The sequence below is a fragment of the Ruminococcoides intestinale genome (assembly GCF_040095935.1).
Lineage (GTDB): Bacteria > Bacillota > Clostridia > Oscillospirales > Acutalibacteraceae > Ruminococcoides > Ruminococcoides intestinale.
In genome coordinates, this window is the sequence record NZ_JBBMFQ010000009.1 from 1 (window position 1) to 48,335 (window position 48,335).

Here is a 48,335-nt window from a genome sequence, read left to right on the forward strand (position 1 = left end):
TGTATAAGCAGAAAAAGCACCATATCCGATACTTTCCAAACTATCAGGGAATTCTATGCTTTCAAGTGATTTACATAATGTAAATGCATAACTTCCGATTGTTTTAACCGAACTCTTTGAAAAATCGAGTTTGTTAAGTGACTGACAACTATAGAACGCATAGTTGCCGATTGATTCTATATACTGTCCGAAAACTACGGAGGTGATTGACTTTTCACGGAAAGCGCTGTCGGCTATCGAGGTTACTTTCTTATTGTCAATTCTGTCCGGAATGACGACATCTGTGTCACTGCCGATGTAGCTCAGAATCTGAACCTTTGAATACTCATCAATCAGCGTGTAGGTGAAATCGTCGGTTGTGTAGGTTTCCTGTGCGCTTGCGCCTGTTTCCGAAGAAAACATTTCAGCCGCTTTTACATATGCCGTGTGAAAAACCTCGCTCGGCAGGATTGTAAACACGCTGAAAACAGTCATAAACACAAGAACAAAAGAAACCGCTCTTTTGATTACTCTCTTCATGTACTTCTCTCCTAATTTTTTGTTTTTCGTAATGCCCCTTGTTCTGCCTAAATCAAGCCTTAAATTCCGTGTTCAAGCTTTATGCGCACAACAGGACAGCTTGAAACGCACACAAAAGCCTTGCACGAAAAATATGTTGTTGATTTACGGCAGTAAAAGTCATGAGATATTGCATACTTATGCTTTATATACAAAGCAATAAACCATTCCGCAAAAGAATACAATATTTCATCAGACATTACACATACTACATAATCATAACAATTCAGTACGCTAAAGTCAATAAATCTGCACATAAAATCTTAACCAATTTTTCACGATATTTAACAACATAAGGCTGACAATATTACCAATCGACAATCTTATAACAAATGATGTGCATCTTTATATTTTTCACTGTATAACCGCATTCTACAAGATAAATGACGCATAACAAACAAGATTTCAGCAAAATATTTTTGATTCGGACAAAAATAATCCGCCTCCGATCGAAATCAAAGGCGGAAAATGATTATTTATGAATTTTTTTAAATTGAAAACTTGCTTGAATCATATTGATACAGGCTGTGTTATAAATCCTTCGCAAAGCAAACGGTTGCCGAAAAGTGAAATGACCGACAACAAGCGTCGGTCATTTTCGGGGTATATTGGGTTATAGAAGGAATATATCAATATGAATGAACGAAATAAGCCTTGAATACAGGCAGAAGAAAGAACTTTTCACGACTAATTTCAAAACTCCAAAACAAATTACCTAAAAACGAATCTGTTTCAATGCTTATTCCGTGGGCATCAACTTTAGCTTTATTGTACAACAAAAGAGTTTTAAATTCAATTGCATTTGCAACGGAATTAAATCTTTGATGTAAAATATCCTTTGGAATTTTTATCTAATTGTTACAAAAATAACAATCTCAACCTTTGCAGAACAAAATTCGCCATCTTTTAGGTGTAATTATTGAAGCTATAAATATATATTTATATCCTTTTATTATTGCATTTATGTCAATTTATTATGATATTATCCAAGAATTTCGTCAGAAAGTTGTTCAAGCTGAGGAATATTTTCTTCTTTCATAGCAGAACGGATTGTCACAACAGTAGGACAAATTTCAACATTTTTCATTTCTTCAAGATATGCTCTCATTGTCTTTGCGGCTGAAGGAGCCCAAGAGCCGTTTTCAACCATAGCAACCTTTCTGTTCTTGTAGCCCTTGATTTTAAGGTGGTGCAGGAAATCGTTCATTATCGGGAACACACCGCCGTCATAGCTCGGTGCGATAACAACCATTCTGCTGAAACGGAATGCGTCCTCAATATCCTCAGCAAGGTCTGTGCGTGAAAGGTCTGCAATCGAAACCTTTTTGTCGGTTTTTGATTTGATGATTTCACAAAGCTTTTCGGCTGCCTTGGCCGTGTTGCCGTGAACCGAACAATATGCAATGAACACACCGTCGGTTTCAGGCTCATACTTGCTCCATGTATCGTAAAGACCGATGTACCAACCGAGATTTTCGTCAAGAACAGGGCCGTGAAGCGGGCAGATTTTCCGAATATCAAGCTTTGCGGCTTTTTTGAGAAGATTCTGAACCTGAACACCGTACTTACCGCAGATATTGAAGTAATATCTTCTTGCCTCGCAAGCCCAATCGTCCTCCTGAGCGTCAAGTGCGCCGAATGTGCCGAAGCCGTCCGCAGAGAAAAGAACCTTTTCTGCGCTTTCATATGAAACCATAACCTCAGGCCAATGAACCATGGGCGCCATTATGAATGTAAGCTTGTGTGAACCGAGTTCAAGCTCGTCTCCCTCTTTGACTGTAACGGTTTTATCGGCAAAATCAAAATCCGGAAAAAACTGTGGGAGCATTGAAAAAGTCTTTGCATTACCAACAAGCTTCATTGACGGATATTTCTCGGAAACAACCTTAATATTTGACGCATGGTCAGGTTCAAGATGGCTGATTACAAGATAATCGGGAGTTCTGCCGTTAAGCTCTCTGTCAAGATTTTCAAGCCATTCATCAGTTTTTCTCTTGTCAACCGTATCCATAATTGCAACCTTTTCGTCAACAATAAGATATGAGTTGTAAGAAATTCCGTTGGGAACAAGATACTGACTTTCAAAAAGGTCGATTGTCTTGTCATCAACGCCAATGTATTTTATAGAATCGGAAATTTTAACCTGCATTGTATTCTCTCCTTTATAAATCTGTGTCCGTATTTGTCGGAAATTTTTGTTAAGTCAATTATACTATGTTATCAAGTTGAAATCAAGATGATAATTATATTGAATACAAATCACATATTAAATACTTAATTTGTTTTTTTATCAAATTATCAGCTCGAACATAATTTTCAATTTTCCACTTTCAATTTTCAATTAACAAAACAGTCCCTTTCAATGCATTTGCAAATTGAAAGGGACTGATTGTATAAATATTAAAAAGTATTAGATTTCAGACTACAAAAATTACTTTCTGTTGTTTCTGTTAAAGCCGCCTCTGCGATCATTGTGGGGTCTGCGTGGACGAGCTGCTCTTTCTGCGTCAATGTCGTTTTCGGGAACAAGACCGTCAACATCAATAAGAACCTGACGGCGAGAGAGGTTAAGTCTGCCCTTATCGTCAATTTCCATTACCTTAACACGGATGATGTCGCCTACATTAACAACATCTGTTACATTCTCTGTACGCTTAACATCAAGCTGAGAAATGTGAACAAGACCTTCCTTACCCGGAGCGATTTCAACGAAAGCACCGAAGTCCATAATACGGGTAACCTTACCGAGGTACATTGCACCCGGCTCAGGATCAACAGCGATTGTGTTGATGATTTCGATTGCACGCTTACACTTGTCGGAATCAATACCCGAAACAAATACCTGTCCGAGTTCGCCGTCTTCCTCAATGTCAACCTTAACTTCGCATTCAGCCTGAATTTCCTTGATAACCTTACCGCTCTTACCGATAACCTCGCTGATTTTGTCAGCAGGAATTGTTGTTGTGAACATCTTGGGAGCGTACTTTGAAAGCTCTTCTCTCGGCTCTGCAATAGCCTTGAGCATTACTTCATCAAGAATGTAGTTACGAGCCTTGTGAGTCTTGGCAAGAGCCTCTTTAATCATTTCGGGAGTAAGACCGCTGATTTTGAGGTCCATCTGAATAGCTGTGATACCGTCATGTGTACCTGCTACCTTAAAGTCCATATCACCGAAGAAGTCCTCAAGACCCTGAATATCAACCATTGTCATCCAACGGTCGCCCTCTGTGATAAGACCGCATGAGATACCTGCAACAGGAGCCTTAATCGGAACACCTGCGTCCATAAGAGCAAGAGTTGAACCGCAGATTGAACCCTGTGAAGTTGAACCGTTTGAAGAAAGAACTTCCGAAACAAGGCGAAGTGCATACGGGAATTCTTCTACCGAAGGAATTACAGGAACGAGTGCTCTTTCTGCAAGAGCACCGTGACCGATTTCTCTTCTGCCCGGACCACGGCTTGGTTTTGTTTCGCCGACTGAGTAGCTTGGGAAGTTGTAGTGGTGGATATATCTCTTTTCTGTTTCACCGTCAATGCCATCAAGGAGCTGTTTGTCGGAAACAGGACCGAGTGTTGCGATTGTGAGAACCTGAGTCTGTCCTCTTGTGAACATACCCGAACCGTGAACTCTCGGAATTACGCCAACCTCTGATGCGAGAGGACGGATATCGTCCATTCCTCTGCCGTCAACACGCTTCTGCTCATCGAGTAACCAACGGCGAACAATGAACTTCTGTGTCTTATAAAGGCACTCGTCAATGAGGGCTTCGCTTTCGGGATAAATCTCGTCAAATTTTTCATGAACTGCCTCATAGATAGGCTTGAGTCTTTCGTCACGAATTCTCTTATCATCTGTATCAAGAGCAACCTTAACATCTTCTTCTGCAAATGCCTTGATTGCCTCAAACATATCATGGTCGGGTTCAAGACTTGCAAACTCAAACTTAGGCTTGCCGATTTCAGCCTTGATTTCCTCAATAAAGCTGATAATCTTCTGGTTAGCCTCGTGACCTGCCATAATAGCGTTGTACATATCGTCATCAGATACGCAGTTTGCACCTGCCTCGATCATAGCAATTCTTGTGCTTGTTGAAGCAACTGTTGTTGCCATCTGAGAAACCTTTCTCTGCTCCTCTGTCGGGTTGATGATGTACTCACCGTCAATCATACCTACAGAACAACCCGAGATAGGTCCGTTCCACGGAACATCAGAAATTGAAATTGCGATTGAAGCACCGATCATGGCAACAATTTCAGGCTGACAGTCGGGATCAACGCTCATTACCGTACAAACGATTGAAACATCGTTTCTCATGCTCTTGTCAAAAAGAGGACGGATAGGACGGTCGATTACACGGCTTGTGAGGATAGCCTTTTCCGAAGGTCTGCCCTCTCTTTTGAGGTAAGAACCGGGGATTTTGCCTACTGCGTACATCTTTTCTTCATAGTCAACCGAAAGCGGGAAGAAATCAACGCCCTCTCTTGGCTTTTCTGATGCTGTAACAGCAACATGAACTGTTGTGTCACCGTAGTGAACAAGACACGCACCGTTTGCAAGCTGTGTCATCTTGCCTGTTTCAACCTTTAAAGGTCTGCCTGCAAATTCTGTTTCAAATACTCTGTATTTGTCGAATGTCATAAGTCGATTCATTTTAGTAAAATCCTTTCCGAAACATAAGTTTCACATTTTAAATAAAGTCCAAATTTATTCAAACGGGATTTTACGCCGATTTAGCAATAAAACCATTAAACAAAACTGACAAACACACAAAAGCATATGTTATTTAATCGTTTTACCGCTAAAAAACAGCAAATAAAAATCCCGCAGAAAATCGAATTTAGGGCAAGCTTTCGCTTGCCCTTGTGTACTTAAAAAATTACTTACGGATACCGAGTCTTGCAATGATAGAACGATATCTTTCAATGTCTACCTTTGTGAGGTAAGCGAGAAGGCTTCTTCTCTGACCAACCATCTTGAGAAGACCTCTTCTGCTGTGGTGATCCTTCTTGTGAACCTTGAGGTGCTCGGTAAGGTCATTGATTCTCTTTGTAAGAAGAGCAATCTGAACCTCCGGAGAACCTGTGTCGCCTTCGTGAGTTGCGTACTCAGTCATGATAGCCTGCTTTTCTTCTTTAAGCATTAAAAATTCCACCTTTCAAAAATAGTCGCCAACATCTCAGGGCAGGGCTGTGAAAATCCGACAAACGGCATACTCCCTGTTCCGAGACACGGTCATCTGTTTTATATTATCACAATCAAAGTCAAAAGTAAAGTGTTTTTTACAAAATCTTCTTTGCTTTTTCATTGTAGAGCATATCTATATATTCACAAATTTTCTTCTGATCTTCTTTAGACATTGAGCGATATCTTGCAATGATTGCTCTTTCGGAAAGAGTCAGTACATTGAGCGTCATGTCACCGTCGGCAACTCTTCTTTCAAAATAATCTCTGTTGTCAAGAATTGCGTTATAATCGATACCGAACATTTTAACGATTTTTCCTAGAAGCTCGTGGCTTGGTTCGGAAACTCCCGTTTCATATTTTGTATAAGTTGTTCTGTTTATCTTTAATGCGTCCGCAACCTGCTGTTGGGTAAGTCCGCACTGAATTCTGTAATAACGCATTCTGAGTCCTACCGAAGCGTCGATATTACTGCACTTTCTTTTGGGCATCTTCTGCACATCCTATCACATAAAAGTATTTCCGCTTTGCACACTGCGATTCAATTATAATACTTTTAAATAAAATATTCCACAAATGTGATAACACTTCACTAAACAAAAATCGGCACGATTTTTGTGCATTATTTTGTATTCATAAATATTTTTTTGATGAATTATATCTGCATCTATTATTATTGATTCGTAAAACTTTTATGCCTCTCTTCCGGTTTTTGTAAACCTCTTTTTCAAATTTGGTATTGAAATCTTTAAATTTTTGATGTATAATCATGTAGCGGCAGTTAGTGTGTATGTTTTTATGCAATTTCTGCGTTCTGTATTTTTTGCTTTATTACAGCCGAACAACCGAAAAATTAAACGCTGGAGTAGCGCAGTTGGTAGCGCAACTGATTCGTAATCAGTAGGTCGAGGGTTCAAGTCCCTTCTTCAGCTCCATAACAAAAACCGCACCAGAAAGCCGTTTTCAGGCTCTTTGGTGCGGTTTTTATTTGTTTATTTTTACCGTAAAATATTGCGAAATATCGCATAATATTGCTTAAATATTAGTCAAATGTCAGTCAAAAAGCAGCAATCACATCAATCACACATATATACCTAACACATTATGCATATAAAACTAAAAGCACCCTGCATTCTGCAAAGTGCTTTAAAAATTACTCTTTCGTATCCGTTTTAGCCGGATTTTTAATCATTCTGCCGTTGACGAAGATGTAGTCATCATCGGAGTTTGCGTTTTCGACTGCTTCGGTTTCACGCTGAACTTCTTCTTCCGTAAGGACATACTGCACATTATCACCTGTAAAGTAACCGACAGACTCCTGTACGCCTTTTGCGATTACGGATACTATTATATAGGTTGCAATCATCGGGTAGAAAATCACCGAGAGAGCAACTGCAACAACAAGCATTGCGCCTTTTGCATAGATTACTGCGAGGAATACTGCGAATGAAACTATTACGACAAGCACAAGTGCTACAATATTTCTGAGAATTTTACCGAAAATCAACAGGAGTGAATTTTTATAAATGTCACGGAGTCTGAGGTCATAGGTAATTGTTAGCAGGGGTACATAGAACAACATAATCAGCATTGCAATTGAGAATACTATATATATGGTAAAGACAGAGCCGTAGACTATGTCTGTCTGAGCAAGTGTTCCGTAATAGAGAATTGCAAAAAATGAACATGCTACTATGAGGTAAGCGACAAATCCGTTGAAGATTGATTTTTTCAGATTTTCACGAAATGCCTGTACAAAAGTTTTGAAAACATTTACATCCTCTTTTTCAACCGAAATTTTGCGGATTACCATTACAAGTCCGGAATAGAACGGCATTGCGGGAATTATACCCAAGCTCCATAATATTACATTGTTGAATCCGGACAGAAAGCTTATGAGAATGAATATTCCGGAAAATACGGCAAACGGAATTGAGTACATCAATCCCGCAAATAACAGTTTAGGAAATCGGGTGAAAAATCGTGCAAGTGATGATTGATTGAAATTTTTCATAATTGCTAAATTAACCTTCTTAAAAAACAAATTTGACATAATCTTAGCACAAAACGCTTGTCATTTTCAATAGAATGACCATATTTGACAGGTTACAATATTGTAACTTTAATGTTGCTTTAATATTTCTTATTTGACAAATAAGTCAAAAAACTCAGAAAATATGCGGTTGTTTTTTGTTTGATTTTGAAATTACATTTGGTCAATACCTTCGTTTTGACTAATCACAGAGAAATTTTTTAAAAAAATCTATTGTATTTTCATAAATAGTGTGTTATGATTGTGGCAATAGAGAGAACACAGAATGTTGTTCTCTCGCCAATATCCGGGTTTAGCGGATAAATATTTTTAATTAAGGTGAAAGCTATGAAAAAATCAACACTCAAAAGAGCTGCAGCTCTTGCAGTTGCAGGTATGATGACTGCTACTGCTCTTGCAGGCTGCGGCGGTTCTTCATCATCAGGTTCATCAAAAGATGATTCAAAAAATGCAGCAGGCAACGCAAAAAACGGTAAAGTTTACTATCTTAACTTTAAGCCTGAGCAGGACAAGGATTGGCAGGCTCTTGCTAAGAAGTACACGGACGAAACAGGTGTTGAGGTAACTGTTAAGACAGCTGCCGAGGGTACTTATGAGTCAACACTTACAGCAGAGATGGACAAGGACAACGCTCCTACACTCTTCCAGGTTAACGGTCCTGTAGGTCTTGCAAACTGGAAAGACTATTGTGCAGACCTCAGTTCATCAGAAATTTACAATCAGCTTACTTCAAAGGATTATGCGCTTGAAGAAGACGGCAAGGTTTACGGTATTGCTTATGTAATTGAAACATACGGCATTATCTACAACAAGACTCTTCTCCAGAAGTATTGCGATTCTGACTTTGCTTCGGTTAAAAAGATTGAGGACATCAACAGCTTTGAGAAGTTAAAGACTGTTGCCGATGAAATCCAGAAGAATAAGGATAAGCTCGGCGTTAAGGGTGCGTTCACATCAGCAGGTATGGATTCTTCATCTGACTGGAGATTCAAAACTCACCTTGCTAACCTTCCTATCTACTTTGAGTACAAGGATAAGGGCATCAAATCAACAGACGCTATCGAGGGTAAATACCTTGAAAACTATAAGAACATCTGGGATCTCTACATCACAGATTCAACATGTGATCCTGCAGACCTCGCAAGCAAGAAGGGTACAGACGCTGAAACTGAGTTCACATCAGGCGAAGCAGTATTCTTCCAGAACGGCAGCTGGGAATATTCAATAGTTACCAAGGCAGGTATGAAGGACGACGAACTCGGCATGCTCCCGATTTACATCGGCGTAGGCGATGAAGCTAATCAGGGTCTTTGCACAGGTTCAGAGAACTACTGGTGTGTAAACAACAAGGCAAGTGCTGACGATCAGGCAGCTACTCTTGAATTCTTGAACTGGTGTGTAACAAACAAAACAGGTACATCTGCTCTTGCTGATGATATGGGCTTTGTAATTCCTTTCAAGAATGCTAAGGAAGCAACCAATGTATTTGTTAAGGCTGATAACGAGCTCACAGCAGCAGGCAAAACTCCGGTAAGCTGGAACTTCACAACAATGCCAAGTGAAGATTGGAAAAACGGTGTTGGCACAGCTCTTACACAGTATGCAGCAGGTACAGGCGACTGGGACGCTGTTAAGACTGCATTTGTACAGGGTTGGAAAACAGAATATGCAAAGGCTAACGGCTGATTGTAAGATTTCTGTTTTAATTTAACAGGTTCGGTAGGGGGGCGGCATCCGCCCCCCTTTTTTATGAACGGAAAGGCAAAATATTATGTTTAGAAAACCTAAAAGAAAAATTTATTTTCTTATATTTGTTCTTCCTACTCTTGCTGCTTTCCTTATAGGTTTTGTATATCCGTTCTTTAACGGCATTTACCTTTCATTCTGTAAATTCAGAACAACAAGCGACGCAGTATTCATTGGGTTCGGAAACTATGTCAAGGCCTTTCAGAATGAGGGCTTTTTACATTCATTCTGGTTTACGGTACTGTTTGTTATAGTATCAGTTATACTCATTAACCTCATTGCGTTTTTTGTGGCGTATGCACTCACGCTCGGAATCAGGGGTTCAAATGTATTCAGAACTGTTTTCTTTGTTCCTAACCTTGTAGGCGGTATCATTCTCGGCTACATCTGGCAGTACATTTTTAACGGTATTCTTCAGTATTACGGAACAAACCTTGCGCTTAACGCAAACTACGGCTTCTGGGGACTTGTAATTCTTATGTGCTGGCAACAGGCAGGTTATATGATGATTATTTACATTGCCGGTTTCCAGAGCGTACCTCATGATCTTTATGAGGCGGCTAAAATTGACGGCGCAGGCAAAAAACAGTTGCTTACAAATGTAACATTGCCGATGATGATGCCTTCCATCACAATCTGCACATTCCTTACACTTACAAACTCATTTAAGCTGTTCGACCAGAACCTTGCCCTCACAGGCGGTGCTCCGGGTATTGTATCACAGGGAAGCGGTACAATGGTTTATCAGACGGAAATGATGGCTCTCAATATTTACAATACATTCTATGCAAACCAGAATTCTCGTGGCGTAGGTCAGGCTGAGGGCGTTATCTTCTTCGTAATTGTTGTTATCATTGCCCTTATTCAGCTTTACTTCACAAGAAGAAAGGAGGTTCAGCAGTAATGGCAAAAGTTGCAGCAAAGGCTAAGGATAGGCCTGTAAAGAAAAAACAAACCGTAGGAATGAAGATTTTAACAATTCTCTTCTCTATTGTGTCAGTATTCTATGTTGCTCCCGTTTTCATTGTACTGATGAACTCCTTCAAGAGCAATGCGGCAATCAGCCGTGCAATCTTTGAATTTCCGAATGCAGACAGTTTTCAGGGCTTTCAAAGCTATATGACAGGTATGTTCCACGGCAACTATCCATTCTGGAAGTCAATTGTATGGAGCTTCTTCATTACAATCGGCGGTGTTGTGCTTATTCTTTTCTGCACATCAATGTGTGCGTGGTACTTGCAGCGTTCAAATTCTCGTATATGCAAAATCATCTACTATTTCTGCATTTTCTCAATGGTTATTCCTTTCCAGATGGTAATGTTTACCCTCTCAAAGACAGCCGACAGTCTCAAGCTTACAACTCCGTGGGGTATTTTGATTATATACCTCGGATTCGGAGCAGGACTTGCGGTATTTATGTTCTCGGGATTTGTTAAATCAATTCCTGTTGAAATTGAGGAAGCCGCAGATGTTGACGGAGCAGGTCCTTTGAGAACATTCTTCGGTATTGTTCTTCCGATTATGAAACCTACTTTTATTTCGGTTGCAATCCTTGAAACAATGTGGATTTGGAACGACTACCTTCTCCCCTATCTTATTCTTGATATGGATTACAAAACTATTCCGATTCACATTCAGTATCTTAACGGCAGTTACGGTCATACGGACACAAGTGCTATTATGGCGCTTATCGTTCTGAGTATCGTTCCGATTATTATTTTCTACTTTGCCTGTCAGAAATACATCATCGAGGGTGTTGTTTCAGGTGCTGTAAAAGGTTAATCTTTCTTTCATTTTATTTTCAAAAGACGGCTGTGTACATTATGCTACACAGCCGTTTTTTTCTCTTGTGTTTTTTCTCTCGTGTAGACAGTTTGTATAATGCAAAACAAATTATGCCCGAGCGTAACATTGCAATTGTCTGTGTAATCCAACCGTATTAGCGTTCTTTGGACTCCCGAAAGTAATGATGCAATATGTTTTTTGATATTACAAACTAGCTACACGAACAGGGTACGGTGGCTCGCCATGTGGGATTGTTCTTTAATAGAATTATATTGTAACAAAAAATCGGGCAATCGTGATGACTGCCCGATATGCGGAAATTTTATGTGTTAACTTTTACCGTAAAAATCAGATTGACTGAAGAACAGGCTCACCGTTTTCGGCTGTAAGGTGCATTGCAGTAACACCGCCTGCACCTGCCTCAATCATTGCGTTTGCAATTTTCTCCTCAACCTCTCTGCGAATTGTGTTTCTGAGGTCACGAGCACCGCTTGCACCGTTGCATGACTTTTCTGCAAGGAGCTGACAAACCTTTTCGTCAAATGTGAATTTGATGTGCTTTTCCTCGAGAGTCGGTACATACTCAGAGAGCATAAGGTCTGCAATCTTAACAAAATCGTCCTTTTTAAGGCTGTTGAATACGATAACCTCATCAACTCTTGCGATAAATTCGGGACGGAGGAACTCGGAAAGTGCCTTCATAATCTTTTCTTTTGAGGCATCTTCTTCAGTCTTGCCAAAGCCTAATGCACTGTCCTTTGATGCAGAACCGGCATTTGATGTCATAATGATAACAGTATTTTCAAAGTTTACTGTTCTGCCGTGAGCGTCTGTAACTCTGCCCTCGTCAAGAATTTGGAGCAAAATATTGAGAACATCGGGATGAGCCTTTTCGATTTCATCAAAGAGGAGAACCGAATAAGGTCTGCGGCGAACTTTCTCCGTTACCTGTCCTGCCTCATCGTAACCGACATATCCGGGCGGTGAACCGATAATTTTAGAAACCGAATGTTTCTCCATAAATTCACTCATATCAAGTCTGATAAGAGTTTCTGGGGTATCGAAAAGTTCCTTGCTGAGAACCTTTACAAGCTCTGTTTTACCGACACCTGTAGGACCTACAAAGATGAACGATGCAGGTCTGCGGCGAGGTGAAATCTGAACTCTGCTTCTTCTGATTGCAGATGCAAGAGCCTTTACAGCCTCGTCCTGACCGATAATTTTCTTTTTAAGCTCGTTCTCAAGGTCGGCAAGCTTTGAAAGCTCATTTTCCTTGATTCTTGATGCGGGGATGCCTGTCCAGAGTTCGATTACCTTGGCGATATCCTCCTCTGTAACCTTTGAAACGAGAGTTTCGGGATCAATTTCTTTAAGGTCGCTATCAATTCTTGCAAGGCTTGTGTTGACCTCGGCAAGCTGTTCGTAGTTTACCTCATCGGCATTTGTAAGAGCGTCCTTCCTGATAAGAAGCTTCTGTCTTTCGTCCTCAAGCTTATCGTGACGCTCCATGTTTTTATTGCGGAGAGCAGCACAGGCACAGCTTTCATCAAGAAGATCGATTGCTTTGTCGGGAAGAAAACGGTCTGTTATGTATCTTTCGGAAAGGACAACCGTCTTGCGAACGATATCATCGTCAACAATTACACGGTGATGTGCCTCATAATAGCCTTTTACACCTGCGATAACATCAATTGACTGAGCAATTGTAGGCTCACCGACCTTTACGGGCTGAAATCTTCTTTCAAGAGCAGAATCCTTTTCGATATATTTTCTGTATTCATTGAATGTTGTAGCACCGATGACCTGAACCTCGCCCCTTGAAAGAGCCGGTTTGAGGATATTTGCGGCATTCATTGTACCCTCGTTGTCACCTGTGCCGACAAGGCTGTGAACCTCATCAATAAAGAGAATTATGTTGCCGTTCTCCTTGATTTCGGAAACAAGTCCTTTGATTCTGCTTTCAAACTGACCTCTGAACTGAGTACCTGCAACAAGTGATGTGAGGTCAAGAAGCTGAATTTCCTTGTTTTTAAGTCTTTGAGGAACATTTCCTGCGGCAATGCGGAGAGCAAGCCCCTCTGCAATAGCGGTTTTACCTACACCGGGTTCACCGATAAGGCAAGGATTGTTCTTTGTTCTTCTTGAAAGAATCTGAATTACACGCTCAATCTCGCTGTCTCTGCCGACAATGCGGTCAATTTTGCCCTCTCTCGCCTTGCGTGTGAGGTCTTCACAGTAAAGATTGATGTGCTTTCTGTTCTTTTCTTTTTTCTCTTTTTTGCCCTTTTTATTATTATCCTGATTTGTCGCATTGTTGTTCTGTCCGCCAAACATACTGTTGAAAAATGCAGGGAATGCAGGTGCACCGTGAGAGAAGTCATCATCCTCACTGCCGTCACCGTCTTTAGCAAAATCGCCCATCTGCTCGGCAAGGTTATCCGCACCAAGCTGTTCCATAAGCTGTGACATATCGCCGTCACCCATACTATTCATGAGGGTATTCATCTGATCCTGAACATTTTCAAGGTCCTCGTCCGAGATACCCATTTTGCTGATAAGATCCTCAACCGGCTTGATTCCAAGCTCTTTTGCACAGGTAAGGCAATAACCTGCCGTTGGGGCGTCTTTGGAATTATTATTTGAAACGAAAACAACCGCAGGCCGTTTTCCGCATCTTGTACAAAGCATAGCATACTCCTTTTTAGGACACCAAATTGCACATTTGCTGTCATGGTAATATAAGAATTATACAACTGTTTAACAAATAATTCAATATTTATTTGTCGGAATTTATTTATTTTTAATGTCAGCTGTCTTTTTAAGTGATTCGTTGTACTCCTTAATCATTGCAAAATAGATTTTGCCGTAACGATACAAAGCGTATAGCATGGATGCGGCTGTAACCGAAAGCAATATCAGATCAAGCACCATATTTTCGTAGGCAAAAAAGGCCTTGAGAAATACGATAAGACATACGGAAAAGTAGAAAATAATTGTTCCGACCTTTCCGTACCAGTTTGCAGAAGGCGGAGTGAGTCTTTTTTTGATTAAATCGGCACCTCCGAGGAGCATAAGAAGGTCTTTGACCAGAAGTGCTACAAGAATCGGAAGAACCATAGGCACATAAATCACCATACAGATAACGACCGCAAAAAGCGTTACCTTGTCTGCAATGGGATCAAGGATTTTTCCGAGAGGAGTTACCTGATTGAGTTTTCTGGCAGCCATTCCGTCAAAGCAATCGGAAAGTCCCGACAAACCTATACATATTGCCGCATATATATACTGTTCCGCAAGGAAAAAATATACGAACGGGATTATAAGCACAAATCTTACATAAGTTATAATATTAGGTATAGTAACCAAATCGGATGTTTTAAAGCTCCACACATCTTTTTCTTTTTCCATTACTGTTCCCTCCTGTTTCTTCATTCAGACTGCAACGCTGAAAAATTTAAAAACAGCACCCGAAATCATCGGGTTATTAAGCATTTCGGGATTTGAAAACTCAAGCACTCCCGAAAAGATATTAACGGCAAAAAACACAAGGATTGCCGCCTCCGCTAGTCCCAACACACCGCCGAGAAGCTTATTAATCTGTTTCACCACGGGTATTTTAAACACTCTTGCAAGTTTTTTAACAAGAATTTTTATAATTATAAAGATAATTATTGATATAACTACACCGATAACCAAGCGGAACATTCCTGTGATAACCGGCTGAATAAGATTTTCCACCGAAGTTGACACCGCCGCTGCGGCAGAGTTCGGAACCTGAAAATCGTTTGTATAGACACTTGAATCCAATCCGAAAATTGAAAGGAAAAATCCGAGCATTCCCATAACCCAGTTTGGCAAAGCCGAAAAACTGTTTGCAATGGCTGAGTTGATGCCCTGAGTGTCAATCATTTGTTGCAGATTTGTTGTTAAGGTCTGCTGAACAAATGCCGTATAAACCCACGATGCAAGAAAATTTGAAATGTGATATGCAAGAAAGCCCGTGAGAGCCACACCTGCAACATTGAGAATTGTAATTGCTATGCCACGCTTGAAATCAATAAAAAACAAAAGCGCAAACACGGCAATAATAATTATATCTGCAACCAAATTTATTACTCCTGTTTTGAAGTTTGAGCGGTATCGTCACTCGATACACTGTCAAGGTCAATAAACCTAATTTGATTTACGCTGAGAATGTAAGCGGTGTAGTCCGAGGCAAGCACAATCTTTTTTGAACCGGTTCCCGAATTTGTCGAATAAAGCAAATCACCATTTTGATTATAACCGTAAACAACATTTCCGTCAAGGATTGCAACCGTACCCTTGTAGACAGAAAGCGAATCGGCTTTGTGTTCGGTATTTATTGTGTACTGTGCCTCGCCGTTACTGTTATAGCTTATGAGAGCAACACTTCTTCCGTCACCGCTCCTTGAAAGAGCCATTGTATAGGTTGATGTATCTGTGTTAAAGCAGTAATTTGAAAGAGTTTTGTCCTCATAGCTTACTGTTTTGTAATTCTTTTCACCTTTTTTAACAATATAGCTTGCCTGTGAGCCCACAAGAACCGCCGTATCTGAGGTCAGATACTTGCAATCAAGCACGCTGTCACCTGAAATTTTGTAGGTTGAAACAGGCTTTTCCTGTGAAAAATCAAGCACATAAACGCCCGTTACCGCCGAACCCTTATCACTTGACACACCTGTGGCAACGCAACCGGAGCCGTCCTTGTTAATTGCTACCGATGTTATATAATACTCCGAAAAAGAATATTTGTAAATTCTGTTATTATTTTTGCTGTAGGCATACAGCGTTGTAAGATAACCGTTGTCCTCGGTAACAAGACAGTATGTACCGTTTGAGGCAACATCACCTGTGTATATTTTATTTTCGGCATTGCCTGAGTAAAGCGTTTCGTCAAAACTGCTTATCTCATAGCTTGCACTGCCGATTCCGTATGTGAGAAATCTGTTTTCATTGTTTTTCATTACGGGATTTGAATGTGTAAGCTGAAGTCGTGCAACCTCTGTACCCGAATTTGTAAGGGTTACGAACGAGGTGTCCGACGCATACACGGCATGTCCCTGTGACACTGCAAAGTTGCCCGATGAAACCTCGGAACCGATAATGTCAACGGGATAGCCGTGACCGGCATTTCCGAGTACATCATAAGTCCACCAGTTTGAGATGTTCTCCCATGTGAGCTTGTCACGGTTTGCAAAGGCAAAAACTATAAGTCCTGCCGCAATGGCAATACACGCACCGAGTACGATTTTCTTGACAGCCTGCGGCGACATTTCGGTTTTTTCCTGTTCATAATCGTCAAGAGGCATATCCTCATAGCTCATTACATCTCTGTCGGTTTTATGTGTCTTTCGTTTTGAATAATGTCCTTTAAATTTTTTAAACATCAGCGTTCACTCCTTTTTGTGAACTGTTGTCATTTTCATAATTCACACGATTCAGGTACAATCCGCAAGCCTGTGCGGTGGGACCCGAATATTTTCTGTTTTTCTTTTCTATAATGGAGGGAATTTCATCGGGAGCAATTTTACCCTGCTGAATCCTGAGAAGTGTTCCCACCATAATACGAACCATATTGTACAAAAAGCCGTCAGCCTCAACCTTCATTGTAACAAGGTCGCCCTCACGGGTTACCGAAAAGGCTTTTACATTTCTGGTCATATCCCCTTTTTCACGGTTATCAAGCGTGCAAAAGGAAGTGAAATCGTGTCTGCCGACATATGCCTGAGCGGCTTTGTCGAGCAAATTTTCGTCAATTTTGTATCTGTAATGAAGTGCGTATCCGTCAAGAAACGGATTTCGCACCTCGCTGTTCCAGATTTTGTAGATATATTCCTTGCTTGTGCAGGAATAGCGGGCGTGAAAATCGGGTGCAACCTCTTTGCAGTCAAGAACCGCAATGCTTAGCGGCAGCCAGCGGTTAAGCGCAGCCTTGAGCCTTTCGGGCTTTATGGGGTGCTCTGTTTTAAGGCTGATGCAGTACATATTTGCGTGAACTCCGCTGTCTGTGCGACTGCATCCCTTTACATCAAAGTCATTGCCGATAATCTTTGAAAGAGCAGTTTGAAAAGCCTCCTGAACCGTCATTGCGTTCTGCTGAATCTGCCAGCCGTGGAACTCTTTTCCGTCATATGAAATTGTGAGAAGAAGATTTCTTAAACTGCCGCAGGAAGGAATATGTTGCATAAAATCACTCCGCCGATTAGAAGTGCGACCATTACAAAAGATACATAGTCACGCTTTGCCATATGAATAGTTTTCATTCGTGTTCTTCCTGTTCCGCCACGGTAGCAACGGCACTCCATAGCTGTTGCAAGCTCATAGGCTCTTCTGAATGCCGAAACAAAAAGCGGAATGAGAATAGGGATAAACGCCTTTACCCTCTGAATAATATTACCCGACTCCATATCGGCACCTCGTGCCTTTTGAGCCTGAGTAATTTTGTCGGTTTCTTCAAGAAGTGTGGGAACAAATCTTAAAGCAAGCGACATCATCATTGCAATCTCGTGAACGGGAAAGTGCAGTTTTGCAAGCGGCTTCATCAGTCTTTCGATTGCGTCCGTAAGCTCTGTCGGAGAGGTTGTGAATGTAAGACAGGAGCTTGCAAGTATAAGACAGATAATTCTTACCGAAACAAAAATTGCTCTGTTAATGCCGTTTAAGGTAATTTTGAAAATTCCCCATTGTACAAGCGGATCACCCGAACCGTAGAACACATTGAGAATTGAGGTTACTATTATAATAAATATAATTACTTTCATGCTTTTGAAATAGAACTTTGCAGGCACCTTGCTTGCCGCAACAAAAAGCGCGGTAAAAAGCACAACAAGCGCAAGCGAAGCATAATTAAAAGTACAGAAAATAATTACGAGAAATCCGACAAGCATAATCAGCTTTGCACGGGGATCACATTTGTGGATTACGCTGTTCGCAGGAAAATACTGACCGAACGCAACATCTCTTACCATATTTTACCCTCCTTGTCAAGCAGTGAGGAAATACAGTCCATTGCCTCATCAACAGTAAGTATTCCTTCGGGAACATCAAAACCTTTTTCACGCAGTTCAAGCATAATCTTTGTTATCTGCGGTACTCGAAGTCCTATTTTTTCAAGCTCTCGTCCCTTTGAGAAAACTTCTTTCGTCTTATCAAACATAACGAGGTTTGACTTGTTCATAACGATTATCTTATCGGCAACCCTTGCAATATCTTCCATGCTGTGGGATACAAGGATAACTGTGTTTTTGCGTTCCTTGTGATACTGCACAATCTGGCTCAACAGCACATCTCTGCCCATAGGATCAAGACCTGCGGTCGGTTCGTCAAGAACGAGAACCTCGGGATTCATTGCTATAACGCCTGCAATTGCCGCCCTTCTCTTTTCACCGCCCGAAAGGTCGAACGGAGATTTTTCAAGAAGTTCATCTTTAAGTCCGGTAAATCTTGCAGCGTCATTTACCGCTTTTTCAAGCTCTGCACCGCTCTTGCCCATATTCGTAGGGCCGAATGCGATATCCTTGGCAACGGTTTCTTCAAAAAGCTGATATTCGGGATACTGAAATACCATTCCGACTTTGAAACGGATTTTTCTGATATCCTTGGGATTTGCCCAGATATCCTCGCCATCAAGAAGAACCTGTCCCGAAGTCGGTTTCATAAGTCCGTTGAGCATTTGAACAAGTGTTGACTTGCCCGAGCCCGTGTGTCCCATAATACCGATAAACTCGCCTTTTTCAATTGAAAGGCTCAAATTATTGACAGCGGTTTTCTCAAACGGAGTGCCTGTTCCGTAAACATAGCTTAAATTTTTCAGTTCAAGCACCTTGCTCATGACAGCACCTCCTCAAGCATTTTTACACATTGCTCTGCATTGAGAGGAAGTTTGTCAAATTTCACTCCGCACCCCCTGAGTCTGTATGCAAGCTCTGTTGCCTGCGGAACATCAAGACGGTGCTTTTTGAGCAGCTCCGCCTGTGAAAAAACTTCTTCGGGTGTACCCTGAGTGAGAATTTTTCCTGCGTCCATAACGACAACTCTGTCGGCAAGGACTGCCTCTTCCATATAGTGTGTGATGAGGACAACCGTCATATTCTTTTCACGGTTGAGTTTTAAAAGCGTTGTCATTACCTCGTCACGGCCGTTAGGGTCAAGCATTGCCGTAGGTTCGTCAAGAACTATGCATTGCGGCTGCATTGCAAGAATTCCGGCAATTGCAATACGCTGTTTCTGACCGCCCGAAAGCTTGAACGGAGCGTGTTCACGGTAATCGTACATATCAACGGCTTTGAGGGCATCGTCAACCCTCTGTCGGATCTCCTTTGGCGGTATTCCGAGGTTTTCGGGGCCGAAAGCAACATCTTCCTCAACAACGCTTGCAACAAGCTGGTTGTCGGGGTTTTGAAGTACAAGTCCCACTTTTTCTCTTATGTCATATGTCTTGTTTTCATCTGATGTGTCATCTCCGTCAACATACACTTTGCCCTTATCCGGCAATAGCATTGCGTTGAGATGTTTTGCAACAGTTGACTTTCCGCATCCGTTGTGACCGAGAAGGGCAACAAATTCACCCTTTTCGATATTGAGAGAAACACCGTCAACCGCATTTTTGTACGGCTGACCGCTTTCAATGTCGGAATATGAAAAGCTGATGTTGTCAAGTGAAATAAAGCTCATTTATTATTTCTCCCATATTGCGGTTGAGCCGCACGGCAATACAAGTCCCGTGTCGCTCACCTTCAGTCCTATTTCATCGCTTGATACTTTTCCGCCGAAGTCCTTCTGCAAAAGAACTCCGAGCAAATACTCCATTACAGCGGGAGAAAGTCCCGTTGTGTAGGAATTGAGAATGAAAAACAGCGGATTGTCTGAGAGAACCTGTTTGCACAGGGTTACGAGTGAATAAAGCTGTTCTTCAAGTTTCCAGACCTCACCGCCCGGACCTCTGCCGTATGACGGAGGATCCATGATGATTCCGTCATACCTGTTGCCACGGCGGATTTCACGCTGTACAAATTTTACGCAATCGTCAACGAGCCAACGGACAGGTCTGTCGGCAATACCGCTTGATGCGGCATTTTCCTTTGCCCACTGAACCATACCCTTTGATGCGTCAACATGGCAAACGGTTGCACCTGCGTTCATACACGCAAGAGTTGCACATCCTGTGTAACCGAAAAGGTTGAGAATTTTAAGCGGTCTGTTTTCGTTTTTAATTTTTTCTGCGGCAAAATCCCAGTTAACTGCCTGTTCGGGGAACACACCTGTGTGCTTGAATCCCATAGGCTTGATGTTGAAAACGAGGTCGCCGTAATTTACAGTCCAGCGGTCGGGAACTTTTTTGTACTGCTCCCAACTTCCTCCGCCACGATTTGAGCGGTGATAACGGGCATGTGCCGAATACCAAAGAGGATTTTTCTTTTCGCTTGACCAGATAATCTGCGGATCGGGACGGATAAGGATTATATCTCCCCATCTTTCAAGTCTTTCCCCGTCAGAGGTATCTATAAGTTCATAATCTTTCCATTTATCAGATAATCGCATTATGCAAGTCTTTCCCTTACTACCTGTGCGGCTTCTTCCGCAAGGTTCTGAATTTCTTCGAGGTTTTCACCCTCGAGCATTACTCTTACGAGAGGTTCTGTTCCCGACACACGAACAAGGATTCTGCCTCTGTCACCGAGGATTTCGCTCACTCTTTCGATTTCAGCCTTGATTTCCCTGTCTGTATAGAATGAGAGCTTGCCCTCTCTGCTGACCTTTACATTAATGAGCACCTGCGGCAAACGCTCCATAATCTTTGCAAGCTGACTGAGCTTTTCGCCTGTTCTCTTCATAATGCTGAGAATCATTGCACCTGAAAGCTGACCGTCGCCTGTTGTTGCATAGTCAAGCAAAATGATGTGACCGCTCTGCTCACCGCCGATGTTGTAGCCCTCCTGCATCATAGCTTCGAGAACATATCTGTCGCCAACCTTTGTTGAAACAAAGTGCATATCGTTTTCTTCGCAGAACTTGTTAAAGCCCATGTTTGTCATAATTGTTCCGACAACGGCATTCTTTTTGAGTACGCCTCTCTGCTTCATATCATTTGCACAGATTGCAATAAGGTAATCGCCGTCAACAAGGTTTCCGCTTTCGTCAACCGCAAGACATCTGTCGGCGTCACCGTCAAATGCAAGACCGCATGAAAGCTTATGTTCACGAACATACTTCTGCAATTTGCTCATATGAGTTGAACCGCAGTCACGGTTGATGTTCACACCGTCAGGCTCGTCAAAAAGCATATGAACCTTTGCACCAAGCTTTGTGAAAAGCTTTTCGGCTGTTCTTGAAGAAGAACCGTTTGAGCAGTCAAGTGCGATTTCCATACCCTCAAAGTCGCAGTCAACTGCCGAAACAAGGTGGTCAATATACAAATCAGCCGCCTCTGTATCATATGTTACTCTGCCGATATTTTCATCTGTTGCGGATGCATACGGAACAACATGGTCAAGTACGATTTCTTCAATTCTGTTTTCGAGGGCATCGGGGAGCTTGCATCCGTCAGAACTGAAAATTTTGATACCGTTAAATTCAAACGGGTTGTGTGATGCGGAAATCATAATACCTGCATCGGCATTGTATTTGCCTACAAGATAAGCAACCGCAGGAGTAGGAACTACCCCGAGAATGTGAACATTTGCACCTACCGAGCAAAGTCCTGCAATAAGTGCGCCCTCGAGCATATCGCCCGAAAGTCTTGTGTCCTTACCGATTAGAATTGTGGGGTGTTCAACCTCATCGCTGATAAGAACCATTGCCGCCGCTCTGCCTATATTCATTGCAAGTTCGGGTGTAAGCTCTGCGTTTGCAACACCTCTTGCACCGTCTGTACCGAATAATCTTCCCATTATATATATTCCTCCGTTAAATAATTTGTAGATTGTAAATTTTCAAAACTGAAATTTTCGATATAACCCAAGTAAGAACCTTGCACTCTGTTGAATTATACACTCATATTGTGACTGATTTATGACTCCCTGTCACCAAAGAGAGTCGGCTGTGTAGGCTGTGCATTTACAACGCCCTTAGGAAATTCACAGCCGAGATGCTTGCAAGCCTCGGCAGTTATGCATCTGCCTCTCGGTGTTCTGCTGACAAAACCTATCTGCAAAAGATACGGTTCATAGACATCCTCGATTGTTACAGCCTCTTCACCGATTGCCGCCGCAAGTGTTTCAAGTCCGACAGGACCGCCGTTGTAAAAACGAACGATTGCCTCAAGCATTCTTCTGTCGTTGCGGTCAAGACCGAGTTCGTCAATTTCGAGTCTGTCAAGTGCTGTCCTTGCGGTTTCAAGTGTGATGACGCCGTTTGACATAACTTGTGCAAAGTCACGCACACGCTTTAAAAGTCGGTTTGCAATTCGTGGTGTTCCCCTTGAACGGGACGCAATTTCAAGCGCACCGTCATGTTCAATTTTTATTCCGAGGATTCCGGCACTTCTTTCAACAATCTGTGCAAGCTCCTCGGGAGTGTAGAGCTCAAGTCTTAACACCACACCGAAACGGTCACGCAAAGGAGCGGTCAGCTGACCTGCTCTTGTGGTTGCTCCGACAAGTGTAAATTTTGGCAACGGCAGATGATACGAAGCCGCCATCTGACCTTTACCCGTGATGATGTCAATTGCAAAGTCCTCCATTGAAGGGTAAAGTATTTCTTCAACGGAACGGCTCAGTCTGTGAATTTCGTCAATAAAAAGCACATCACCCTCGTTAAGGTTGGTAAGCAATGCCGCAAGGTCGCCCGGCTTTTCAATTGCAGGGCCTGAGGTTATTCTCATTGACACACCGAGTTCATTCGCAATGATTCCCGAAAGAGTTGTTTTACCGAGTCCCGGAGGGCCGTAGAGCAGTACATGGTCAAGGGTTTCGCCTCTGATTTTTGCCGCCTCGATAAAGACCTTGAGGTTTTCCTTTGCCTTTTCCTGTCCTATGTATTCCGAAAGTGTTTTCGGCCGCAGAGGGTTGTCGCTCTCTGCCGTATCTTCGGGAATTTCGGAAGTATCGGTTATTCTGTTTTCAAAATCAAATTCATCCGAGAATTCCATTTTACTCATATGTTACTGTCTTCCCATCTGTTTTAATGTGAGCGAAATAAGCTGTTCAACAGGCAGGGCGCTGTCGAGTGTTGCGAGTACGGGCGAAACATCCGAAGGAGAATAGCCCAAAACTCCGAGTGCCTCGATTGCTTTCGGAACATTTCCCGTTGAAACATTCACGCTGTTCTGTGCCGCCTGTGCAAAGGAACTGTCCTCTTTAGCCGCTTTTGCAAGCTTGTCCTTGAGTTCAAGAACAATTCTCTGTGCAATTTTTTTGCCTATTCCCTGTGCTCTTGTAATTGTTTTGAGGTCATCGGAGGCAATTGCCATTGCAACCTGTTCGGGACTGAGCTCCGACAAAACCGCAAGTCCTGCCTTTGGACCTACACCGCTTACGCTGATGAGGTTTTTAAAGGTTTCAAGCTCTGCCTTTGTTGCAAAGCCGAAAAGGTCAACCGCATCTTCCCTTACATTAAGGTAGGTGTAGAGCGTTACCTCTGTGTTAAGCTTTACGGCTTTGAGTGTGTTCATTGTTGTCTGGCACATATAGCCGACACCGCCGCACTCTACTACCGCCGCATTTGATTCTATAGCAATAAGTTTTCCTCTTACGGAATAAAGCATATTTAAAGTCCCTTTCCGTACATTACTCTTCTGAGCTGTGAGCCTGCCGCCTGTGTGTGACAGATTGCAATTGCAAGTGCATCACAGGTATCATCGGGTTTCGGAATTTCTTTCAGCTTTAAAAGTCTTGCGGTCATTTCCATAACCTGTGGTTTTTTAGCCTTGCCGTATCCCGTTACAGCCGTTTTGACCTGAAGAGGAGTGTACTCAAAGATTGGTATTTTAAGTTTTTGTGCCGCAAGCAGGGTTACTCCCCTTGCCTGAGCAACATTGATAGCCGTTTTCTGATTGGTCTGAAAGTAAAGTTTTTCGATTGCAAGGGCGTCGGGGCGACATCTGTTGAGAATAGCATAGGTTTCGTCATAGATGTACTCAAGCCGTTTGTTAAAATCAGTTCCGGCAACGGTTTCAATTGCACCGTAACCGAGAGTTTTATATGTATTCGATTGAAAATTGATTGCTCCCCAACCTACAATGGCATATCCGGGATCAATTCCAAACACTACCAAAACAATACCTCCGAAAAAATCCAAAAATGGCATAATAACATAGCTTAAAACATTATAACACACACAACTTTATTTATCAATAAAATTATTCGTTAATCTGCGTATTCCGCTCAAAATGTACATAAGAAACATTGAACGGCTGATTTACTCGGTTTTTTGCGTGTTATCGGCACGGCTGAGCGTGATTTTTGAACCGTTGTATGACAAATCAAGCTTTTTTCCGTGGGGAATATATTCAAAGGTGTAGTTTCGGTAAAGTTTCGGCACAAATATGACAAGCGTTGTATCATCGGCAACATATTTTCCGCAAAGCTCCGCCTTGTCTTTTCCGCTTATCATAATAAGGGACGCATTTTCACCGTCAAACGAAAGGTTTATCTTTCCGCCGCCGTCAAGCTCTGCACTCCAGTCTGTGCAGGTAAGCTCGTTTTGATATCCCGATGTGTCGGCACTGCATGAACAAAGCAGAAAACATAAGCAGATTAAAAGCAAAATGACAAATTTCTTCATAAAAACCGCCCTCACAGGTATATGATATTATTACAGATTATTCATGAAATCCGAAAATTAGTACATATACCGTTGACGGCAGAAAACGAAATTTACAGTTTTGTTATAATTCTTGAAAAGCATAATTGTTTTGTGTATATTGTATGGTGTGATTTTATGGAAAATTTTAAAAACGAGAACACGGAGGGATTGTTTTGCAACATGAGATAACCGAAAAGCATAATGTTTTTGAAGAAAACGGAGAGGTTATGTGTGCAGGCTGGGCAAGAACGCCTGTTTTTGAATATAACAGCGAACAGAGCAAAACAAGCGGAAAACACAGCGAAAGGGATTGCTATTTCATAAGCAACACAGAGGTTTCGCTCTATCTTTCGGTTGAAAATTTAGGCATGGAATTTGCGGTAAAAATTGCGGTTGCCGACCTTAAAAGAGGCGGTGTGATTTATGATTGTGTTGTAAAGAAATTTGTTTTCAGCAAGAACGAGCTTCCCGAATCGGGCAGTTCGGGAGAGCTTTTGTACACGGACAAAAGGCTTCAGCTGCAGTTGACAAACACACCGAACGGAAGATTTTTAAAATGTGATTTTATCGACTTTGGCGGCATAAAAAATCTTTACTTTAACATTAATCTCAAAAAGACGGCGGGCGAAAGTCTTAACGAAATTGCACCGTTTGAGAGAGACAGAAAATATTTTTATCTCAAACGCTTTGTTCCCAAATTTGTCGCAGGCGGAATTATCCGTGTTGGCGGTATGGAATATTCTTTAAACGAAACAACCACAAACGCTTACTTTGACTGGACACGCTTTTCAAAGCCGAGAAAGCATAATTATCAGAGATTAAGCTCCGACTGCTTTATTGACGGAAAACGCTTTTCCCTCTGTCTTGCAAGCAGAGTCGGTGACAACCGTTACGGCAACGAAAATTGCTTTTTCACAGACGGTCATCTTGTAAAACTATCGCAGATAAATGTTAAAAGCACAGGCGGAAAGCTTGACAGACCGTGGTACTTTAAGGCGGGATATTCGGCAGTTGACATTACATTCAAGCCGTTCACCGTAAAAGGCGAGGCTATGGCGGCATATATGGACAAAACAACCGTAATTTTCGGCAGACTCTACGGAGAACTAAAGAGAGTTGATATGGATAAGCCGTTAGTCCTCGATAATTCTCAGGCACACATTGTTTTGACGGAATTTTAAAAATAAAATCGGCAAAAATAAACACGGCAATCATTTCAGATAATGAACTGCCGTGTTTTAATTTTATAAAATAAAGTTGGGAAAACAATGTTTTGCATTAAGCAAGCTGTGTTCCCGACCGAAATTTTCAATTTTTCGTTTTCAACTTTCAATTTGTAAAATTACACTTCCCTGTTCGGGTCTGTGTTTTTCTGCTTAACAGGAGCTTTCGTAGCATCTTTGTCGGAAAATCTTGCAAAGATTGAAAGCGTTGTGAGAAAGCAGATGAGAATGTACAAAAGAAGTGCAATTACAGAAGCAAGGCTGATTGTATAGCTTACCATTGTGATAATTGAAAGCACACCGAGCAGACAGCAGATGATTGAAACGATATTCTTCATATTGCGTTCTTTGTCAAGAGCGCAGAAGAAAAATCCTGCAATCGGAATAATGAAGAAAATCGGCATAAAGAGCGAATACTTAAAAACCGCATCATTTGAACCGCTGAGTCCCCATACAGACATAATATCAAATACGGAATAAGAATGGAGTACATTTTTTTCATCAATGTACTGGAAATACGGCAACGCACAGAGTACGATTTCAACGAGATAAAGCACGCAAAGTGTGATTCTTAATTTTTTTCTTGTTTTGTTTTCGGGTATTTTGAGCATTTTGTTCCTCCGAGATTTTTTTAAAATCATTTTTAAATCATCAATATGTTACATTGTAACACAAATTATTCAGTTGCACAATAGAAATTTTAGTGTTATAATTATGACTAATGTACACAAAACACTGCATTCGTACATTGCTTTATTCTGTGCAAAAAGGAGATAATATAATGGGATATATAAATGAATCCGTAATTTATAATATTTATCCGCTCGGTTTTTGCGGAGCACCAAAGGAAAATGATTTCAAACAGGAATACAGACTTGACAAAATTTACGGCTGGATTGACCATATGAAGTCAATGTCGGTAAACGCACTTGTTTTCAACCCTGTTTTTGAAAGTTCAAAACACGGCTATGATACTATTGATTATAAAAAAATCGACTGTCGGCTCGGTGACAACGAATCTTTCAAAAAAATTTGCAAAACACTTCACGATAACGGCATCAGAATTATGCTTGACGGCGTTTTTAATCATGTGGGAAGAGATTTCTTCGCTTTCAAAGATGTTCGTCAGAACCGTGAAAATTCAAGATATGCGTCTTGGTTTGAAAATGTAAACTTCTGGAACAACAGCCCGTATAACGACGGTTTCAGCTATGAATGCTGGGCAGGTCACTACGACCTTGTAAAGCTTAATCTCCACAATGACGAGGTAGTAAACTATCTTCTTGACTGTGCAAGATTTTGGATTGATGAGTTTGATATTGACGGACTTCGCCTTGATGCGGCTGACTGCATTGACATTGAATTTTTCAAGAAATTAAAAAATGTTTGCAAAGAGAAAAAGTCCGATTTCTGGCTCTACGGTGAGATTACCCACGGCGATTACAATCATTGGGCAAATCCCGATGTGCTTGACTCGGTTACAAACTACGAATGCTACAAAGGCATTTATTCAAGCCATAATGACCACAACTATTTTGAAATTGCTCATTCTCTTAACAGACAGTTTGCTAACGGCGGTATTTACAGAAATATCTACACATATAATTTCGTTGATAACCACGATGTAAACCGTGTTGCAAGTATGCTTAAAGACAAAAATCATCTTAACAATGTTTACACGATGATGTATACAATGCCCGGAGTACCGTCAATTTACTACGGAAGTGAATTCGGCATTGAGGGTATGAGAACTGCCTACAGCGATTATGAGCTTCGTCCCTGTCTTGACCTTGATTCCATCCCGAATCCGAACTATGAACTTCTTGAGCATATCAAAAAACTCGGTGTAGTAAGACTTGCACTCGAAGCTCTCAAGTACGGCGATTTTGAAAACATAAATATTCAGAATGAAAAGCTTGTATACAGAAGAAAAACCGACAATCAGACTGTTTTTGTTGCATTCAACCTTACAGACCGTGTTGAAAGAATCGGTTTTGACACAGGCTGCAACGCAAAGCTTACAGATGTTCTCAACGGCAACGAAGTTATTGATGTAAACGGTTACTATGAAATTGAAATGCAGCCGTATCAGTCAAGGATTCTTGTTGTTAATGATGGAAGTTTCAGGGTTGATTTCAATGCAGACAATACAGATTGCAGGGCATCTGAAATTGACGAAGCTCCTGCAAATGAAGAAACTTCAGTTAAAGCTGTTAAAACAGAAAATTGCTGTGAAAGCAATTCGGACAATGCCGAAAATACGACAAAAGAAATCAAGCCGGGTATTTACCTACATTTCAAGGGCGGCGAATATGAGGTTATCAACTTTGCAACCCACAGCGAAACAGGTGAAAAACTTGTAATTTACAGAAATCTCCACAACACAAGTGAAGTGTGGGCAAGACCTGTCGAAATGTTTGCCGAAAAAGTTGATGTTGACGGCAGAAAAACAGACAGATTTACTTTTATAGGTTGACAATAAGCGTAAGCAAATGATTAAAAAGACCGAATATATTTTTTATTCCGGTCTTTTTTTGTGTAAAAATACTGCTTTTTAATCGCGATGACAAGATTTGACTATATTTTTGCAAATAGTGTGTTGAATAAATCACATAATATGATAAAATAGACATATGTTGTGTTATGACTGAATTTTTGTTTTTTTGAGAGTAACTTAGGGGGATTGAATATTATGTTGAGGGATTTAAAGCCAACCGATAATGTAGGTGGTTTCGATGTCAGGCCCGGCAACTTTCTTTTAAACGGTGCAACAACCGTTTCCGGCGGTGTAAACTTTACTATTCATTCGGTTTATGCCGTTGAGTGTACATTGCTTTTATTCAGACCTTATGCAAAAATTCCGTATGCAAGGCTTAGATTTCCGGATTCTTACAAAATCGGCAACACCTATTCAATGCTCGTGTTCGGTCTTGATGAGATTGATTTTGAGTATGCATATTTCTTTGACGGTCCGTATGAACCCGAAAAAGGCATTATTTTTGATAAAAAGAAATACATTCTTGACCCATACGCAAAGGCTGTAATCGGTCAGAGCGGCTGGGGTAAAAAGCAGGAGCATGAGGGTGTTTATAAGGCAAGAGTTGTAAACAGCGACTATGACTGGGGCAACTGCACTCAGCCGAAGCTTCCGTTTGAAGAGCTTATTATTTATGAATTGCATGTAAGAGGCTTTACTCAGGACGGCTCCTCAGGCGTTAAAAACAAAGGCACATTCGCAGGTATCCGTGAAAAAATCCCCTATCTTAAAGAACTGGGCATCAATGCCGTTGAAATGATGCCTATTTTTGAGTTTGACGAAATGGGCTCATATCGTAATTATGAGGGTCGTCAGCTCTACGATTACTGGGGCTATAACACCGTATGTTTTTTTGCTCCGAACACAAGCTATGAGAGCGACCACGAGCATCATCACGAAGGCAGAGAGCTTAAACAGCTTGTTCGTGAGCTTCACGAAAACGGAATTGAAGTTATCCTTGATGTTGTGTTCAACCACACGGCAGAGGGCAATGAAATGGGACCGTATTTCTCGTTCAAGGGCATTGACAACAACATTTACTATATGCTCACTCCGGACGGAAAGTATTACAATTTCAGCGGTTGCGGCAATGTTCTCAACTGCAATCAGCCGATTGTGCAGCAATTTATACTTGACTGTCTGCGTTATTGGGTAACAGAATACCGCATTGACGGTTTCCGTTTTGACCTTGCGTCAATTTTGGGAAGAAACGAGGACGGTACTCCTATGGATAAGCCTCCGCTTCTCAAGAGCCTTGCGTTTGATCCGATTCTCGGCGGAGTAAAGCTTATTGCAGAGGCATGGGACGCAGGCGGACTTTATCAGGTCGGCAGTTTCCCGTCATGGAACAGATGGGCTGAATGGAACGGAAGATACCGTGACGACCTCAGAAGATTTCTTAAAGGCGACAGACACCTTGCATGGGATGCGGCTCAGAGAATTACAGGCTCAAGAGATTTGTATGACCCTACCTACAGAGGCTACAATGCGTCGGTAAACTTTCTTACCTGTCATGACGGATTTACTCTTTATGATATGTATTCATACAACGAAAAGCACAATCTCGAAAACGGCTGGAACAATACTGACGGTGCTAATGACAACAACAGCTGGAACTGCGGTGCCGAGGGTGATACAAATGATTACAACATTAACAAACTTCGTATAAAAATGGTTAAAAATGCCTTTGCAACTCTTATGTGCAGTCAGGGACCTGCTCTTTTCCTTGCAGGTGATGAATTCTGCAACACTCAGTTTGGCAACAACAACGCTTACTGTCAGGACAACATTATCTCATGGCTTGACTGGACAAGAAAAGAAAAGCATAAGGATGTATTTGAATTTTTTAAATATATGATTGCTTTCAGAAAGAGATTCCATATTATTACAGACAGCAGAGGCAAGGCAACATGCAGTTATCCGCCTGTCAGCATCCATTCAAATGTTGCGTGGAGTGCCAAGTATTACGATGATACAAGAATGATTGGCGTTATGTATGCCGGTGTAAGTCTTAAACAACAGGGACTTGACGAGTTTGTTTACTTTGGCGTCAATGCTTATTGGGATTATGTAAATGTTGAGCTTCCCGACCTTCCCGAAGGATACCACTGGAAGCTTTATGTAAACACAGGCAACGAGCCTCAGGATGTAATCCTTGAGGACAGAAATGTTATTCTCTATGACAGACGAATTAATATGGCAGGCAGAAGTGTCATTGTTGCTGTCGGAGAAAGATATTAATTATAAGGACAATTTCTTTGTTTAAGAAAACCGCCCCTACACGAAAATGTGTGGGGGCTTCATGTTTTTATATATAATTTCTAAATTCTTTAATAATCGGAAAACAAAAAACAATTTTAGGAGCAAAAACAGGAATCGTCCATGCGAGCGACTCCTGTTTTTTGTATGAAAATATTGAGAAAGAGTTAGTTTAGCTTTACAGTCTGTTGCCAAAGCCTCCGCCCATATTGCCGTTGGGCGCTTGACCTCTGCCGTTCGGACCGCCTTGTCCGCCACCGTTAGGAGTTCTGCCCTGAGTGGATTCGCCGTAGATAATATCCGACATTTCAATTGTTGTACTGCTGTCACCTGTTGTAAGTGTGTAGGTTGAGCCTTTTTTGACATCGGGTGTGCTTACAACTACCGAATTATATTCCCGCGTCGGAGTGAATGAAACAAGCACATTGCCGTTGCTGTCTTTGAGAACGACTTCACCGCTTGTATTGGTTGCCGTGTTTGAAAGGATTGAACCCTGTGTTGAAGATGAGCCGAAGTTCTGAGTCATTCCGCTCATACCGACCGCAACGATTGTACCGCCCGTAATCTGTGCGTCACCGTTATAATCGAGAGCGCCGTTGTCGTTGTCCGAGGGACCTGTTACAAAGATTTCACCGCCCGATACACAGAGCGAGCCGTTGGAATCAAGACCGTCACCCTTTGCATCAACTGTAATCTTTCCGCCCGAAATTGTGATTTTGGCATCGCTGTCGGCTGAAAAATTATCCTGTGGCATTCCGCCGCCGTAACCGCTTGAATCATTACCGCCTGCGGCATTGAATCCGTCATCGCTTGACACAACAGAAATTGTACCGCCGCTTACCGTAATTTCAAATCCTTCAATACCCTCGTAGCTTTCAGTTACATTGATTATACCGCCCGAAATTTTAAGGCTGCTGTCGGCATGAATACCGTCATCACCCGTTGCAATTGTAAGATTGCCGTTTGAAATGCTGATATCAGCGTTTGAATGAACAGCGTCATCTGCACAGTCAAGGCTGAGTGTACCGCCCGAAATTGTGAGATTTCCGCCTGCCTTAATACCCTTTGCGCTTGCGGTATCACTGTCTGTGCTTGATGAAGCATCTTCCATTCTGCCGAATTCTTCCTGTTTTTTCTCGGCATTTGATGCACCGCCGCCCGACTTGATTGTTGCGTTGCAATCGAGAATTGTCAGGTATGCCGACGCATCCATTCCGTCGCCGTCACTTGTGATTCTGAAAGTGCCACCTGCAATATATATGAATCCGAGTGAGGTATCATCGGCATTTTCGCTGTGAATACCGTCCTTGTCGGAATTGAGCGTAAATGTACCCGATGCGATTCTCACGCTGTCCTTGCCGTCAAGAGCGTGTGAACTTGATGTAATCGAATATGTACCGCTTGTGATTTTTAAATCGTCCTTTGACACAATGCCGTGTCCGCAGTTTGTTGTGATTTCAAGACTGCCGTTGCCGTTGAGAGTGATATCATCTTTCGAGAAAATTACCGCATCAACATTGTTGTCACCGTCTGCCGTGAATTGCTTATTGTTTGTAAGAACATTTTTACTGTTTTCGGCAAGAGTGATAAACAGCTTGTCGGTCTGCTTTACATAAATCGGTGCGCCTGTGTTTGAATTGATTGTCACTCCGTCAAGTATAAAACGGATTTTTTCATTTTTGTCACCGTCAATAATAATCTGACCGTCAGAGAGCGTACCCGAAACGATGTATGTTCCCTCCTCGCTTACGGTTATCGTGTTACCGTCAATCTTAACGCTTTTAAGACTGCTTGTGCTTGCATTGTCTGAAAGTGTAATCGTTTCGCATTCCGATTCGTCATATCCGATTTCCTTGTCCCTTGCCGTAAACATTTCATCATCGGTTGATGAATCGTCTGCATTTGATGAAGTTGAACTTGATGATATTTTTACTGTTGCCTCATCGGCTGTCTGTGTGTCGGAATTTGAACAACCTGCAAAAGTTGCGGTTACAAATGCCGAAAGCAATACAGCCGAGATGATTTTTTTAAAGCTCATTAACAGTCGCCTCCTGTGCCGAGAGCATAATTTCAAGGTTGCCGTTTTTGCATCTTAACGCATCAATAAATTCCTTTTCAAGGCTTGGATCTCTAAGTGTGACATGATAAGTCAGCTTGAACATACTGCCCATATTGGTGGTTTTTGCAGAAAGCATCTTGTAGTTTGTTGTGTATTTTTTAAGAAGATCGTCAAACATATTTGTGTAGTCGAGATCCTCGGGAATTGTGATTCTCAGCGACCTTTCACGGTCGGCAGATTTTGATAAACCGATATTTGTAAGATTGCAGATTAGGAACGCAGCTCCTAAAATGAGGGCGAATACTACTGCAAATCCGAGATATCCCATACCTGCAACAAGACCTGTACCCATTGCCATAAAGATTGAACAGATTTCCTTTGCACTTCCGGGTACCGAACGAAAACGAACAAGGCTGAATGCACCTGCAACGGCTACACCGGCTCCGATATTGCCGTTGACCATCATAATTACAACGCAGACAATTGACGGCAGAAGTGCAAGAGTTGTTACAAAGCTTTTTGTGCATTGGTTCTTGTAGGAATAGACTAACGCAAGAAAAATTCCGATTGCAAGTGAAACTCCCACGCATAATAAAAACATCGGAACAGAAATTACGCTCTGCGTTGTCGAATCAAATACACCTGAAAATAAATTATTAAGCATAGTGCTTTTCCCCCTTGAGTGATCTTTCAAAAATGGTTTTGTAGGCTGTGCCGTACTTTGAAAAAGATGTTTTATAGATGTGATTTTCGCTTAAAAACATTGTCAACCACATTGGAATTGCCGCCGCAGTTTTGACCTCAAGCAGAACTTGATTTTTCTTCAAAATCGGTTCGCCGTAAACTCCTTTGCAAAGTGAAAGGTCGTAATCCCTCCACAAAATGTTGCGGTCAAAGGTCATTCTGAAATCGCTATCTGTTTTTGAAAAGAATGCCTCTCGCTCATATGAGAGATAAACCGTAGGTTTCGGATTGTTGTAGAAGTTGAGAAAATAATCAATTTCACGGGTAATCTGCGTATCCTTAACAGGGTTTCTTTCACAGAGAAATTTCATTGCATCCTGTTCACTCATACCGATTCTGCGTTTATAGACAACCGACTTGTACTTCTTTTTTAATTCCGCAAATACGGTTGAATCATTTTTCGGAGTGCCGTAACTGCGAAGTCTGAGTTTTTCTTTGTAGACAGGCTTTTCAATTGAATGTCTGATGAGAAGATAATCGGGTGTGTCAAAATAGAGATTACATATTGTGCTTTTTCCGAATTCATCCCCCTGCATATATTTTTTCATAAGCTCTTTGAGCTGAATGTACTGCTGTGTTGTCAGCATAAATTTAAGTTCGTAACGCTTGAATATATTTTTAACGCCCATTGTAAGACCTCCCTATCTTTACCTTTTCTTTACTATGGCTATATAATAATTTACAAACTTTAAATGAAATTTAAAAAATGGGGAATTTTAAAATATTTTATTTGATCAAACCAAATAAATAAAAAAACACAAAGTACCGATAAAATACTTTGTGTTCTTAAATATTATTTTAAAGAATTAAAATACAACCGTTATTTCTAACGAATTGCCGTCGGGGCTTTTGGCGTGGATTTTGGCTTTATGGGCGGTGGCTACGGCTTTGGCGATTGAAAGGCCTATGCCGCTGCCGCCTGTTTCGCTGTTTCGGGAAGAATCGGAACGGTAAAATCTTTCAAAAAGAATATCGTGATTGCCTTTTTCAAGTGATGTTGTCGAGTTTTTGACGGTCAGTTTTTTGTGTCCCGACTCCTCAACAAGCGACACGGAGATATTTCCGTTTTCTGTGCTGTACTTTACCGCATTGTCAACGAGAACGGATACAAGCTCTCTGATTGTCATTTCGTTTCCCCTCAGCAAAATTCCGTTCTGCACATTTATATCAAGCGTTTTACCGCTGTTCATTGCTACTGTCGAAAAGCTGTCAGCCGTTTCAAGGACTGCGTCCGAAAGTGAAAATTCGGTCATTTCAAGCTTGCCCTGATTTTCATCCATTCGGGCAAGGAAAACGAGTTTTTGCGTTAAAGATGACAATCTTTTAATCTGATTGCGTATGCTCTGCGTCCACTCGCTTTCAGCCCCTGTCATTTCAAGAACCTCCGTGTTCGCCTCAATAATCGTGAGCGGTGTTTTTATTTCGTGGCTTGCGTCCGTAATGAACCGTTTTTGCTTTTCATAGCTTTCGGCAAACGGCTTGACTGCGATTTTCGAGAAAATCAATACAAGTGCAAACACAACGAGTATGCCTGCAATACTGATCAGTATGCTGATTACAAGAAATGACCAAAATGACGAAAGCTCCCTTGAACAGTCAAGAAATATATACAGCGTACCGTTTGACTTTGGCACGGCTTTGTATCGGTAGTTTCCGTAAAAACCGCTGTCGGAATTTTTGGCATAAAGATCTGCTGCATACTCGGACGCCTCCGATGTGGTTATGGCAGCTATTTTGCCCGTATCAACTGTTGTAACATTTCCGCTTTCGCCTATTGTTACCGTAAAATATCTGGTTTCAAACGGTGCTTCGGGCGACATTTTACCTCCGCCCCTCATACCGCCATCCTTGTGCGGTTGACCGTTTTTCGGAAAAGTTCCGTTGTTGCCCTCTATGAGGGACAGTCGGCTGTCGGCTTTGTTGACAACATCAATATAGCTGAATGTGTTGATAAATCCTACTGTCAGCACAAGCACACCTATAAGTGAGCACATTGCAATTGCTATGAATTTTCTTCTCAGGGATTTAATCATTTTTAGCCTCCAGAGAATAGCCCATATTTCTTGCCGCTTTTATCTGGACATTCGCACCGACTTTGGCAAGCTTTTTTCGGAGATATGATATGTAAACCCACACAACATTCTGCTCTGTATCGGAATCGAATCCCCAGATTTTCTCCATAAACCTGTCCGGCGAAATAATCTGCCTCGGATTTGACATAAACATTTCAAGCATCTGATACTCCTTGTTGGCAAGTCTTATACTCGCCTTATCGGAGGAAAGCTCACAGGTTGAGCGGTTGAGGGTTATATTTTCAAATGTAAGATTAGGCGATTCGGTTTCGGATTTTCTGCGTGTAACAGCTCTGATTCGTGCAATAAGTTCCTTTGCGACAAACGGCTTTGTAACATAATCGTCAGCACCGCTGTCGAGTCCGAAAACCCTGTCATCAATTTCACTTTTTGCCGTAAGCATGATAACCGGCAGGTCAAGTCCATCATGACGGATTCCTTTCAAAACTGAAATTCCGTCAAGCAACGGCATCATTATGTCGAGAATTGCACAATCATAGTCACTGCCGAGAAGATAATCAAGCGCATCTTTACCGTTATAAACAGCGTCAACCGAATATCCGTTATGCTTTAAAATTGCCTGAGAGCCTTTGAAAGCTCTTTTTCATCCTCTGCAAGTAAAAGTCGCATTTGGTAACCTCCCGAAAGTTTTCTTATTCTATTATATATTTCAAACCTTAAACAAGACTTAAATGTTTCTGTCAATAAAAGTATACAAAGCTTTTTAATTCCTGTCAAATTGCATAAATAAAAAGTTTATTCCTTGAAATATCGGTGAAAAGTTTGTATAATTAAAGCAACAGTATTTTTAAGGAGAATATTTATGCAAAGAGAAAATTTTAAGTCGAGAACAGGTTTTCTCCTTGTAAGTGCAGGCTGTGCGATTGGCATAGGCAATGTCTGGCGTTTTCCGTATGTTACGGGCGAAAACGGCGGCGGATTGTTCGTGCTTTTTTATCTTGCATTTCTTGTGCTTATGGGAATTCCCGTTCTGACAATGGAGCTTGCAGTTGGCAGAGCAAGCAGAAAAAGTGCCGTATTAAGCTATAAAACACTTGAAAAGCCAAAGAGCAAATGGCACATTCACGGTTGGCTGTGCATGATAGGCTGTTACCTTTTGATGATGTTCTACACGCCTGTTTCGGCTTGGATGTTAGATTACTTCTATAAATTTGCAACGGGAACATTTAAAAGCGGAATGAACTCAGAACAGGTTTCGGGAGTGTTTAACAACCTTATGGCATCGCCTGTTGAGATGATTATATGGCTTGCGATAATCGTTGTATTCGGATTTTTTGTATGCAGTCGAGGACTTCAAAAAGGCATTGAAAAGGTCAGCAAGGTTATGATGGTTGCGTTGCTTGCACTGATTATTATTCTTGCAATCAACAGTATGATGCTTTCAAATGCGGGAGAAGGCTTGAGCTTTTATCTTGTTCCCGATTTCGGAAAGGTTAAAGATGTAGGACTCGGCAAGGTAATCACCTCTGCAATGAGTCAGGCGTTTTTCACACTCGGACTCGGAATCGCATCAATGGAAATTTTCGGCAGTTATATGAACAAAGACCGCACGCTTTACGGTGAGGCTGTTCAGATTTGTGCATTGGACACTTTTGTTGCAATTGTTGCCGGACTTATCATCTTCCCTGCTTGCTTTTCATTTGGCGTTCAGCCCGACCAAGGACCTGCCCTTATTTTTGTGACGCTTCCGAATGTTTTCGTAAATATGACGGGCGGTCGGATTTGGGGTACGCTTTTCTTTCTGTTTATGACATTCGCAAGCTTTTCAACGGTTATTGCCGTGTTTGAAAACCTTGTTGCTTTTCTTACCGACACATTCGGCATGAGCAGAACAAAGGCGTCAATTATCAATGGAATTATTATGTTCTTTGCGTGTCTGCCGTGTATTTTTGGATTCAACATTTGGAGTGACTTCAACATTCTCGGCAAAGGTGTGCTTGACCTTGAGGACTTCGTTGTCAGCAACCTTCTTCTTCCGATTGGCGCAATGGTTTATCTCCTGTTCTGCACAACAAAATTCGGCTGGGGCTTTGACAATTACTTTGAAGAATGTAACACGGGTAAAGGTCTTAAACTTTCAAGAGTGCTGAAGCCGTACCTTAAATACGCACTCCCCGTGCTGATTGTTATTGTGTTCGTTCAAGGCTTTATCGGGTAGGATTAGCAATCCCCTACGGCTCAAATTGTGCAAATTTGTACAATGTTACATTCCTATAAAATAACATATAAAACTAAAAACTGTACAACCATATTCGGCTGTACAGTTTTTTGTTATCTTGTGTTACCTTTTAGACGTGGATTTGTTTTTGTAACATAACCGTCAAACCAGTTGCTACACTTACGCTCGGGCATAGTATGCTTTTGATATTGCAAACTATCTGCACGAATCGGGAAAGCCGACAACCAACTCGGCTATTTACGGTTACAAGAAAGACCCGAACAACAAAAATCATTGGCTGATTGATGAGGAAGCGGCTACAGTCGTCCGCAGAATTTTCCATTTCACAATAGAAGGCTGCGGACCTTATGACATAGCCCGCACGCTGTTTGATGACAAGGTTGAAACCCCGGCTGTTTACTTTACAAAAAAGGAATTGGAATAAGGAAAAACAAAAAGGAGTTTACCCACCCGTTCAGTTGGAGCGGATATGTTGTCCGCAGTATTCTTGCAAAACAGGAATACTGCGGAGACACCGTAAATTTCCGTACGCACAAGGAATCATATAAGGACAAAAGCTCAGTGAAAAATCCGCAGGAGAACTGGCTGATATTCAATGACACGCACGAAGCAATCATTGACCGAGAAACTTGGGAGCTTGCTCAGAAACTGACAAAAACGCCGAGACGTGTTGACACCACCGGAGTGGCGAATCCGCTGACGGGTCTTGTTTATTGTGCCGATTGCGGTGCAAAGATGTATAACCACCGATTTTTCCGAGCTTACTACGCCGATGATAAATGAGTTTATCGACAAAATTTTAGTTCACGCTCCGTATTATATTGACGGAGAACGTATGCAGGAGGTTGAAATCTATCTCAATTTCATCGGCAAGTTTGAAATTCCTCAACCTCAGCTGAGCGAGGAAGAAATTAAGCGGCAGAAGCAGCTGAAACAGCCCGTCTAAAAAGCAGGGAATGCTATCAGTTGATAAAGGCGAGAAAACACAAGGTTGGCGAGCCGTTTTCACTTAGCTGCAAGGGCTGTGACAAGGTATTTGAATCCAAGCACAGCAATGCTTTGCTAAGATTGTGCAGGCTCAGTCAACAGATCACCACCAACCCTGCGTGAAAGGCTGATAATCATCAACTATCATATTCGACACACTCAAACCGGCAAGTGGAGCATAACGGATTATTCAAAGTCTGTAAAGGAAACTTTGGCGCGGTATAAAGCCGCCGTAAAGCAGATAAACGAAAAGAAAAATGAACGGAAGGGACTTCAAAATGAAAAGAAATCCACTTCCGTTTTTAATATCGCCGCACAGTGAGATTGACGGCAAACTGAATGATGAAATCAATGTGCAAGCTGCCCGTGAATATGCCCGCCGCCGTTGCAACCAAACTCAGACGAGAAATACAATGCGGCACGAACACAAGAGAAAAAACAATAGTTTACCGTTAAAAGGAAATTTAAATATTTTTTCAAGCTTGAACAAGAAACGGATTACGACACCTTGCTGTATTGCAGTTTTGCGTTAATCAGATTTTCGTCATGATTATACAACGAGGCAACTTTTCAATGTCCAAGTAATTCAGCACTAATTATGCTAAACCAACATTGTTATTTATTTGACCAATTTAAATATCTTGAATTTAATTAAATTTGACTTCTGACATTATTTTTTGAGGATATAAAGATGATACCAAATAATACGTTCTGTTTCTAATATCGGTGGAATCATAATTGAGAAATTGTTCAGAAGAGATAGGAACGGGTGCAATAAACGTTTTTTGTTCACCTTTTGAAAGTTTAATATACATTCCACAATCATTGTAATACATAACGAGCGGGTAATAAAATTGTAATGAAAAAGCACCTGATTCAATATGAAAAGCTGTTAAATCAACAGTTATTTCATCATCTGTTGTATTGGAAATTATAATTTTTATTAAGCCAAGATTCAAATCTTCACTTTTCAAATAGTCAGAATTTTCTTCCAAATATTCTGATAAATCATCATCATTCATAATGTCCATACGCTTAAGCATGTATGTATCTGTTATAGTGAATTTTGCATTTTGACAAACAAATGAATCGCCCATTTTATATACAACTTTTTCGTTTTGCGGATATTTTGAATTGATACTAAAAAACCTAATGACACCACATATACATAATACTGTTACAATAAGGAGCGTTACAATAACTTTTAAATTATTTTTCTTTCTCATAAAGACTATCTCTCCTGATGATTTTACCCTGCGCTAATTCTATAGTTTCGTCGCAAAGAGCGTTAATCTGATTTTTGTCATGACATGACAGCAACACAACTCTATCGGGAACTTTTGCGGACAAAATCATTTTTTTGACATTTTCACATGAAGCTTCATCCAACGCATTAAAAGGTTCATCTAAAACAAGTATTTGAGGGTCTTCCATCATCGCTGCTGCTATTCCAAGTTTTTGTTTCATACCAAGTGAATATTTTCGGAAACTCTTCTTTTCGTTTGGGTCAAGCCCTACCATTCTCATAGTATCCACTATTTTTTTATCGTCTATTTTCTTTTGTATTTGAGCGAGAATCTTCAAATTTTGAAAACCGGAGTACTCAGAAATGAACCCCGGATTTTCAATTAAAGCCCCAACACTATCAGGAAACGATATGTCTTTTCCTATGATTTTGTTATTTATTTTTACAAAACCACTGGTAGGTAAAATCAGTCCGCAAATTGCACGCATAAGCATAGTTTTCCCCGAACCGTTCTTACCTACAAAACCGTAAATTTTTCCTCCGGAAAGTGATAAATTTATATTTTCCAGTACAAGATTTTTTGATAACTTTTTTGTATAATTACAAATTTCTATATTCATAAATCTCTCCTACTTTAAATAATGTTTTTTCTTTTGATAATTGGCAAGCCTAAAAATAAACATATAACGATTATTAAAAAGGCAACCTCCAGTTCTGTATATATTGATATATTATTTATGGCGCAAAAATCAGTTCTTATCAACATTGAAAAGTTAAACGGCAAAAATTCGCTGCAATAAAACACAGATGTGGTCATAAGGCAGACTATCATCAAAAACGCGACAACAGGTCCAAATGTAATACTGATAATTGCATCAAATGTCATGTGACAAGTTGTAATCATCCAAGGTAACAGTACTGAGGAAATGAAAATTTCTGTCATACTTTTTCCATAAGTGCTTAGCTCCAAAAATTCTTCAGTTATTAAACTGTTTTGAGTTAATGAAAAATTACCGGAAAACAATGTAAAAGCTGTCGAAATTACAAAAAACAGTAAATAGTACAAAGTTGAAGAAACAACACACCAAACTATTTTACTCAACCACCATAAATATCGGGATTTTACCCGCAAAATAAAGGTATCGGCACTTGTCTGCAAATCGTTTGTAATGTATAATCCCACAAACAAATAAGGAAGTACATTAAAAGAAAACCACGTTATGGGAATATCTACACCCTTATTTGCCTCCGGATCAAAAGGGTCACATCCGGCAAAAACATTCATAAAAAAATCCAGAACACCGCAGTCTACAACCGAATTATAATCACTAAAATATAAGCTAATATTATGCCAATACACGAAATCAATAAATATGAACAGCAACGCAGCAAAAATAAAAAATTTACGATTATGTATGATTCCCTCTGTTATATCATGCGAAAGCAAACGAAAAAAAAGACGAACTTTCAATTTAAAAAATCCTTTCTTTTCATGAACAATAAATTTAGTACGAATACTATAATTGTCCCAAAAATCAAGAGCCAAAAGTCAATATTCCAATCACCATCAAATGAAACTGCAATACATGTTGTGACCGTCACTAAGAACGGAAATACTTTGTTTATTATACAGCCAAAAGCACATATTAATTCAGAAAAAAATATTGTAGGAATTAAAAGACATACAAAAGTTTTCATCACTACTTTTGCAAAGCCTACATTGCTTATGCATCCTTCACACAGATAATAATAGCTTTCATATGAATTCCAATTAATTACTGTTCGTGAAAAAAATCTCGACATACCAAGAACTGCGACGAGGAATAAAATGCAAAAAGCCACAGAAAAAGCAAGAACTTTCAAACTATTTCTGACAACCAATGTATTTCTAAATCTAAAGCGAATATAGGCATTTGTAAAGTTACTGTTTTTTTCGGAAAATATCGTTGAAAGTAATGCGGCGGTTGGTACAAAAAAGATAGTTGTCGTGTGACCCCCGGCGGCTTCCACAAAATCTGCCATACATATGTTGTCTGTTATATCCATCATATTTTTTTTTAAAAAAGCAAAAAAGTAAAACAATACAAAACTGCAGAGTAAACAGAAAACAACCAAATATTTAAAATATGTCATTGCAACAAAAGTTTTTCTACACGCTTTAAAAAACATCTTTTTTCGCTCCAATAAAATAATACGGAAAAAATGAAAGGCAAAAGAAAATCAAAAATAAAATTGTTACAGAAAAGGTAGTCCCACTTTCGCTTGTAGTCGTGACAAGATTTCTGATACTGTAGGCATCAAATCCCAACATTTCAAGACAAAATGATGAAAAAATGTAAATGAAAAAAGGAAAAACAAAAGTCACAAATTTTCTATCTAAAAAGAATGTAATAAACAATGACAAACTTGCTGTTACTCCCGAAAACAAAAATGTGATAAAAATATATATCGATGTATATAATAACGGTTGCACATAAAATAAATCAGCCCACTTATACGCAGGATATATGTTAGTAAATGTATAAGATGCTTCAGGAAGCATTGTCGGTAAAAATATTGAAGAAATGAGAAAACTAAGAACCATTGGAATAGCAACCACGCAACCACCACTTACGAAAACAGCTATGTATTTTGCCACAAGATAATATTTTTTCTTGGCACGAACGCACACATTCCTTGCATATCCCCTGTTTATATCATCATAAAAGGAACTACCAAATGGCAAAGTGGCGAGAATTGGAATAGCCATATAAAAAATGTTTTGCTGAAGATAGATATTATGACTGCCAATCCAGTTTGTATATGAAATTTCAAAAAATCCCATTAAATTTTCATCATTTAAAAATTCAGAATTCAACTGCACACAGTATGGTATTCTTTCAATCGAATACCATGTTACCAATGCTAATGAAATTAGCAAAGAAATTAAAAACAGCCTGTTTTTAAAACTTCTTTTCAGTTCGAATTTAATCATTCTTTGCATTTTATCATTCTCCATTTATTATTTTTCGGATTTGATGACTTGCATAGTTCCTTCTCCTAAAGGATTGCCTGAGAGCACTGTCATCAAATAAAGTTGGTCTTTGTACTCATTAAGTTGTTTGTCCTCAGCAACATATGCTACATTAACATTCAATTTTTTACCGGGTTCAAGTTTTTCTACAAAATAATTTTTTGAAGTCTTTTTCTCACTTGAATTAAAACTTCGTGCTTCGTTATATCCACCGTCTGTACCAAAATGCAAAAGTAAGCTGTTCAATGATACCTCCACATTTTCATTTCCTTTATTCATCATTGTAATGTTAAGCACTACATATGAATATTCATTTGTAATATTTCCTTGGCTATCTTTAATTTCATCCCAGTCCTCAAATGTGTCAAATTCGGGAAGTTCTGCTTTGTTTTTTGAAATGCTTATATCATTTAATTTAACATAAATGCTTGTTCTATCGTCGTACATAGTATCGTATTCAGCACCTTCCTCAAGCAGAACACAACTTTTTGATTCAACTGCTGAATTTTCTGTGGAAGAAATAGAATTTTCATTTGCGACCTGTGTGTTTTTTGCATCAGCATTAGTGTATATATCGTTGATGTCAATAATATCATTTTTTATCAAGTATAAGATGGAAACTATTATAGATGAAGTACAGATGATAATCAAAATAATTACGGTTGTTATTTTTTTATTCAATATATAAACACCTCTATAAGCAACTCCCTACCGCAGTCTAAAAGTCATGCTCTGCGCGCATATATAAAGTCAAAACTTCATTAAAAGGCACAGAGCATAACTTACAAAGCCACAAATATTTTATATGCTGTCAGGACTCCATGCTATGTGGTAACTCACAGCTTCCTTATTCATAATGTAGCCCAAAGTAGCATATTTATAGCCGTCTTCTTTAACATAGTTAGGCAAATAATAATATGTACCCTTTGGTAAATTTTTCATATTCTTAGTTGCCCCATTATAGCTCCATGAACCGTAATATCTGTCTACAGTTTTTACGGAGGAAGTATTCTTATTATTTGTACGCTGAACCCAAGCACTCAGAGAACCTCCTGATGTGCTCTTGTTTTCGCACCAAACAGATGTATAATCTTTCTTCTCACGCCAAATAGATCTGCACGGAGTACCTCCGTTGTTACTTCTCGCACTAATGTTGATAATTGTATCTGAAACATTACCGGCAGAGAATACTGAAAAAGTAAGAGCAGACATCAAAGAAAGAACGACCATACCCAACACAATCATCTTTTTTAGTTTCTTCATCTTTTATCTCCTGTTAATAAAAAATTAAAAGTTTTCAAGATTTGAAATATTAAAACACCGGACTCACTTCATCTCCATTATAGAATATAGTGGTTCAGTTGTCAAGACAAAAAATCTAATCATTTTATAATGAACTGAACCGATATAGTAGAAGTGGTCTTTCATAATATTTATTATCCTGTTTGATAGGTTTTGGAGCAACTACAACCTGTTTACCTGTGATTGTTTCCACCACTTCAATAAAGCTATAACCTTTAACCTCAATTAGATAATTGAGAGCTGTTGTACCTCCAATCCCAGGAGAAAACCACATCCATTTTCCGTTTGAAATTTTCAAGCTATCGTGTGTTCGTGTGGTGTAATTGTTCTTATCAAGTCTTACAAGTTCGTGTGGCTCAAAGTTTTTAAGAATGGTTAGCAAGTTCATTTTCTTTGCTTCAAGCACTACTTTAGGGTCTATATATGGCACTTATTCATACCTCCATTTCTGTTATTTTATCGCAAAAAGAAAAGCCAAGAAATTTTCATTTCTTGACTTAACTCTTTTGCGTATTATTAAATTGCTTTATTATTGCGAATATCATTGATTATCTTTGCAATGTTACAAGTTACCTGTCCTGAGCATTGGTGGATATCTTCATTAATTTTGCATTCTTCAACGATTGCAAAATCAACTTGCTTAACCAGTTCTCCTATAGATTTATTTTTCTTTGGATTAATACCAGACACCTGAGTAAACAAATTTCTTATATATCTTTGATTTCCTACCTTTTCGTTAGAAATTATCTCCTTTTCATTTGGTTTAATATATTTCTCATAAGCATCTTTATAATGCAAAAGTAAAAACAATTCAAATGCAGGATTAGATATACCAAGTATATTATTATTTTCTCCAAATGCTACAACTTCATCAAAATCCTTAACTTTTTCTTCGAAAATATCTGCATCAAAAACGATAATCATCCTATCCATTTCAGCATCAAAAGATATATCTGAGTTAAGTTTTTGCTCCTCGGCAAACTCTATAAGTCTTCTGGGGAAAGATATATTCTTATCTTGTTGAGTCTTTTCGAGAAAGCGAATATCAATATTAGGATTAATTCCCAATTCTTTTTTATAGTCAACCAGCTTTTCGAAATACCACGTTTCAGTATTTGCACCTTCACAAATAAAGAAATATTTTCTATAAGGCTCTATAGCCTCATTTGTGTCGCTCTTTCTTTGATTCCAATTATAATAACTTCTTACCGGTGCCATATATTTATTTCTCCGTCAAATCAAAATTAGAAAACACAGGAATTGCACCATAACGCCCCTCAAGATAAGCTTTGCTCAATGTTTTATCATATCTTTCTTTGAACTTATCCAACGAATAAACATTACTTGTGTTATTTCCATCTCTTTCAACAAACCATATTTCATCACGTCTAAAAAGCTTTTGCTCCATAATAGATGCTTCGTGGGTTGTAAACAACAACTGAGTTTTATGGCCTTTATGGAAATTCATAAAAAGCTCAAGAAAATGTTCTGTAAGTTTTGGATGAAGACTTCTTTCTAATTCATCAACAACATAAATAATGTCATCGTTTTTGTTAAGTAACATATCGAGTAAATCGAAAATTCTTCTTGTACCATCTGATTCTTCATCGAAATTAAAATCATAAAATGATTTTCCATGATAGAGTTTCAAAGTAGATACAATCGGTTCATCGTCATCCAAAGTAACAGTAAAAAAGCTTTTGTCAGTTCTCATGGTCATTCGTGCCGAAGAATATAATGACTTGTGAGCCATCTTGTTTCGTATGTCCTTCATAACTAAATCAAAAACCTTAGCCGGTAAAGCTTTTCTAAATTCCTCAAAATCAGTTTTTTCAACTCTAACTTTATCAATACCAGTATCAAAGGTTTTTATTAATTTATTGATTAACTCTAAGGATGTTTCATCATTATAATATTGAAAGTTATCAAAAGAAGTATTAGGCTTAACGATAATTATATTTTGTGATAACCAACTATAAACCTCCTTGAAGAAAACCAGCTTGGAGTCTTCAGAATATTTTTTGTTTCTATTCATTTCCGTAAGAAACAAAATTGATTCATTACCATCAAAATCATCAGTATATGTTTTGAATTTTGCTTCATCAATTTTGTTTAATTTTACATCTTCGCCCAAGTGTGGAAATTTTTCTTCTTCATTTCTTTCAAATAAACATTTTGCATTACCATTTTGATAAAGCTCATATAACCACTCAGATGTGATTCTTCGTTGATTTAATAAAGCCGTAAAACCATAAGCATAGAATTTATCACCAATCGTGAACTGAATTTCAAACGAGCTATTCTTATTTATATTTTCTTCCTTACATTTACAAAACCATTTTGTAGCTACCATAGGAATTGTATCATTAAGCGTACTTTTCAAAAACCAAAAAAAATCAATAAGATTAGATTTACCTGCCGCATTAGCACCATAGATTACTGCGTATTTAAGTATATTCGTACTTTTAATTTTAACCCTATGATCAGTGCCTTTTTGAATTTTTGTAGAAGAAATCATAGTCATCTCTGTTGGTTCAGAAAACGATTTAAAATTCTTAACTGTCACTTTAATAAGCATTATCAATCTCTCCTTCTTATTTAATATTGTAAAGGAGAATTACAAAAAAGTCAATATGTATCCGTTTATTTGGAGAAATTTTCTCTAAATGACCTATTTATCTCGACAAACTTAACCATAGAGCGATTGTTTTTGATGAATTTTACATTTCATCTTGTTCGCTTTCTTTTCTTGTATCTTGTTTTCGATTCACCCTCATCAGGCTCACCTGTAACAATCTCATTTTCTTTTTACAACTATCACCTCTTCTTAATTTTTACTAAAAATTGTTTTTATCACCTCACTTTGGTTATACGGTGAATATGTTATTGGTTTAGCATATATTTTTTGCATAGTGTTATTATATATCACATTATGCAAAGTTGTAAATATAATTTTGAACGTTGTTTTATTTTTGTAAAATCTGGCAATATAAAATACTTATATTTATACAAATTACCTGTTAATAGACTTTTACGACCTAAATTTGGGTATAAAAAAAGAGCCTACTGGCTCGTAACATAACTATTTATAATTCGACATACTTCTTTATGTATAATTTGTTTTGACTCATACGATGGTACACTTTTAGTGAACTACTCACCTGTTTTGGGTTGGATGTTAGATTACTTCTATAAATTTGCAACGGGAACATTTAAAAGCGGAATGAACTCAGAACAGGTTTCGGGAGTGTTTAACGACCTTATGACATCGCCTGTTGAGATGATTATATGGCTTGCGATAATCGTTGTATTCGGATTTTTTGTATGCAGTCGAGGACTTCAAAAAGGCATTGAAAAGGTCAGCAAGGTTATGATGATTGCGTTGCTTGCGCTGATTATCATTCTTGCAATCAACAGTATGATGCTTTCAAATGCGGGAGAAGGCTTGAGCTTTTACCTTGTTCCCGATTTCGGAAAGGTTAAAGATGTAGGACTCGGCAAAGTAATCACATCCGCAATGAGTCAGGCATTTTTCACACTCGGACTCGGAATCGCATCAATGGAAATTTTCGGCAGTTATATGAACAAAGACCGCACGCTTTACGG

Annotated in this window: 45 protein-coding genes, 1 tRNA gene and 2 pseudogenes; 11 read left to right on the forward strand and 37 right to left on the reverse strand. The window is 39.9% G+C overall.

The window, feature by feature from the left end; genetic code table 11:
* From WMO31_RS10545 to WMO31_RS10570, 6 genes are all read right to left on the reverse strand, one after another.
* On the reverse strand, positions 1-519 hold a 519-nt coding region (locus WMO31_RS10545; RefSeq protein ID WP_367999683.1), incomplete at its 3' end, for a leucine-rich repeat domain-containing protein.
* A gap of 59 nt (positions 520-578) precedes the next feature.
* A complete protein-coding gene (locus tag WMO31_RS10550; RefSeq protein WP_367999684.1) occupies positions 579-815 on the reverse strand; it encodes a hypothetical protein in 237 nt (78 codons plus the stop codon).
* Positions 816-1,540: 725 nt separating this feature from the next.
* The gene (locus WMO31_RS10555; protein ID WP_367999685.1) at positions 1,541-2,707 is read right to left on the reverse strand and encodes an FprA family A-type flavoprotein; all 1,167 of its coding nucleotides are present in this window, start codon (positions 2,705-2,707) and stop codon (positions 1,541-1,543) included.
* Positions 2,708-2,989: 282 nt separating this feature from the next.
* Entirely contained in the window at positions 2,990-5,209 is a 2,220-nt protein-coding gene (locus tag WMO31_RS10560) for a polyribonucleotide nucleotidyltransferase (RefSeq protein ID WP_215639088.1), read from the reverse strand.
* Positions 5,210-5,435: 226 nt separating this feature from the next.
* Entirely contained in the window at positions 5,436-5,699 is a 264-nt protein-coding gene (rpsO, locus tag WMO31_RS10565) for a 30S ribosomal protein S15 (RefSeq protein ID WP_367999686.1), read from the reverse strand.
* A 139-nt stretch (positions 5,700-5,838) separates the two neighbouring features.
* The gene (locus tag WMO31_RS10570; protein ID WP_015524099.1) at positions 5,839-6,231 is read right to left on the reverse strand and encodes a helix-turn-helix domain-containing protein; all 393 of its coding nucleotides are present in this window, start codon (positions 6,229-6,231) and stop codon (positions 5,839-5,841) included.
* A gap of 368 nt (positions 6,232-6,599) precedes the next feature.
* Here WMO31_RS10570 and WMO31_RS10575 point away from each other — a divergent pair.
* Positions 6,600-6,675 (forward strand) — tRNA-Thr (locus WMO31_RS10575).
* 218 nt (positions 6,676-6,893) lie between these two features.
* On the opposite strand, the gene WMO31_RS10580 is transcribed toward WMO31_RS10575, so the two are convergent.
* Complete coding sequence (locus tag WMO31_RS10580) at positions 6,894-7,754, reverse strand: DUF624 domain-containing protein (protein WP_367999687.1); 861 nt, start codon at positions 7,752-7,754, stop codon at positions 6,894-6,896.
* Positions 7,755-8,120: 366 nt separating this feature from the next.
* Here WMO31_RS10580 and WMO31_RS10585 point away from each other — a divergent pair, with 366 nt between their 5' ends.
* The 3 genes from WMO31_RS10585 (at position 8,121) to WMO31_RS10595 (ending at position 11,321) form a co-directional block, all read left to right on the forward strand.
* The gene (locus WMO31_RS10585) at positions 8,121-9,479 is read left to right on the forward strand and encodes an ABC transporter substrate-binding protein (RefSeq protein ID WP_367999688.1); all 1,359 of its coding nucleotides are present in this window, start codon (positions 8,121-8,123) and stop codon (positions 9,477-9,479) included.
* 85 nt (positions 9,480-9,564) lie between these two features.
* Positions 9,565-10,443 carry a carbohydrate ABC transporter permease gene (locus WMO31_RS10590; RefSeq protein WP_101069480.1) on the forward strand — a complete coding sequence of 293 codons (879 nt, stop codon included), beginning with the start codon at positions 9,565-9,567 and terminating at the stop codon, positions 10,441-10,443.
* A complete protein-coding gene (locus tag WMO31_RS10595) occupies positions 10,443-11,321 on the forward strand; it encodes a carbohydrate ABC transporter permease (protein WP_015524103.1) in 879 nt (292 codons plus the stop codon). Before WMO31_RS10590 ends, WMO31_RS10595 begins: the two co-directional genes overlap by 1 nt.
* Before the next feature lie 351 nt (positions 11,322-11,672).
* On the opposite strand, the gene WMO31_RS10600 is transcribed toward WMO31_RS10595, so the two are convergent.
* The 14 genes from WMO31_RS10600 to WMO31_RS10665 all read right to left on the reverse strand — a co-directional run bounded on the left by WMO31_RS10600 (position 11,673) and on the right by WMO31_RS10665 (position 25,067).
* Positions 11,673-14,012, reverse strand: coding sequence for an ATP-dependent Clp protease ATP-binding subunit (locus WMO31_RS10600; RefSeq protein ID WP_367999689.1), 2,340 nt, complete (start codon positions 14,010-14,012; stop codon positions 11,673-11,675).
* 102 nt (positions 14,013-14,114) lie between these two features.
* A complete protein-coding gene (locus WMO31_RS10605; protein ID WP_046432616.1) occupies positions 14,115-14,732 on the reverse strand; it encodes a CDP-alcohol phosphatidyltransferase family protein in 618 nt (205 codons plus the stop codon).
* A gap of 24 nt (positions 14,733-14,756) precedes the next feature.
* Positions 14,757-15,431, reverse strand: coding sequence for a CvpA family protein (locus WMO31_RS10610; RefSeq protein WP_101069484.1), 675 nt, complete (start codon positions 15,429-15,431; stop codon positions 14,757-14,759).
* A gap of 5 nt (positions 15,432-15,436) precedes the next feature.
* A complete protein-coding gene (locus WMO31_RS10615; protein WP_015524106.1) occupies positions 15,437-16,732 on the reverse strand; it encodes a DUF5711 family protein in 1,296 nt (431 codons plus the stop codon).
* Positions 16,725-17,531, reverse strand: coding sequence for a tRNA pseudouridine(38-40) synthase TruA (truA, locus tag WMO31_RS10620; protein ID WP_304015190.1), 807 nt, complete (start codon positions 17,529-17,531; stop codon positions 16,725-16,727). The genes WMO31_RS10615 and truA overlap by 8 nt, the downstream gene beginning before the upstream one ends.
* Positions 17,501-18,313: an energy-coupling factor transporter transmembrane component T family protein gene (locus WMO31_RS10625; protein WP_046432606.1), complete on the reverse strand. Its 813-nt coding sequence runs from the start codon at positions 18,311-18,313 to the stop codon at positions 17,501-17,503. The genes truA and WMO31_RS10625 overlap by 31 nt, the downstream gene beginning before the upstream one ends.
* Positions 18,307-19,176, reverse strand: coding sequence for an energy-coupling factor transporter ATPase (locus WMO31_RS10630; RefSeq protein WP_117519643.1), 870 nt, complete (start codon positions 19,174-19,176; stop codon positions 18,307-18,309). Before WMO31_RS10630 ends, WMO31_RS10625 begins: the two co-directional genes overlap by 7 nt.
* On the reverse strand, positions 19,173-20,018 hold the full coding sequence (locus tag WMO31_RS10635; protein WP_015524110.1) for an energy-coupling factor transporter ATPase: 846 nt from the start codon (positions 20,016-20,018) through the stop codon (positions 19,173-19,175). The genes WMO31_RS10630 and WMO31_RS10635 overlap by 4 nt, the downstream gene beginning before the upstream one ends.
* A 3-nt stretch (positions 20,019-20,021) precedes the next feature.
* Complete coding sequence (locus WMO31_RS10640) at positions 20,022-20,885, reverse strand: class I SAM-dependent rRNA methyltransferase (protein ID WP_015524111.1); 864 nt, start codon at positions 20,883-20,885, stop codon at positions 20,022-20,024.
* Entirely contained in the window at positions 20,885-22,234 is a 1,350-nt protein-coding gene (gene glmM, locus WMO31_RS10645; protein ID WP_021884120.1) for a phosphoglucosamine mutase, read from the reverse strand. Before glmM ends, WMO31_RS10640 begins: the two co-directional genes overlap by 1 nt.
* A gap of 119 nt (positions 22,235-22,353) precedes the next feature.
* Positions 22,354-23,433 (reverse strand): Holliday junction branch migration DNA helicase RuvB, encoded by a 1,080-nt coding sequence (gene ruvB / locus WMO31_RS10650; protein ID WP_046432628.1) that lies wholly within the window; start codon positions 23,431-23,433, stop codon positions 22,354-22,356.
* A 12-nt stretch (positions 23,434-23,445) separates the two neighbouring features.
* Positions 23,446-24,048 (reverse strand): Holliday junction branch migration protein RuvA, encoded by a 603-nt coding sequence (gene ruvA / locus WMO31_RS10655; protein ID WP_015524114.1) that lies wholly within the window; start codon positions 24,046-24,048, stop codon positions 23,446-23,448.
* Between the two features lie 2 nt (positions 24,049-24,050).
* A complete protein-coding gene (ruvC, locus tag WMO31_RS10660; protein ID WP_306526550.1) occupies positions 24,051-24,551 on the reverse strand; it encodes a crossover junction endodeoxyribonuclease RuvC in 501 nt (166 codons plus the stop codon).
* A gap of 150 nt (positions 24,552-24,701) precedes the next feature.
* Positions 24,702-25,067 carry a hypothetical protein gene (locus WMO31_RS10665; RefSeq protein WP_367999690.1) on the reverse strand — a complete coding sequence of 122 codons (366 nt, stop codon included), beginning with the start codon at positions 25,065-25,067 and terminating at the stop codon, positions 24,702-24,704.
* A 194-nt stretch (positions 25,068-25,261) separates the two neighbouring features.
* On the opposite strand from WMO31_RS10665, the gene WMO31_RS10670 reads away from it, so the two are divergent.
* Positions 25,262-26,269: a DUF2804 family protein gene (locus WMO31_RS10670; RefSeq protein ID WP_021884116.1), complete on the forward strand. Its 1,008-nt coding sequence runs from the start codon at positions 25,262-25,264 to the stop codon at positions 26,267-26,269.
* 161 nt (positions 26,270-26,430) lie between these two features.
* Here WMO31_RS10670 and WMO31_RS10675 read toward each other — a convergent pair whose 3' ends face one another.
* The gene (locus WMO31_RS10675) at positions 26,431-26,922 is read right to left on the reverse strand and encodes a hypothetical protein (RefSeq protein ID WP_367999691.1); all 492 of its coding nucleotides are present in this window, start codon (positions 26,920-26,922) and stop codon (positions 26,431-26,433) included.
* A gap of 170 nt (positions 26,923-27,092) precedes the next feature.
* On the opposite strand from WMO31_RS10675, the gene WMO31_RS10680 reads away from it, so the two are divergent.
* Together WMO31_RS10680 and WMO31_RS10685 are read left to right on the forward strand one after the other, a co-directional pair.
* The gene (locus tag WMO31_RS10680) at positions 27,093-28,787 is read left to right on the forward strand and encodes a DUF1653 domain-containing protein (protein ID WP_367999692.1); all 1,695 of its coding nucleotides are present in this window, start codon (positions 27,093-27,095) and stop codon (positions 28,785-28,787) included.
* 216 nt (positions 28,788-29,003) lie between these two features.
* Positions 29,004-31,088 carry a glycogen debranching protein gene (locus WMO31_RS10685; protein ID WP_367999693.1) on the forward strand — a complete coding sequence of 695 codons (2,085 nt, stop codon included), beginning with the start codon at positions 29,004-29,006 and terminating at the stop codon, positions 31,086-31,088.
* A 196-nt stretch (positions 31,089-31,284) separates the two neighbouring features.
* Here the strand turns inward: WMO31_RS10685 and WMO31_RS10690 are convergent, their stop codons facing one another.
* From WMO31_RS10690 to WMO31_RS10710, 5 genes and pseudogenes are all read right to left on the reverse strand, one after another.
* Positions 31,285-33,144: a carbohydrate-binding domain-containing protein gene (locus tag WMO31_RS10690; protein ID WP_367999694.1), complete on the reverse strand. Its 1,860-nt coding sequence runs from the start codon at positions 33,142-33,144 to the stop codon at positions 31,285-31,287.
* Entirely contained in the window at positions 33,134-33,829 is a 696-nt protein-coding gene (locus WMO31_RS10695; protein WP_367999695.1) for a DUF4956 domain-containing protein, read from the reverse strand. Before WMO31_RS10695 ends, WMO31_RS10690 begins: the two co-directional genes overlap by 11 nt.
* Complete coding sequence (locus tag WMO31_RS10700) at positions 33,822-34,538, reverse strand: polyphosphate polymerase domain-containing protein (RefSeq protein ID WP_367999696.1); 717 nt, start codon at positions 34,536-34,538, stop codon at positions 33,822-33,824. Before WMO31_RS10700 ends, WMO31_RS10695 begins: the two co-directional genes overlap by 8 nt.
* A 177-nt stretch (positions 34,539-34,715) precedes the next feature.
* Positions 34,716-35,942 (reverse strand): sensor histidine kinase, encoded by a 1,227-nt coding sequence (locus WMO31_RS10705; protein ID WP_367999697.1) that lies wholly within the window; start codon positions 35,940-35,942, stop codon positions 34,716-34,718.
* Positions 35,935-36,611 (reverse strand): annotated as a pseudogene (locus tag WMO31_RS10710) (response regulator transcription factor). Before WMO31_RS10710 ends, WMO31_RS10705 begins: the two are co-directional and overlap by 8 nt.
* A gap of 193 nt (positions 36,612-36,804) precedes the next feature.
* Here WMO31_RS10710 and WMO31_RS10715 point away from each other — a divergent pair.
* The 3 genes from WMO31_RS10715 (at position 36,805) to WMO31_RS10725 (ending at position 39,127) form a co-directional block, all read left to right on the forward strand.
* Positions 36,805-38,160 (forward strand): sodium-dependent transporter, encoded by a 1,356-nt coding sequence (locus WMO31_RS10715; RefSeq protein WP_046433680.1) that lies wholly within the window; start codon positions 36,805-36,807, stop codon positions 38,158-38,160.
* Between the two features lie 441 nt (positions 38,161-38,601).
* Positions 38,602-38,964 (forward strand): recombinase family protein, encoded by a 363-nt coding sequence (locus WMO31_RS10720; protein WP_242958589.1) that lies wholly within the window; start codon positions 38,602-38,604, stop codon positions 38,962-38,964.
* Complete coding sequence (locus tag WMO31_RS10725) at positions 38,897-39,127, forward strand: DUF4368 domain-containing protein (RefSeq protein WP_242985671.1); 231 nt, start codon at positions 38,897-38,899, stop codon at positions 39,125-39,127. The genes WMO31_RS10720 and WMO31_RS10725 overlap by 68 nt, the downstream gene beginning before the upstream one ends.
* Before the next feature lie 688 nt (positions 39,128-39,815).
* On the opposite strand, the gene WMO31_RS10730 is transcribed toward WMO31_RS10725, so the two are convergent.
* The 10 genes from WMO31_RS10730 to WMO31_RS10775 form a co-directional block, all read right to left on the reverse strand.
* Positions 39,816-40,394, reverse strand: coding sequence for a DUF5028 domain-containing protein (locus WMO31_RS10730; protein ID WP_015524126.1), 579 nt, complete (start codon positions 40,392-40,394; stop codon positions 39,816-39,818).
* Complete coding sequence (locus WMO31_RS10735; protein ID WP_015524127.1) at positions 40,378-41,034, reverse strand: ATP-binding cassette domain-containing protein; 657 nt, start codon at positions 41,032-41,034, stop codon at positions 40,378-40,380. The genes WMO31_RS10730 and WMO31_RS10735 overlap by 17 nt, the downstream gene beginning before the upstream one ends.
* A 14-nt stretch (positions 41,035-41,048) precedes the next feature.
* Complete coding sequence (locus WMO31_RS10740; protein WP_117524779.1) at positions 41,049-41,960, reverse strand: hypothetical protein; 912 nt, start codon at positions 41,958-41,960, stop codon at positions 41,049-41,051.
* Positions 41,882-42,583 (reverse strand): hypothetical protein, encoded by a 702-nt coding sequence (locus tag WMO31_RS10745; RefSeq protein ID WP_015524128.1) that lies wholly within the window; start codon positions 42,581-42,583, stop codon positions 41,882-41,884. Before WMO31_RS10745 ends, WMO31_RS10740 begins: the two co-directional genes overlap by 79 nt.
* Positions 42,573-43,397: a hypothetical protein gene (locus WMO31_RS10750; RefSeq protein WP_117952095.1), complete on the reverse strand. Its 825-nt coding sequence runs from the start codon at positions 43,395-43,397 to the stop codon at positions 42,573-42,575. Before WMO31_RS10750 ends, WMO31_RS10745 begins: the two co-directional genes overlap by 11 nt.
* Positions 43,398-43,415: 18 nt before the next feature.
* Positions 43,416-44,108, reverse strand: coding sequence for a hypothetical protein (locus tag WMO31_RS10755; protein ID WP_304010855.1), 693 nt, complete (start codon positions 44,106-44,108; stop codon positions 43,416-43,418).
* Between the two features lie 120 nt (positions 44,109-44,228).
* Positions 44,229-44,690, reverse strand: a complete 462-nt coding sequence (locus WMO31_RS10760; protein ID WP_015524130.1) for a DUF2712 domain-containing protein — start codon at positions 44,688-44,690, stop codon at positions 44,229-44,231.
* A gap of 124 nt (positions 44,691-44,814) precedes the next feature.
* Entirely contained in the window at positions 44,815-45,159 is a 345-nt protein-coding gene (locus WMO31_RS10765) for a hypothetical protein (RefSeq protein ID WP_181979581.1), read from the reverse strand.
* 86 nt (positions 45,160-45,245) lie between these two features.
* Complete coding sequence (locus tag WMO31_RS10770; RefSeq protein ID WP_015524131.1) at positions 45,246-45,947, reverse strand: RloB family protein; 702 nt, start codon at positions 45,945-45,947, stop codon at positions 45,246-45,248.
* Between the two features lie 4 nt (positions 45,948-45,951).
* A complete protein-coding gene (locus WMO31_RS10775; RefSeq protein ID WP_367999698.1) occupies positions 45,952-47,307 on the reverse strand; it encodes an AAA family ATPase in 1,356 nt (451 codons plus the stop codon).
* A 570-nt stretch (positions 47,308-47,877) separates the two neighbouring features.
* Between WMO31_RS10775 and WMO31_RS10780 the strand changes: the two are divergent.
* Positions 47,878-48,335 (forward strand): annotated as a pseudogene (locus WMO31_RS10780) (sodium-dependent transporter); the annotation flags it as partial.

What these genes read in the sequence shown, in the direction of transcription:
- WMO31_RS10550 (WP_367999684.1), bottom strand. Translation starts at nt 815, where the DNA reads ATGTGCAGATTTATTGACTTTAGCGTACTGAATTGTTATGATTATGTA.
- WMO31_RS10555 (WP_367999685.1), bottom strand. Translation starts at nt 2,707, where the DNA reads ATGCAGGTTAAAATTTCCGATTCTATAAAATACATTGGCGTTGATGAC.
- WMO31_RS10560 (WP_215639088.1), bottom strand. Translation starts at nt 5,209, where the DNA reads ATGAATCGACTTATGACATTCGACAAATACAGAGTATTTGAAACAGAA.
- rpsO (WP_367999686.1), bottom strand. Translation starts at nt 5,699, where the DNA reads ATGCTTAAAGAAGAAAAGCAGGCTATCATGACTGAGTACGCAACTCAC.
- WMO31_RS10570 (WP_015524099.1), bottom strand. Translation starts at nt 6,231, where the DNA reads ATGCCCAAAAGAAAGTGCAGTAATATCGACGCTTCGGTAGGACTCAGA.
- WMO31_RS10580 (WP_367999687.1), bottom strand. Translation starts at nt 7,754, where the DNA reads ATGAAAAATTTCAATCAATCATCACTTGCACGATTTTTCACCCGATTT.
- WMO31_RS10585 (WP_367999688.1), top strand. Translation starts at nt 8,121, where the DNA reads ATGAAAAAATCAACACTCAAAAGAGCTGCAGCTCTTGCAGTTGCAGGT.
- WMO31_RS10590 (WP_101069480.1), top strand. Translation starts at nt 9,565, where the DNA reads ATGTTTAGAAAACCTAAAAGAAAAATTTATTTTCTTATATTTGTTCTT.
- WMO31_RS10595 (WP_015524103.1), top strand. Translation starts at nt 10,443, where the DNA reads ATGGCAAAAGTTGCAGCAAAGGCTAAGGATAGGCCTGTAAAGAAAAAA.
- WMO31_RS10600 (WP_367999689.1), bottom strand. Translation starts at nt 14,012, where the DNA reads ATGCTTTGTACAAGATGCGGAAAACGGCCTGCGGTTGTTTTCGTTTCA.
- WMO31_RS10605 (WP_046432616.1), bottom strand. Translation starts at nt 14,732, where the DNA reads ATGGAAAAAGAAAAAGATGTGTGGAGCTTTAAAACATCCGATTTGGTT.
- WMO31_RS10615 (WP_015524106.1), bottom strand. Translation starts at nt 16,732, where the DNA reads ATGTTTAAAAAATTTAAAGGACATTATTCAAAACGAAAGACACATAAA.
- truA (WP_304015190.1), bottom strand. Translation starts at nt 17,531, where the DNA reads ATGCAACATATTCCTTCCTGCGGCAGTTTAAGAAATCTTCTTCTCACA.
- WMO31_RS10625 (WP_046432606.1), bottom strand. Translation starts at nt 18,313, where the DNA reads ATGGTAAGAGATGTTGCGTTCGGTCAGTATTTTCCTGCGAACAGCGTA.
- WMO31_RS10630 (WP_117519643.1), bottom strand. Translation starts at nt 19,176, where the DNA reads ATGAGCAAGGTGCTTGAACTGAAAAATTTAAGCTATGTTTACGGAACA.
- WMO31_RS10635 (WP_015524110.1), bottom strand. Translation starts at nt 20,018, where the DNA reads ATGAGCTTTATTTCACTTGACAACATCAGCTTTTCATATTCCGACATT.
- WMO31_RS10640 (WP_015524111.1), bottom strand. Translation starts at nt 20,885, where the DNA reads ATGCGATTATCTGATAAATGGAAAGATTATGAACTTATAGATACCTCT.
- glmM (WP_021884120.1), bottom strand. Translation starts at nt 22,234, where the DNA reads ATGGGAAGATTATTCGGTACAGACGGTGCAAGAGGTGTTGCAAACGCA.
- ruvB (WP_046432628.1), bottom strand. Translation starts at nt 23,433, where the DNA reads ATGGAATTCTCGGATGAATTTGATTTTGAAAACAGAATAACCGATACT.
- ruvA (WP_015524114.1), bottom strand. Translation starts at nt 24,048, where the DNA reads ATGCTTTATTCCGTAAGAGGAAAACTTATTGCTATAGAATCAAATGCG.
- WMO31_RS10665 (WP_367999690.1), bottom strand. Translation starts at nt 25,067, where the DNA reads ATGAAGAAATTTGTCATTTTGCTTTTAATCTGCTTATGTTTTCTGCTT.
- WMO31_RS10675 (WP_367999691.1), bottom strand. Translation starts at nt 26,922, where the DNA reads ATGCTCAAAATACCCGAAAACAAAACAAGAAAAAAATTAAGAATCACA.
- WMO31_RS10680 (WP_367999692.1), top strand. Translation starts at nt 27,093, where the DNA reads ATGGGATATATAAATGAATCCGTAATTTATAATATTTATCCGCTCGGT.
- WMO31_RS10685 (WP_367999693.1), top strand. Translation starts at nt 29,004, where the DNA reads ATGTTGAGGGATTTAAAGCCAACCGATAATGTAGGTGGTTTCGATGTC.
- WMO31_RS10690 (WP_367999694.1), bottom strand. Translation starts at nt 33,144, where the DNA reads ATGAGCTTTAAAAAAATCATCTCGGCTGTATTGCTTTCGGCATTTGTA.
- WMO31_RS10695 (WP_367999695.1), bottom strand. Translation starts at nt 33,829, where the DNA reads ATGCTTAATAATTTATTTTCAGGTGTATTTGATTCGACAACGCAGAGC.
- WMO31_RS10700 (WP_367999696.1), bottom strand. Translation starts at nt 34,538, where the DNA reads ATGGGCGTTAAAAATATATTCAAGCGTTACGAACTTAAATTTATGCTG.
- WMO31_RS10705 (WP_367999697.1), bottom strand. Translation starts at nt 35,942, where the DNA reads ATGATTAAATCCCTGAGAAGAAAATTCATAGCAATTGCAATGTGCTCA.
- WMO31_RS10715 (WP_046433680.1), top strand. Translation starts at nt 36,805, where the DNA reads ATGCAAAGAGAAAATTTTAAGTCGAGAACAGGTTTTCTCCTTGTAAGT.
- WMO31_RS10730 (WP_015524126.1), bottom strand. Translation starts at nt 40,394, where the DNA reads ATGAGAAAGAAAAATAATTTAAAAGTTATTGTAACGCTCCTTATTGTA.
- WMO31_RS10735 (WP_015524127.1), bottom strand. Translation starts at nt 41,034, where the DNA reads ATGAATATAGAAATTTGTAATTATACAAAAAAGTTATCAAAAAATCTT.
- WMO31_RS10745 (WP_015524128.1), bottom strand. Translation starts at nt 42,583, where the DNA reads ATGTTTTTTAAAGCGTGTAGAAAAACTTTTGTTGCAATGACATATTTT.
- WMO31_RS10750 (WP_117952095.1), bottom strand. Translation starts at nt 43,397, where the DNA reads ATGCAAAGAATGATTAAATTCGAACTGAAAAGAAGTTTTAAAAACAGG.
- WMO31_RS10760 (WP_015524130.1), bottom strand. Translation starts at nt 44,690, where the DNA reads ATGAAGAAACTAAAAAAGATGATTGTGTTGGGTATGGTCGTTCTTTCT.
- WMO31_RS10770 (WP_015524131.1), bottom strand. Translation starts at nt 45,947, where the DNA reads ATGGCACCGGTAAGAAGTTATTATAATTGGAATCAAAGAAAGAGCGAC.
- WMO31_RS10775 (WP_367999698.1), bottom strand. Translation starts at nt 47,307, where the DNA reads ATGCTTATTAAAGTGACAGTTAAGAATTTTAAATCGTTTTCTGAACCA.